General features: G+C 55.4%; 47 protein-coding genes and 1 riboswitch (2 of these 48 cut by a window edge). Of the genes, 26 read left to right on the top strand and 21 right to left on the bottom strand.

Annotated elements, in window-relative coordinates:
* Window positions 1-280: the 5' end (the start) of a carboxypeptidase-like regulatory domain-containing protein gene (locus tag G491_RS0101760; protein WP_028313357.1), read on the bottom strand. It extends 2,183 nt beyond the left edge of the window; only the first 280 of its 2,463 coding nucleotides appear in the window; the start codon lies at window positions 278-280; the stop codon falls past the left edge of the window.
* Between the two features lie 265 nt (window positions 281-545).
* On the opposite strand from G491_RS0101760, the gene G491_RS0101755 reads away from it, so the two are divergent.
* The 5 genes from G491_RS0101755 to G491_RS29050 all read left to right on the top strand — a co-directional run bounded on the left by G491_RS0101755 (window position 546) and on the right by G491_RS29050 (window position 4,561).
* Window positions 546-1,844: a CBS domain-containing protein gene (locus G491_RS0101755; protein ID WP_028313356.1), complete on the top strand. Its 1,299-nt coding sequence runs from the start codon at window positions 546-548 to the stop codon at window positions 1,842-1,844.
* A gap of 24 nt (window positions 1,845-1,868) precedes the next feature.
* Window positions 1,869-2,318 carry a CBS domain-containing protein gene (locus G491_RS0101750; RefSeq protein WP_028313355.1) on the top strand — a complete coding sequence of 150 codons (450 nt, stop codon included), beginning with the start codon at window positions 1,869-1,871 and terminating at the stop codon, window positions 2,316-2,318.
* An 87-nt stretch (window positions 2,319-2,405) separates the two neighbouring features.
* The gene (locus G491_RS0101745) at window positions 2,406-2,882 is read left to right on the top strand and encodes a TspO/MBR family protein (protein WP_012610782.1); all 477 of its coding nucleotides are present in this window, start codon (window positions 2,406-2,408) and stop codon (window positions 2,880-2,882) included.
* Window positions 2,883-2,932: 50 nt separating this feature from the next.
* The gene (locus tag G491_RS0101740) at window positions 2,933-3,307 is read left to right on the top strand and encodes a pyridoxamine 5'-phosphate oxidase family protein (protein ID WP_012610781.1); all 375 of its coding nucleotides are present in this window, start codon (window positions 2,933-2,935) and stop codon (window positions 3,305-3,307) included.
* An 18-nt stretch (window positions 3,308-3,325) separates the two neighbouring features.
* Window positions 3,326-4,561, top strand: a complete 1,236-nt coding sequence (locus G491_RS29050) for an NAD(P)/FAD-dependent oxidoreductase (RefSeq protein ID WP_051326961.1) — start codon at window positions 3,326-3,328, stop codon at window positions 4,559-4,561.
* A 78-nt stretch (window positions 4,562-4,639) separates the two neighbouring features.
* On the opposite strand, the gene G491_RS0101730 is transcribed toward G491_RS29050, so the two are convergent.
* Together G491_RS0101730 and G491_RS0101725 are read right to left on the bottom strand one after the other, a co-directional pair.
* On the bottom strand, window positions 4,640-5,725 hold the full coding sequence (locus G491_RS0101730) for a 4Fe-4S binding protein (protein ID WP_028313354.1): 1,086 nt from the start codon (window positions 5,723-5,725) through the stop codon (window positions 4,640-4,642).
* A gap of 113 nt (window positions 5,726-5,838) precedes the next feature.
* Window positions 5,839-6,249, bottom strand: a complete 411-nt coding sequence (locus G491_RS0101725; RefSeq protein ID WP_012610778.1) for a MarR family winged helix-turn-helix transcriptional regulator — start codon at window positions 6,247-6,249, stop codon at window positions 5,839-5,841.
* Window positions 6,250-6,439: 190 nt separating this feature from the next.
* Here G491_RS0101725 and G491_RS0101720 point away from each other — a divergent pair, with 190 nt between their 5' ends.
* Entirely contained in the window at window positions 6,440-8,863 is a 2,424-nt protein-coding gene (locus tag G491_RS0101720; protein ID WP_028313353.1) for an LVIVD repeat-containing protein, read from the top strand.
* A 49-nt stretch (window positions 8,864-8,912) separates the two neighbouring features.
* On the opposite strand, the gene G491_RS33215 is transcribed toward G491_RS0101720, so the two are convergent.
* Window positions 8,913-12,227 carry a PAS domain S-box protein gene (locus tag G491_RS33215; protein WP_051326960.1) on the bottom strand — a complete coding sequence of 1,105 codons (3,315 nt, stop codon included), beginning with the start codon at window positions 12,225-12,227 and terminating at the stop codon, window positions 8,913-8,915.
* A gap of 614 nt (window positions 12,228-12,841) precedes the next feature.
* Here G491_RS33215 and G491_RS33210 point away from each other — a divergent pair.
* Both G491_RS33210 and G491_RS0101700 read left to right on the top strand, forming a co-directional pair.
* Window positions 12,842-14,026: a pentapeptide repeat-containing protein gene (locus tag G491_RS33210; RefSeq protein WP_051326959.1), complete on the top strand. Its 1,185-nt coding sequence runs from the start codon at window positions 12,842-12,844 to the stop codon at window positions 14,024-14,026.
* A 33-nt stretch (window positions 14,027-14,059) separates the two neighbouring features.
* Window positions 14,060-15,433: a pentapeptide repeat-containing protein gene (locus G491_RS0101700; protein WP_028313351.1), complete on the top strand. Its 1,374-nt coding sequence runs from the start codon at window positions 14,060-14,062 to the stop codon at window positions 15,431-15,433.
* A 313-nt stretch (window positions 15,434-15,746) separates the two neighbouring features.
* Here the strand turns inward: G491_RS0101700 and G491_RS0101695 are convergent, their stop codons facing one another.
* The 8 genes from G491_RS0101695 to G491_RS33205 all read right to left on the bottom strand — a co-directional run bounded on the left by G491_RS0101695 (window position 15,747) and on the right by G491_RS33205 (window position 25,066).
* Window positions 15,747-16,691, bottom strand: coding sequence for a radical SAM protein (locus tag G491_RS0101695; protein WP_028313350.1), 945 nt, complete (start codon window positions 16,689-16,691; stop codon window positions 15,747-15,749).
* A 131-nt stretch (window positions 16,692-16,822) separates the two neighbouring features.
* Window positions 16,823-19,006, bottom strand: coding sequence for a ferrous iron transport protein B (feoB, locus tag G491_RS0101690; protein WP_028313349.1), 2,184 nt, complete (start codon window positions 19,004-19,006; stop codon window positions 16,823-16,825).
* Complete coding sequence (locus tag G491_RS0101685; RefSeq protein ID WP_012610773.1) at window positions 19,006-19,230, bottom strand: FeoA family protein; 225 nt, start codon at window positions 19,228-19,230, stop codon at window positions 19,006-19,008. The genes feoB and G491_RS0101685 overlap by 1 nt, the downstream gene beginning before the upstream one ends.
* Before the next feature lie 3 nt (window positions 19,231-19,233).
* On the bottom strand, window positions 19,234-19,959 hold the full coding sequence (locus tag G491_RS0101680; RefSeq protein WP_012610772.1) for a transcriptional repressor: 726 nt from the start codon (window positions 19,957-19,959) through the stop codon (window positions 19,234-19,236).
* Window positions 19,960-20,014: 55 nt separating this feature from the next.
* The gene (locus G491_RS0101675) at window positions 20,015-20,257 is read right to left on the bottom strand and encodes an FmdB family zinc ribbon protein (RefSeq protein ID WP_012610771.1); all 243 of its coding nucleotides are present in this window, start codon (window positions 20,255-20,257) and stop codon (window positions 20,015-20,017) included.
* A gap of 195 nt (window positions 20,258-20,452) precedes the next feature.
* On the bottom strand, window positions 20,453-21,358 hold the full coding sequence (locus G491_RS0101670) for a class I SAM-dependent methyltransferase (protein WP_028313348.1): 906 nt from the start codon (window positions 21,356-21,358) through the stop codon (window positions 20,453-20,455).
* 108 nt (window positions 21,359-21,466) lie between these two features.
* Window positions 21,467-22,423: an SDR family oxidoreductase gene (locus G491_RS0101665; protein ID WP_028313347.1), complete on the bottom strand. Its 957-nt coding sequence runs from the start codon at window positions 22,421-22,423 to the stop codon at window positions 21,467-21,469.
* Window positions 22,424-22,564: 141 nt separating this feature from the next.
* A complete protein-coding gene (locus G491_RS33205) occupies window positions 22,565-25,066 on the bottom strand; it encodes a 7TM-DISM domain-containing protein (RefSeq protein WP_051326958.1) in 2,502 nt (833 codons plus the stop codon).
* 179 nt (window positions 25,067-25,245) lie between these two features.
* On the opposite strand from G491_RS33205, the gene G491_RS0101655 reads away from it, so the two are divergent.
* Genes G491_RS0101655 through G491_RS0101640 form a run of 4 tightly spaced genes read left to right on the top strand, consistent with a single transcriptional unit; the run spans window position 25,246 to window position 28,790 of the window.
* Window positions 25,246-26,052, top strand: a complete 807-nt coding sequence (locus G491_RS0101655) for a DUF169 domain-containing protein (protein WP_012610767.1) — start codon at window positions 25,246-25,248, stop codon at window positions 26,050-26,052.
* Window positions 26,049-27,458: a tetratricopeptide repeat protein gene (locus tag G491_RS33200; RefSeq protein WP_051326957.1), complete on the top strand. Its 1,410-nt coding sequence runs from the start codon at window positions 26,049-26,051 to the stop codon at window positions 27,456-27,458. Before G491_RS0101655 ends, G491_RS33200 begins: the two co-directional genes overlap by 4 nt.
* A 19-nt stretch (window positions 27,459-27,477) precedes the next feature.
* Window positions 27,478-28,365, top strand: a complete 888-nt coding sequence (locus G491_RS0101645) for a DUF169 domain-containing protein (protein WP_028313346.1) — start codon at window positions 27,478-27,480, stop codon at window positions 28,363-28,365.
* The gene (locus tag G491_RS0101640) at window positions 28,365-28,790 is read left to right on the top strand and encodes an HD domain-containing protein (protein ID WP_028313345.1); all 426 of its coding nucleotides are present in this window, start codon (window positions 28,365-28,367) and stop codon (window positions 28,788-28,790) included. Before G491_RS0101645 ends, G491_RS0101640 begins: the two co-directional genes overlap by 1 nt.
* A 46-nt stretch (window positions 28,791-28,836) precedes the next feature.
* Here G491_RS0101640 and G491_RS0101635 read toward each other — a convergent pair whose 3' ends face one another.
* Entirely contained in the window at window positions 28,837-29,007 is a 171-nt protein-coding gene (locus G491_RS0101635; protein WP_012610763.1) for a hypothetical protein, read from the bottom strand.
* A 579-nt stretch (window positions 29,008-29,586) separates the two neighbouring features.
* Here G491_RS0101635 and G491_RS0101625 point away from each other — a divergent pair.
* From G491_RS0101625 to G491_RS0101585, 8 genes are all read left to right on the top strand, one after another.
* Window positions 29,587-29,862: a 4Fe-4S dicluster domain-containing protein gene (locus tag G491_RS0101625; protein WP_012610762.1), complete on the top strand. Its 276-nt coding sequence runs from the start codon at window positions 29,587-29,589 to the stop codon at window positions 29,860-29,862.
* 13 nt (window positions 29,863-29,875) lie between these two features.
* The gene (locus G491_RS0101620) at window positions 29,876-31,027 is read left to right on the top strand and encodes a 2-oxoacid:acceptor oxidoreductase subunit alpha (RefSeq protein WP_028313342.1); all 1,152 of its coding nucleotides are present in this window, start codon (window positions 29,876-29,878) and stop codon (window positions 31,025-31,027) included.
* Window positions 31,024-31,890, top strand: a complete 867-nt coding sequence (locus G491_RS0101615; RefSeq protein WP_028313341.1) for a 2-oxoacid:ferredoxin oxidoreductase subunit beta — start codon at window positions 31,024-31,026, stop codon at window positions 31,888-31,890. Before G491_RS0101620 ends, G491_RS0101615 begins: the two co-directional genes overlap by 4 nt.
* A gap of 11 nt (window positions 31,891-31,901) precedes the next feature.
* Window positions 31,902-32,483, top strand: a complete 582-nt coding sequence (locus G491_RS0101610) for a 2-oxoacid:acceptor oxidoreductase family protein (protein WP_028313340.1) — start codon at window positions 31,902-31,904, stop codon at window positions 32,481-32,483.
* A complete protein-coding gene (locus G491_RS0101605) occupies window positions 32,480-35,827 on the top strand; it encodes an FAD-dependent oxidoreductase (protein ID WP_028313339.1) in 3,348 nt (1,115 codons plus the stop codon). The genes G491_RS0101610 and G491_RS0101605 overlap by 4 nt, the downstream gene beginning before the upstream one ends.
* A gap of 187 nt (window positions 35,828-36,014) precedes the next feature.
* Window positions 36,015-37,616, top strand: a complete 1,602-nt coding sequence (locus tag G491_RS0101600) for a hydrogenase iron-sulfur subunit (RefSeq protein ID WP_028313338.1) — start codon at window positions 36,015-36,017, stop codon at window positions 37,614-37,616.
* Window positions 37,617-37,629: 13 nt separating this feature from the next.
* Complete coding sequence (gene hdrA2, locus G491_RS29020; protein ID WP_084511224.1) at window positions 37,630-40,074, top strand: CoB-CoM heterodisulfide reductase HdrA2; 2,445 nt, start codon at window positions 37,630-37,632, stop codon at window positions 40,072-40,074.
* 1,885 nt (window positions 40,075-41,959) lie between these two features.
* Window positions 41,960-42,355, top strand: coding sequence for a hypothetical protein (locus tag G491_RS0101585; RefSeq protein WP_157467908.1), 396 nt, complete (start codon window positions 41,960-41,962; stop codon window positions 42,353-42,355).
* A gap of 196 nt (window positions 42,356-42,551) precedes the next feature.
* On the opposite strand, the gene rbsK is transcribed toward G491_RS0101585, so the two are convergent.
* The 4 genes from rbsK to G491_RS0101555 all read right to left on the bottom strand — a co-directional run bounded on the left by rbsK (window position 42,552) and on the right by G491_RS0101555 (window position 47,733).
* Entirely contained in the window at window positions 42,552-44,186 is a 1,635-nt protein-coding gene (rbsK, locus tag G491_RS36065; protein ID WP_211239125.1) for a ribokinase, read from the bottom strand.
* A 364-nt stretch (window positions 44,187-44,550) separates the two neighbouring features.
* Window positions 44,551-45,066 (bottom strand): flavodoxin family protein, encoded by a 516-nt coding sequence (locus G491_RS0101565; RefSeq protein ID WP_028313334.1) that lies wholly within the window; start codon window positions 45,064-45,066, stop codon window positions 44,551-44,553.
* Window positions 45,067-45,226: 160 nt separating this feature from the next.
* Window positions 45,227-45,859: a hypothetical protein gene (locus tag G491_RS29010; RefSeq protein WP_012610747.1), complete on the bottom strand. Its 633-nt coding sequence runs from the start codon at window positions 45,857-45,859 to the stop codon at window positions 45,227-45,229.
* Window positions 45,860-45,903: 44 nt separating this feature from the next.
* Complete coding sequence (locus tag G491_RS0101555; RefSeq protein WP_157467905.1) at window positions 45,904-47,733, bottom strand: glycosyltransferase family 39 protein; 1,830 nt, start codon at window positions 47,731-47,733, stop codon at window positions 45,904-45,906.
* Window positions 47,734-47,861: 128 nt separating this feature from the next.
* Here G491_RS0101555 and G491_RS29005 point away from each other — a divergent pair, with 128 nt between their 5' ends.
* The 6 genes from G491_RS29005 to G491_RS28995 all read left to right on the top strand — a co-directional run bounded on the left by G491_RS29005 (window position 47,862) and on the right by G491_RS28995 (window position 54,140).
* The gene (locus tag G491_RS29005) at window positions 47,862-49,256 is read left to right on the top strand and encodes a leucyl aminopeptidase family protein (RefSeq protein WP_051326955.1); all 1,395 of its coding nucleotides are present in this window, start codon (window positions 47,862-47,864) and stop codon (window positions 49,254-49,256) included.
* Window positions 49,257-49,270: 14 nt separating this feature from the next.
* On the top strand, window positions 49,271-50,128 hold the full coding sequence (locus tag G491_RS0101545) for an alpha/beta fold hydrolase (RefSeq protein WP_028313332.1): 858 nt from the start codon (window positions 49,271-49,273) through the stop codon (window positions 50,126-50,128).
* A 23-nt stretch (window positions 50,129-50,151) separates the two neighbouring features.
* The gene (locus G491_RS29000; RefSeq protein WP_028313331.1) at window positions 50,152-50,991 is read left to right on the top strand and encodes a 4Fe-4S binding protein; all 840 of its coding nucleotides are present in this window, start codon (window positions 50,152-50,154) and stop codon (window positions 50,989-50,991) included.
* Window positions 50,992-51,064: 73 nt separating this feature from the next.
* A complete protein-coding gene (locus G491_RS0101535; protein ID WP_028313330.1) occupies window positions 51,065-52,090 on the top strand; it encodes a PAS domain-containing protein in 1,026 nt (341 codons plus the stop codon).
* Window positions 52,091-52,424: 334 nt separating this feature from the next.
* Window positions 52,425-52,766 (top strand): hypothetical protein, encoded by a 342-nt coding sequence (locus tag G491_RS0101530; protein WP_028313329.1) that lies wholly within the window; start codon window positions 52,425-52,427, stop codon window positions 52,764-52,766.
* 71 nt (window positions 52,767-52,837) lie between these two features.
* Window positions 52,838-53,083, top strand: a riboswitch (cobalamin riboswitch).
* 115 nt (window positions 53,084-53,198) lie between these two features.
* On the top strand, window positions 53,199-54,140 hold the full coding sequence (locus G491_RS28995) for a hypothetical protein (protein ID WP_051326954.1): 942 nt from the start codon (window positions 53,199-53,201) through the stop codon (window positions 54,138-54,140).
* 77 nt (window positions 54,141-54,217) lie between these two features.
* Here G491_RS28995 and G491_RS0101520 read toward each other — a convergent pair whose 3' ends face one another.
* The 4 genes from G491_RS0101520 to G491_RS0101505 form a co-directional block, all read right to left on the bottom strand.
* Window positions 54,218-55,036 carry a response regulator gene (locus G491_RS0101520; RefSeq protein ID WP_012610739.1) on the bottom strand — a complete coding sequence of 273 codons (819 nt, stop codon included), beginning with the start codon at window positions 55,034-55,036 and terminating at the stop codon, window positions 54,218-54,220.
* Window positions 55,037-55,044: 8 nt separating this feature from the next.
* On the bottom strand, window positions 55,045-55,875 hold the full coding sequence (locus G491_RS28990; protein ID WP_169829375.1) for an HDOD domain-containing protein: 831 nt from the start codon (window positions 55,873-55,875) through the stop codon (window positions 55,045-55,047).
* A 79-nt stretch (window positions 55,876-55,954) separates the two neighbouring features.
* Entirely contained in the window at window positions 55,955-57,319 is a 1,365-nt protein-coding gene (gene nosR, locus G491_RS28985) for a response regulator c-di-GMP phosphodiesterase, NosR family (protein WP_084511220.1), read from the bottom strand.
* A 19-nt stretch (window positions 57,320-57,338) separates the two neighbouring features.
* Window positions 57,339-57,671, bottom strand: partial view of a response regulator gene (locus tag G491_RS0101505; RefSeq protein WP_028313326.1) — the final stretch only. 393 nt of this gene lie beyond the right edge of the window; only the last 333 of its 726 coding nucleotides appear in the window; its start codon lies off the right edge, out of view; its stop codon occupies window positions 57,339-57,341.

The following is a 57,671-nucleotide window of genomic DNA, read 5'->3' as shown; positions in this document are numbered from 1 at the left end:
ATTGGGCGGGGTTTGTGGAAATGGACTTGGGCAAGCGCCAGTATACGGTGGCGGCGGTTTCGTCCGCGCCCAGCACGACAGTTCCGTTTTCGTCGGAGTAGATTGTCGTGGTGGCCGGGCCTTCGCTGTACCAAGTTCCCGCTGCGTCCGCGGTCACGGTGATGAGCTGCCCAATACGGGCTTGGTCCGGGTTTTCGATAATGCCCGCCCAGGCTGGGGACGAAAAGAGGATAAGGCAAAGGACAAACAAAACGCCGGTGAGTTTCGCCTTTTTTTTCATGAGCACTCTTCTTTTTTTAACAGGTTGATTTTGGTCCGGAATCGCAGCATCCACCCTGATAGCCGCTATCGCCGCCGCCCAAGGCAAGGCCTATAAAACCAGGGGCGGAGGTTTTTATAATGATTCCAATTTTATATGACAGGCATCCTTGTTTTGCAAGGATTTTTTGTATTTTTCGGCAATAGCCAAAAAGGTTGTGCACCCAACTGGGGGGTGGTATTATTCATCAGTGTAAACAGTTCCCACCCTGCAAAAGGAGAGTTCGTTGGATATCGTCACCACGCACAATTCTTCCGATTTTGACGCATTGGCCTCCCTGGTCGCCGCCGGAATTTTGTATCCGGAGGCCGATCTGGTCCTGCCCACCCGGGTGAATCCGAACATCCAGGCTTTTTTGTCCATCCACAAAGATCTTTTTGCAATCAAAAGTTTTAAGGACGTGGATGTGAACGCCGTCACCCGATTGATCGTGGTGGACGTGAATCAGTGGAAGCGGCTTGAGCGCTTGAGCGCCTTGTCCTCCAAAGAGGATCTGGAAGTGCATATCTGGGACCATCACATGGTTCCTTCGGACATTAAGGCCTCCAAGGTGGTTCAGGAGCCCCTGGGTGCGTGCACCACGCTTTTGATCGAGGAAATCAAAAAGCAGAACCTGGAAATATCCCCCATGCAGGCCACCCTGTTTTTGGCCGGGATTTATGAAGATACCGGCAACCTGGCCTTTCCGTCCACCACGGCGCGGGACGCCATGGCCGTGGCCTACCTGCTCTCCCATCAGGCGGATTTGAACGTGCTGGAGAACTTCCTCAGGCCGGCCTACGGCGTCAAACAAAAGGACGTGCTTTTTGAAATGCTTCAAAAGGCCGAACGCATCAAGGTGGGCGGCCATCGGGTGAGCATTTGCGAAATGGAAATCACCGGCCACACCCACGGCCTGTCCCTGGTGGTCCATATGTATCGGGACATCCTGAACGTGGACGCGGCTTTCGGCATTTTTAACGACGCGGAAAAAGGCCGCTGCATTGTCATCGCCCGAAGCGGCGTGGACAGCATGGACGTGGGCCAGATCATGCGCATCATGGGCGGCGGCGGGCATCCGGCCGCAGCCTCGGCCATGCTCAGGGACGTCAATCCCATCGGCGTGAAGGAATGGATCCTGGAGTTGATCCGCGAGAATCAGCGCTCCACGATTTTAATCGGAGATCTCATGTCCTTTCCCGTGGAAACCATCGACGCCAAAACCAGCATGAAGGATACGGCCGAAATCCTGAAAAAAAAAGCCATCTCCGGCATGCCGGTCACCGAGGAAGGCAAGCTGGTGGGCGTGATTTCCAGGCGGGACGTGAACAAAATCAAAAAACAGTCCCAATGGCGGGCGCCGGTCAAGGCCTTTATGTCCACGGACATGATCACCGCGCCCCCGCATATGAGCGTGCCCAAGGCCGCCAGAATCATGGTCAAGCACGACGTGGGCAGGCTGCCCGTGGTGGACGACGGCGAGTTGATCGGCATATTCACCCGGTCCGACGCCATGCTGTATTATTACGACCTGCTGCCCGAATAAAACAATAATGAAAAGGAGTCCTCTGTGCAAAAAGTCAGCGACATCATGACCACTGAAGTTATTTCCTTTAAGCCGGATACGGACATTTCGGAAGCGGCGAAGCAATTGCTGGAAAACAGGATCAACGGCGCCCCCGTCGTGGACGAGGCCGGCAAAGTAGTGGGCATCCTCTGCCAGAGCGACCTCATCGTCCAGCAAAAGCGTTTTCCCGTGCCTTCCTTTTTCACGCTCCTGGACAGCGTCATCCCCCTGGTTTCCCAAAAGCATTTTGAAAAGGAAATGGAAAAAATGGCCGCCTTCAAGGTCTCCCAGGCCATGACCGAAAAACCGGTGGTTGTCTCGCCGGACACCACCCTGGAAGACGTGGCCGCCCTCATGGTGGACAAAAAGCTCCACACCCTGCCGGTGGTGGATAGCGGCAAGCTGGTCGGCGTCGTGGGCAAGGAAGATATTCTGCGCACCCTCATGCCGTGATAACGCCGCATATTTTAAAACTGTACGGCGCGCGGCTGCAAACGCCCGCGCAGTCAAGGGCAAGCCGGAAATGAGGTTTTATCGGCCATGAAAAAAAGCAATCTAATAGCGCTCCTTGTCGTATCGGCCGCAGTGGGAGCAACAGCCTTGTTCGGAGGGCTTTTCACCGGACCCAATGTGGCGCCCATGTTTCAGGATGTCCGAAAGCCTGCCTGGGCGCCTCCGGGCTGGCTTTTTGGGCCGGTGTGGACCCTGCTATACATTCTGATGATCGTTGCAGGGCGGCAGGTTTGGGTGGCAATGTCCTCCCAAAGCGTCCGGACGCCTTTGACGCTGTTTTTTGTGCAGCTTGTTTTCAATGGGCTTTGGACCCTGATATATTTTGAACTCCGGATGCCCTGGCTGGCCTTTTTAGAAATCATGGTTCTTTTGGGGCTTATTTTGGCCTGTATCAAGACCTTTTGGAGCGTCTCCCGCGCAGCCTCTTTATGCATGGCGCCCTACGCATTGTGGGTGGGCTTCGCTGCAGCGCTAAACTTCAGCATAGCGATAATGAATCCATAGAGCGCCGGCCGCCCCGGATAACATGAACCTCAAAACCTTGGAGTGATACTATGGAAGACATGAAAGCATATTTTACGGAAAACAAAGGGGTTGGCGTTCTATCCACCTCCGGAAAAAGCGGCGAGGTCAACGGCGCCGTCTTTTCCCGGCCCCATTGCATGGAAGACGGGACCATCGCTTTTATTATGCCCGAGAGACTGACCTACGCCAATTTGTCGGAGAACCCGAACGCCCATTATTTGTTTTTGCAGGAAGGCCCGGGCTATAAAGGGAAAAGGCTGGTTCTGACAAAGATCGCCGAGGAGCAGGATACGGAAAGGCTTTATGAACTCAGAAGGCGGGAAGGGAAAAAAGACCCGGAAAATCCACGCCACCTGGTCTTTTTCCGCATCGAAAAGGAATTGCCCCTGGTGGGCCCCAAATAGCGGGACAGGCGGACGGCCATGAAAATATTACGGCGTAAAAAGAGACCCCGCGTCTTGATCGTGGGGGCCAATTTTGGAGGCTTGTCTGCTGCAAAAGCCCTGCCTGGGAGCTTTCGCGCCACGGTTCTGGATCCATGGCCGTACTTTGAGTTTTTGCCCAATATCCATGAACTGGTCAGCAGGATCAAGCCGCCCCGGGACCTCAGGCTTTCCAAGCGGAAAATCGTCGAAGCCGCAGGGCATCGATTTGTGCAGGACAGGGCCGCAACCTGGCGGCCTGAAGAAAAATGCGTCAGGACGGAAAGCGGGTTGGAAATTCCGTACGACTATGCTGTTTGCGCTGTCGGGGGCGTCTCCAATTTTTTTAATACGCCCGGCGCACGGGAAATCGCATTCAACTTCAAAAGCGTGGAAAACTGCCATGCCATCGGGAAAACCCTGGCTGCGCATATGAGGTCCGGAAAACCATGCTCCCTGGTCATTGTGGGAGGCGGCATTGAAGGCGTTGAAGCCCTGGGCGAGGCGCTCCGCCGATACGGCGATAAGCCCGGGATCGCCGTCCATCTGGTGGAAGGGAGAGACAGGGTTCTGGCGTTCGGGCCTCCGGGGCTTCATGACGCAGTGGTTGGCGGATGCCGAACCATGCCGGCGTTCTTTCATATGGGAACATCCGTCAAAAGGGTCGCAAAAAACGCCGTTGAACTTTCCAACGGCGAAACCATTCCGGCTGATATGACCATATGGACCGGCGGGGTCAAGCCCCTTGCGGACCTGGCGTCTTGGGGGCTTGCCAATGAATCCGGCCAATGGGCGCCCGTGAATGAATTCCTTCAAAGCCCGATGCACCCTGATATTTTTGTCGCGGGCGATTCCGCGGGGCTGAAAACGCCTTTGGGCAAGCAGGCCTACCATGCCATGGACATGGGCGTATGCGCCGCGCAAAATATCATCAGGCTTTCAAAGGGCGGAAGTCCAAGAAAATTTAAACCCTCGCCAAAACCGACCCTTGTCGCCTTCGGCGCCCTGGACGCGTTTCTGGTCGCGGATTCCATTACGCTTGCAGGCCCGGCCCTGTCATTCGCCAAAGAGGCCGTGTACCAAAACGCCATGCACCGGTTCGATCCGGGCTGGAAACCGGCCCGGGCATCCCATACGGCGGCGCGTCTGACCAGGGCGGGATTAAACAAAGCCCTGTCCTATGCCTTGTCGCCCAAGGACTTGATTCGTTTGGGAAATTTCCGGGTCATCCGGTAGCTTTCCAAGCAAGGCCCGCGTTGGAAGCCTGAACCGAGTCCCAGGACTCAAACGTCAAACGTAGACCCCAGTGTTGGATCAGGCGCTTCCAAGGCTGGCTTTATAAGCCTCCTTCATGGCTTTGGCGTTTTCAGGCGGGGGCGTAAATCCCGGTTTGCTGACCATGGAGATCGCCTCCACAGGACAACCCGTTGCGCAGGCCGCGCAGCCAAAACAGCGATCCAAATCCACCTCCGGGACGTCCTCATCGCCCATGGAAAGGGCCTGGGGCGGGCACCGGTCAATGCAGGTTTCGCACGCCGTGCACAAATCCGAATCGAATTTTGGCTCAAAGCCTGAATTGAAAAACACGCCCGGCTTGGGCTTGGCCATGGCCGTCTTAACCGCCACGCAATGCCAGCGGTCGCAGTTGCACAAAAAGTCTATCCCGTCCGCCATGTTCTGGCTCATGTGGATGAGCCCGGCTTCCTCGGCGCGTTTCAGCACTTCCATGGCCTCCTCCTTGTTGACCTTGCGGGCGCCCATGCGCTGAATCGCAAACTGGGCGTTCACCCCAAACTGCATGCACACGTCCATGGGCAGGTCATGGGTATCCTCCCCGCGGAGCATGGCGGCATGGCGGCAATAGCACGTGCTGACTGCGATGTCCTCATTCTGCTCAATGACGGTCTTTATCTGGTCATAGGTGTGAACCGTGTTTCCCCCCTCAATGGCCTGATCCACGGTGATGACCCGAAACACGGGGAATTCGTTCTCGGGCGCCTTAACCCTGGCGTCGCAAGCTGTTTCATAATCATGGATGAGCCTGGCGATGCGTCTGTCCCGGTCCGACACCCGGCCGGTCATGAACTGGAACTCCAGGATGCCGGGCATGAACCGGGCGCTCTGATAAAACTGGACGCCTCCCATCTCGACGGCCACGCAGGTTCCCTTGTCCGCCATGGACTCCAAAAGGGCCTCCACCTCGGAGGCCTCCCTTCCCATGGATTCGGCCAGGCCGGCGGCCTGGAAGGGGCCGCGGGGCATTGCGTTGTTCACGGCCGCCTCTTCCGGGGTGAAAAGCTCCTCCACCAGGGCGAAGAACTCCGGGGTGTCCATCCCCGCGTATTTGCCGCCGCGCTTCTTCATCACTTCCAATAGCTCATGATAAACAGGATCGCTCATTGTCTTGGCTCCTTTTTTGATTTGGAACGGTTTGAGTGGGAAATCCCTTTACACCGCCAGAGGCGATTTTTCCGACATGATGATTTGTATACAAGGTAATTATGCAGGAAAGATCACCGCGCAAGATCCTCCAGCATCCTTCTAAGCAGCATTTTCTCCTCCACCCGGAATGAAGCAAGCACTTTTTCGTTAAGGCTTTCCACCATGCCGTCCAGGGCCGTCTTTTGCTCCAGGGCTTGCTCCGTGGGGTGGATCTCCAGGACGCGCCGGTCCTTGGCGGAGGTGTTCTTGATGATCCAGCCCCGCTCGATGAGGCGGTCAAGAATCCCGGACAAGGTGGCGCTGTCAATATGCAGGCGCTGCCCGATTTCGCCTGACGAAAGCCCCGGCTCTTCGAACACGGCCTGCAGGACAAGGCACTGTATGGGCGTAAGGCCCAATTCCGCGGCGCCGCTCTTGAACTCCGCATGGACCCGCTGGTAGGCCTTGGCCATTTGAAACATGATGCAATCTTTATAATGCATGGGCTCCTCGGCTCCCCCTTACATCAGGGTCGTAATATTTTGTATACAAGATAATATGTCCGTCCTGTCAAGTTTTTTCGCCCGTTCACCGCATTTTTACCAAGCGTAGGTTTACAAACAGGCGTCCGTGCCATAGGATTCAGGCCTCAAATGTCAAACCGCTGGCCTTGACCCTCAACTGGAGAAAACTATGCGCTGCAAGCTCTACTGGAAATCTCTCGCCCTGTCCGTCCTCTTGCTCTCTTTTTTCATAGCCTTTACCGGATGCAGCGATGATGACGACGTCTTGTACTCCGGCGCCACGTCCACGGGAAAGGCGGTCCTGGGGCCGTTGTGCGGAGCGGATTATAAAGTTTTCGCCTATCCTGACATGAAAAATCCCATCATCACAGGCAAGACGAGCGTCAGCGACGACCTTTCCCAGGCGGGCCTGTTCTCCCTGCCCGACGACCGCCTTGCCGACGGCTGGCTTTATATTATGGAAGTCACGGGCGGAACGGATATCGACGCGGATGACGACGGCGTTATTGACGCGGCGGCCACCCCCAATTTGGGGACCATCCATCTTGCGCTTCAGGGCGAAACCATCAAGAAAGAGGGCTTTCGCGTCAACATCCTGTCTGAACTGGCTTACCAGACCGTGAGCTTCATGCTCATGGCCGGATATCCTCAAAGCGACGTGATCGCCCGCATGAACGCAGCGGCCTCCCGGCTGATCAATCAGGACCTGGATGGAAACGGTCAAATTGATCACAAGGATCTGGCGTATTGGGAGCCGGTCAACAACCGGGGCGCCCTGGTCCGGGGCTGGGCCTCCATCACGCCCTGCATAGACGCGGTGCACAATAACGACGATCTTTTCTCCCTGGCCGTGGACAGGACGTCGCCTCAATCCGCCTTGGCCAACACTCCGGGAACCGCCCTGAATGTTGCTGTGGACGGAGGCTTTGCCTATGTGGCCGACGCTGACGGCGGCCTTCATGTGTTTGATACAACGGATCCTTTCGACCCCGTTCTCCTGGGAACGGCGGCCATGGACCGCGCCCGGGACGTGGTAATATCAGGAACTTATGCCTTTGTGGCGGACGATGCTGAAGGCCTTAAGATCGTGGATGCGGCTGATCCGTCCGATCCTCAGGTCGTCGGGGTTGTGGACACGGAAAAAGCCCGCGCCGTCGTGGTAAGAGGCAATTACGCCTATGTGGCCGACGACGCGAACGGCCTCCGCGTAATAGACGTCGCCGACCCAGCGAACCCCCAAATTGTTGGGACCGCTCCCACTGTAAAGGCGAATGATGTGGCCCTGTTCGGCGATTACGCCTGCGTGGCTGATGACGTCGGAGGGTTGAAAGTCGTTGATATTACAGACCCGGCCAATCCCCAGGTCGTGGGAACGGCCGCAACGGAGGATGCAAGCAGCGCGGCGATCGCCGATGGCTACGCCTACGTGGCGGACAGCGCCTTTGGCATAAAGGTGGTGGACCTTTCCGATCCCACCGCCCCTGTGGTTGTGGGCGCCGCATCCACGGGCTTCTCGCGGAGCATGGAGGTTTTCAACCGCGTCGCCTATGTGACCGGCGACAGCGATGGCTTCAAAATGGTGGACGTCTCGGATCCTGCAAATCCAAAAATTATTGGAACCCGGGACGAAGGCGATACCAGGGGACTTTGGATTGGAGATAATATCGCCTACCTGGCGAACGGCTATCAGGGCCTGAAAGTCACGGACATAACTTATGAACCCAATCCCCAGGTTATCGGGTGCGTGAACACCGCCGACGCCCAGGACGCGGCTTTCCAGGACGATTACGCTTATGTGGCCGACGGGGCGGGAGGCTTGGCCGTAGTGGATATTTCCGATCCCGCCAATCCGGTTCTTATAGGTTCGGCGCCCTCCACTTTCGCCCAGGGCGCGGCTGTTCAGGGCGATTACGCCTATGTGGCTGACGGCGGCGACGGCCTACGCATTTTTGACGTCTCCGACCCCGCCAATCCTTTTGAGACGAGCGTTCTGGACACGGATGACGCCAATATTGTCGCGGTTTCCGGCGATTACGCCTATGTGGCGGACGGTTCGGCGGGCCTGCGCGTGATTGACGTGTCCAATCCCTACAGCCCTCAGTTGAAGGGAACCCTGGACACCCGTTCCGCCTATGACGTGACTGTGTCCGGCGATCTCGCCTACGTGGGGGACGGCATGGACGGCCTGATTATCGTGGATGTTTCCGACCCGGAAAACCCGGATGACATCGGCGTTCTCGACACCTTTTTTGCAGACGATATCGTCCTGGATGGAAATTACGCCTATATAGCGGACGGCCCCCAGGGCCTTAAGGTCGCGGACATCTCCGACCCAACCGCCCCGGAGCAAAAGGCGTATTTGGACACTCCCAACTCCTGCCGGGCCTTGGCGCTTTCTGGAAACTACCTGTATGCGGCGGACAACGGGCCTGACTTGATCATCGTGGATGTCAGCGACCCTTTAAATCCCGTTGAGATTGCGTGGGTGGAAACCCTGAACGTCTTTTACAGGCTGGAAGTCCACGAGGGATACCTCTACCTGGCCAGCTCGGAGCTGGGCCTTCAGGTTTTGAAGGCCGTCCCCGCTCCTTAAAAAAGGGCGGACGCATCCACCCCCTATCTTATTCCGCCGCTTTGCGAGATCAGTCCAGCATGGTGCGGATTTTTTGGGCCAGGCTTTGCAATGAAAAGGGCTTTTGGATGAAATTGACGCCCTTTTCCATGACCCCCTGGTGGACTATGGCGTTGGTCGTATACCCGGACATGTACAGTATTTTAATTCCCGGGCGGATTTTGTCAACGGCGTCGGCCAGCGACCGTCCGCCCATATCGGGCATGATGACGTCGGTGAGAAACAGGTGGATTTCCTCTTCACTAATTTCGGCCAGACGCAGAGCCTCGGACGGGGAGCCCGTTGCAATGACCTTATAGCCCAGATGAAGGAGCATGTTAGTGGTCATTTTTAACAAAATGGCGTCGTCTTCCACCAGCAGGATGGTTTCTCCCCGGCTTTGGGATATTGCCTTCTCTTCCTTTTTGACTTGATTTTCCTCTCTGGTATAGCGCGGAAAGTAGACCTTGAATGTCGCGCCTTTTCCAGGTTCGCTGTATACCTTGACAAACCCGCTGTTCTGCCTGGCGATGCCGTAAACCGTGGCCAGGCCCAGCCCCGTCCCCCGTCCCTGGGGTTTTGTGGTGAAGAAAGGCTCAAAAATATGGGCGAGGGTCTTTTCCTCAATGCCGCATCCGGTGTCGCTTACGGCTATCATCACATATTCCCCGGGCAGGCAATCAGGATGAATAAGGCTGGTTTGCTCGTCGAAGACCTGCAATTGCGTTTTTATGGTAATATCGCCGATGTCTGCGATTGCGTCCCTGGCGTTGACGCAGAGATTGGCGAGAACCTGGTCTAGCTGAGAGGGGTCGAGTTTGACTATCAGCGGGCCGGGGCCCGGCGTCCAATGCAGTTTGATGTTTTCGCTGATCAGCCTTTGCAGCATTTTGAGGAGCTCCTCGACGGCCGTGTTGATATCCAGAATCATCGGCTCCACGATTTCCTTCCTGGCGAAGGCCAAAAGCTGCCGGGTCAGGCTGGCGGAGCGAAAGGAGCAATCAAGAATCTGGCTGAAGGTTTCGTGCAAAGGGTGGCTTTGATCCATTTTGTTCATGGCAAGCTGGGCAAACCCAATGATGGCGCCGATCATGTTGTTAAAGTCGTGAGCCACGCCGCCGGCCAGGGTGCCCACCGCCTCCATTTTCTGGGCCTGCAATAGTTGACTTTGAAGCCGTTGCTGCTCCTTCTCCAGTTTCTTATGCTCCGTGATGTCCTGCATGACAAACAAAAAGGCCCATCCCTCCGAAAGCTGGATGGCCCGCGCTGAGTACAGCCCGGAACGGATTTCCCCGTTCCTGCAGCAAAAATCCATTTCCCGGTTCAGAACATCCCGGCCTTGCATTATTTCGTGAATCATTTCCTCGCGGGTTGCAGGGTCGGCCCAGAAGTTTATGTCAGAGGCGTTTTGCCCGACGATTTCCCGCCGTTTCCAACCGGTGACTTCCGCAAAGCTGTTATTGACATCCAGGATCGTTTCATCATCCAGCCGGCTTATGGCGATAAGAAAGGGCGCCATGGAAAAGATTTTTGAAAACTTCTCTTCGGATTGGCGCAGCTGCATTTCGGCTTGTTTTCGATCGGTTATGTCAACCACCATGGAAAGGACCTGCTTTCGGCCGGCGACCTCCATGACTACCGAGGAGAAGACAATGTGCCCGCGGGAGCCGTCAACGTTAACTAATTCCGTTTCGTAACCGTCAAGTTTTCCGGTCTTCGCCAATTGGTTTATGATAGCCTGGACTTCCTCCCGGCTCATGGTGGAAAAGCCGTTTGGGGGAATATTGGCGAAGTCCTCCGGACCGCTCAGTCCCCGGTTGACAAAAAAGGCTTTGTTGGCGTCAACCAGTTTGCCGTCCTCAAGATTGTTGATGACAATGGCGTAGGGTGCGTTGTCGAAAATCGCCCGGAATTTCGCCTCGCTTTGCTTTACTTTCTCCTGGGCGTCCTTGACTGTCTGAATATTGACGTTTAGTCCAATAATGCGAGTGGGGCGCCCGCGCTCGTCCCGCTCCACGGCTCTTCCCTTGGACAACACCCATCGCCAACTTCCGTCGGCTTGTTTAAACCTCGCTTCATACTCCAACAAGGAGCGGCCGCCGCCGTCTATGTAGTCACGGAAATGGTTTGTAAATCCAGGCAGGTCTTCGGGATGGATAAAGTCCTGAAAATCCTCGAAAGAGAGTTCTTCCGCGTTGCGAGAGTAACCCAGCATGCTGAACCATTGCGTGCTGAGGAAACTCAGCCTTTCCTGAACGTGGAAGTCCCACATGCCCGCCTGCGCCGCTTCCGCCGCAATTCGTAGCATTTTCGCCTGCTCGGAAATTTTTTTGTGGGCTTCATCCAGGCTGGTTATTTTTTCTTGAAGACGCATTTTAAGAACATACGCAATGACAAACAAACCGGCGGCCAGCAACACGGCGAATCCTGAGAGTATGGCGAATAGGCGCAGGGTTTCGCCCGACCACTTTGGATCAATGTCCAGGAAAATCCATCTTCTGCGCACGGATTCCAAATCCTTGGAGGGGATGGACGCCATCGCCTTTTTCACAGCGCTTGCCAGCAACGGGTACTTGCCGCTTATTCCAATGCTCCAGGCGAAACTGTAGTCCGTGGCGCCGGCGACATGCAGGTTGGCTATGCCTTCTTTTTCTATATAGTATCCCGCTACGGCGATGTTTTCCAGGTAGGCGTCCACCTGTCCGAAAGAGGTTGCACGCAGGGCGTGGACAACATCGGGCATGGGGATCATCTTTATATCCAAATTCGGCTGCTTGCGCAAATACTCCTCGGAAGCGTATCCCGAAACCACGGCCACGCGCATGCCCTCCAGGTTCGACAACTCCAAGGATTCCTGTATCTGATTGCCGGTTATGATGACCACCGGCGCCGATTCATAGGGCGTTGTGAACTCGGCGTATCGCTTCCTCTCCTCGGTAGCCACAATAGTCGGCGCCACGGCGCAGGCCCCGCTTTTCAAGGCGGCCAGATGTTCGTTCCAGTCCTCGGAAGGCTGTTTGATGAATTCAACTCCAAGCTCTTGCTCAACCAGGGCGATGACGTCCGCGCCCATGCCGGTGAACTCGCCGTTTTCAGAAATGAACTCAATGGGAGGAAATTCGGTATTGAACCACAAGACCAGCTTGTCGGGATTGCTGTTCAGCCAGGATCGCTCCTCCGCCGTCAAATTCAGGGCGGCGCTCGCCCCGGCGGGAAGATGAAGACAGACCGCCGCAGTCAGAATCAGGCAGAGCCAAAAGCCTTTTCCGAATAAGCGAAAATTGAATGTATTTGGACAGTTGCTTGAAACTGCATCGCCTATGGCTGATAGGCTGACATATCGCATTCTCCGCCGTCTCCTCTTTCCGACTTGCCCGATGGGAAGAACCCATTCCAATCTCAAAGAGGGATATGCAAGTTTCATCCCAACAGCGCATATAAAACCAAAACCTCATTTAAAAATAGTTCCCGAGTACTTTTTGCACGCAAAGCAAGGGAACGTGCAATGTCGCTAAGGGGGCGATCGCAGATTTTTTTTGAATGGCATGGGCCGTTTGACGACGGCGCGGCATGAAGCGCCCCTATCGAAGAAATCCCGCGGCAAGCAGCGCCCCTATCGAAGAAATCCCGCGGCAAGCATCGGCTCTACGGGAGAAAGCAGCGAGTTACAACCCCTTTTGCGCGCAGCGCATTTGAAAAGTTTTTGATCAAACTTTTTTGCCGCTTTGCGGCGTATGGAAAAATGTTTGCCGCCGGAAGCGCAGTTTCGCAGTTTGCCGTTTTCTATTGGACCTTCCGTAGGCAGGCCGCCTTTATTCAAGCCCGACCTGCCCATGATCAGCCCCAGCCGAGAGAACTTCGCTATCGCATTGAATTCTCAAGCCTTGACCGGAAACTCTTGATTTTTCCCGCAAGGTCCGTGGTATACTCCACCCCACACATAATACAAACGGGGGGACTATGCACTGGGACGATATTAAGGAAAGCGACGGAAGGAAAATCCGCACCATCAGATATGAAGACGGCACAACAGAGACCTATGAACTCCGCCAAATCTCCGACGAAGAATTGCAGCAGGTTCTAGCAGAACATAAAAAATGGGTGGATTCTAAACACAAGGAAGGAAAACGGGCCGACCTCAGAAAAACCGACCTGACAGGCCGGGATCTTTCACATGTCAATTTGGAATGGGCCTATTTACAAAAGGCTTTGTTAGAAAATTCTAATCTATCCAAAGCCGTTTTGGGGTATGCCAACCTTCGAAAAACTGTTTTGTCAAAAGTCAATTTTACAGAGGCCGATCTGTCAAGTGTCGATATAGAAAAGGCTATTCTTCCAAAGGCTATCATGCATAGGAGTTCTTTACGATTATCTAATTTTCACAAATCTAATTTGAGGCAAGTTAACCTATGTGGAGCTTCTATATGGGGTGCTGATTTACAAAAGGCGTTTCTTTGGAAAGCCAACCTTCAAAAAGCAAACTTAAGGGGGGCCAACCTTCGGAGTGCCGACTTGAGGAATGCCAATCTTCAAAAGACAAACCTAAAAGATGCCAATCTGGAGGAAGCAAACGTTACCGATGTCAAGTACGACAGAAACACCCCATGCAAGGGCATCCGAGTGACCTCTTGTTATGGCAGCGCTATGTTCAAAGCCTTCGCCCAGCATCAAGATTTTCTGGAAGAGTTGCAGGAAAGGCGATGGAATAGGAAATGGTTAAAATTCAAGATAGGAAAAAAGAAACATGACCCAATTAGGGGGGATTATCGGGAAACGGATCTAAACCAATGGGGCAAAGCTCTGTATTACATCTGGAGCATCTTCGCCGATTGCGGCCGCACCCCTTGGGCGTGGCTGGCTTGGTCCCTGCTCCTTGCCGTGTATTTCGGTCTCAATTTTTTCATGATGGGGCCGGAAGCCTTGCACATATCCGCCCATGGAGACCACAACGAGATTGGCCTGCCTTTTTCCCCGGCGACCATGATCTATTACAGCGTGGTGACCTTCACTACCCTGGGGTTCGGGGACGTGACGCCGGTCACGCCCTGGGCGTCCTGGTGGGTCATGGCCGAGGTGATCCTGGGCTACATCATGCTCGGCGGGTTGATTTCCATTTTCGCCACCCTAATCACCCGCCGAAGTTAAGTTAAGGTTTTATCCATGGAGGGAAATAACCTAATGCAAGACACTGATAAATCGGGATCAACTATCGAAAGAGTACGAGGCATTATAAACGCCCATACAGACTGGCTCATGCCTGTTTTGTCTTTAACGGCCGCAATGGCTTTTATTGTGGCCATTGCTCGCTTTTTTGGCCATCCCGGCCCACCGCCACCACCACCCGGCATAGATAGCGTTTTGCTCAAATGGCTATTTGGCTTCTTTTGGGTGGTTTTTATTGTGGGAATCGGCTTCTGGGTGTTCTACGCCACAAAGCTAAAAGAGGTTTTGCGAAGGGATATTGTCAAGAAATCCCTGACAACCTTGGCGGTTCTTTTTATCGCCTGGCTGGTGCTCTTTCTCGTGATCGAATTGCCGCAAATCCAGACTAAAGACTACCCATCCACCACTAGCAAGGAACGCACAGACAAACATTCTGCGACCGACTCCCACAGAATCACCATCATCCATGGACTTGGAGGCCTCGCAGCCTTAGTTGCAGCTATATTGGCTTTTAGGCGCATGAGAGCCACGGAAAGGCAATTGGAAGCCACAGAAGATGGCCAGGTCACCGAACGCTACACCAAAGCTATTGAGCAATTGGGCAGCGAGAATATGGCTGTCCGTTTAGGCGGGATTTACGCCTTAGAACGCATCGCGAACGAGTGTGATATAGAAAAGAAAAACGACTACTGGACGGTCATGGAGGTTCTCACCGCCTTTCTGAGAATGAATTCTCAAGCCAATATTGTAAAAAGTGAAACTTCCTCAAAAGTCCCTATTAAACCAGCAGAATCACAAGACCAGGAGAATGATCTGGGTTCTCCCTGCGCCCCTTTAGCTGCAGACTTGTTGGCAATTGTTGAGGTAATCCGTCGTCGAAAGTATTCATATAACAATGGAGAATCCTTCCCCTTGGATTTATCCAAAACTAATCTCCACGCGGCGAATTTTACAGAGGCAAATCTGCACATGGCAAAATTCATCATGTCAGACTTAACCGGGGCTGATTTCACAAATGGAAACCTCTCCGGGGCCAAGTTCTCCGGGGGGAGATTCACAGGGGCGGACTTTTTGTACGCTGACCTTACCAATGCGAGGTTTTTTGACGTTGACCTTACCAGAGCTTTTTTCTTGGATGCTAACCTTACCGGAGCGGTATTTTCCAGAGTGGACTTAAAAAATGCTGAGCTTATAGGGGGTGATTTCAGTATGGCGAGATTCAATGCGGCTGATCTCTCTGGGGCGACCCTTTTTGATGCCGATCTTACTAAGACGAATCTCAACAAGACTAAACTCATCGGAACAAAATATGATAAAACCACAAAGTTTCCAGATGGTTTCAAGCCGGAAGAACATGGTATGGTGTTTGTTGAAGAAGACCAAGGATAATAAGGGCCTTTAAAGCGACTTAAAACCATCTTTAAAGGCCCTCAGGGCATTTTTTAAAATAGATTCAACTCAGCCGTCCACGTGTTCCAAGTCAAGCGGCGAATTACAACGGTTGTGGGATTTTGGATTCTTGATTTGATAGCCGCACCGATAAGGATATATACCTCCTCCTACTTTTGCGCGAAGCGCCATTGAAAAGTTTTTGATCAAACTTTTTACAAAAAGTTTGCCGCCGGAGGCAGGCTGTTAATCAGTTTTTAGTTCGCCGGAGGCGCGCAATTCCCTATTTTTTTCCGTTTTTTAAATCAGTTAATCAGTGTGTATACTCCACGCGGAAGATGCGGCGGCGTTCGTCCAGGCGGGATATGCCGGCTTTGAGGGCTTCGGCCACGGCTTGTTCGTATTCCCGGTAGGGGAGGGCGCTTTCCAGGCCGGGAATCTCGTTAGCCCGGCCCACGGGGCGGTACTGGGGCATGATGTTCACGTAGGTGTTGGGGGAGATGTGCTGGGCGATGAACTCCATAATCTGCTTGGTTCCGGCGCTTTTGCCTGGGAGCACCAGGTGCCTCACCAGCAATCCCCGTTCGGCCAGTCCTTGCTCGTTGATTTGCAAATCCCCGACCTGGCGGTGCATTTCCCTTAAGGCTGCGCAGGCGATTTGCCGGTAGTCCCGGGCCTTGCATGTATTTTCCGCGATTTCCGGATGCCAGAACTTGAAGTCCGGCATGTAGATGTCCACCACGCCGTCCAGCAGCTTAAGGCTTTCCACGGAATCGTACCCGCCGGAGTTATAGACCAGGGGGATGTGCAACCCTTTGTCCGCGGCGATATCCACGGCCTGGAGGATTTGGGGGATGACATGGGACGGGGTGACGAAATTGATGTTGGGGCATCCTGCGTCCTGAAGCTGGATCATAACCTGGGCGATGGAATCGGGGGCTACTTCCTCGCCTTCGCCCATATGGCTGATGCCGTAATTCTGACAAAACAGGCAAAGCAGGTTGCAGTTGGCGAAAAAGATGGTTCCGGACCCGCCTTTGCCCACCAGGGGTTTTTCCTCGCCGAAATGGGGGCCGAAGCTGGAGACCACGGCGTTGGGGCCGGTTTTGCACACGCCGGTTTGATGGTTCAGGCGGTTGACCTTGCATTCCCGGGGGCAGAGCGTGCATTCCTTCATGGCCTCTTGGGCCAGGGCGATTTTTTGCTCCAGGAGCCCGCCAGCCTTGGTTTTTATATATGCGGGTTCAAATGCGCTCATATTCCGCCTTTGTGTTTGGGTTCTGACTTCGGGGGAAGGGGATTACGGCGGGAAAAGCCGTCGCCCAAAGCCCCGTTCTGCTTCTGCATAATGGTAAGCCCAATGCGGCGGCCTGTCAAAAAATTAGACGATCACCCCAGGCCCAGCAATTGCCCGCCCTGGTAGATGATGAAGGCGACCACCCAGGCCAGGGTCGTGCTGTACCCTATGGAAAAGGCGGTCCATTTCCACGAATTGGTTTCCTGCTTGATGGCCGAAACCGTGGCGATGCACGGCACGTAAAGGAGGATGAACGCCATCATGGAAAATGCGGACAGGGGCGTCATGCCGGATTTTTTCATGGCCTCGGCCAGACCTTTATCCGTATCGTCCTTGGTGGCATGCAGCACGCCCAGGGTGGAAATGACGATTTCCTTGGCCACAAAGCCCGTAAACAGGGCCACCCCGCCTTTCCAGTCAATGCCGACAGGCGCAAACACAGGCCCGAAGAACTTGCCGATCCGGCCCAGGTAGGAGTTTTCCTTGGCGGCGGCCGTGTACTCGATTTCCAGGGCGGCCAGGGCTTTTTCCTTTTCCATTTCTCGAACCTTGACGGCCATCTTGGAGGCGTCCGGCTTGCGTACGGCGAAGGTTTTTTCCACCTGCTGCTTTTTGATTTCGTATTGCCTGGCAAGTTGGGGATCGTTGGGGAAGGAGGACAGGGCCCACACGATGATGGAGCCCACCAGAATCACCCCGCCCATTTTTTTCAAAAACATCTTGCTCCGGTCCCACATGTGAATCATGAGGCTTTTGGCCCTGGGCGCGCGATAGGGCGGAAGCTCCATGACAAAGGGCGCCACGCTGCCTTTCAGCAAGGTGTTGCGGAAAATCCTGCCCATGACGATGGCCAGCACAATGCCCAGCAGATAAATGCTGAAAATCACGGTGCCGGCTTTTTCGGCGAAAAAAGCGCCTGCCAGCAGCACGTACACGGGCAATCGAGCCGAACACGACATGAACGGGTTGATTAAAATGGTCAGAATCCGGTCTTTTTCGTTTTCCAGGGTGCGGGCCGCCATAATGGCGGGCACGTTGCAGCCAAAGCCCATGAGCATGGGGATGAACGACTTGCCGTGGAGCCCCACCAGGTGCATGACCTTGTCCATCAAAAAAGCGGCCCGGGCCATGTAGCCCGTGTCCTCGAACAAGGCGATGCAGAAAAACAGAATCAGGATGTTGGGCAGAAACACCAGCACGGAGCCCACCCCGGCTATGATGCCGTTGACCACCAGGTCCTGGATCATGCCGGAGGGCAAAATGTTTGTCATGCCCAGGGAAAGCAATTCCACGCCGTGCTCGATCCACGCCTGGGGATAAGCGCCCAGGGTGAAGGTCAGCTGGAACATGGCCCAGATAAAAAAGAAAAAGATGGGAAAGCCCAAAACCCGGTTGGTGAGAAGCAGGTCGATGTTCCGGGACACGTCCACCCGTTTGATGGACGACCTCTTGACCACCTCCCGCACGATGCCGGCGATAAACCCGTACCGCTGCTCGGTCATGAGAATTTCCGGCTCGTCGTCGAACAGGTTGGAAATCCGTTCCCGCTGACGGGCGGTTTCCTCCAGGATCGGGCCCGCCTGATCGCCCAGCGCCTTGACCGCCATGTCCCTCACCACTTCGTCGGCTTCAATGAGCTTGATGGCGGTCCACCTGGGGTTGTACGGAAAATCCTTGTCCTCCACGGCCTGGAGCAGGTCGCGCACCACGGCCACGCCGTCCTCGATGTCCCGGCTGTAACGGACCCGGCGCTCCGCACGGGGGCTCTGGCCGCTTTCCGCCGCCTCGATGATATTTTTCAGCAGCTCGGCCGTTCCCTCGTTCCGGTTGCCCACCGTGGAGATGACCGGCACTTCCAGCAGGGAGGAGAGCTTTTCCTCATCGATGACAATGCCCTTGTCCTTGGCCAGATCCGCCATGTTCAGGACAAACAGGACCTTGGCGTCCAACTCGCGCAATTGGGTGGCCAGATACAGGCTGCGCTCCAGGTTGGAGGAGTCGATGATGTCCACCACCACGTCCGGGCTGTTTTCCAGGATGTAGCTGCGGGCCACGATTTCCTCGATGGAAAAGGTGGTCAGGCTGTATGTTCCGGGCAGGTCCACCACGGTCAGGTCGTAATCGCCGAAGCGCACATGGCCTTCTTTTTTCTCCACGGTCACGCCCGGCCAGTTGCCTACTTTCTGGCGCGTGCCCGTAATATTGTTGAAGGTGGTGGTCTTGCCCGAATTAGGGTTGCCCGCCAGGGCTATGGTCAGTTTTTTTCGCGCGGCCATTATGCGTCTTCCATGACGATATGGGCCGCTTCCTCTACCCGCAGGGAGACGTGGCACCCGTTTAAGGTGACTTCCAGGGGATCTTTCAAGGGGGCGTATTTTTCTACAAACAGGGTGGCGCCTTTTAAAAAACCCATTTCAAGAAGACGCCTGCGAAAGGCGCCCGCGCCGCCAACCTTGGCGATGACGCCTTCTTGGCCTTCTTTCATTTCACTCAATAACATGGTTCACCTATTGCCGTTTACGGGTTCCACTAAAATCTTCTGGGCGAGCCCCCTGCCCAGGGCCATGCGCCGTCCTTCCACGGAGACAACCACCTGGCCGCGGCCGTCGGAGGTGATCACCTCCAAAGCGTCTCCGGTGCGCAATCCCATGGTCAACAGGCGATGCCGGAACTTGGCGCAGCCGGTCGTGTCCTTGATGACGGCCTTTTCCCCCACCTTGGCCATGGCCAGGGGAAGGAGCGTGACCCTCTCCGTATAGCATTTGGAGCACAACCCGTAGATTTCCAGCCTGTGCTGGAGCATATGAAACCCGTAAGAAGCGGCCGCCTGTTTCTGGACCGCTTCCAACTGGTCGTGTACGAATTCGGTAATGGATCCGCACTTGGTGCAGATCATGTGGTCGTGATGCTGGCCCAGATGCAGATGCTCGTAGGTGCTGTTCCGGCCCTCGAAATCATGCTTGCAGGCGAAGCCGTACCGGCACATGAGCCGAAGCGTTTCCCGCACAAAGTCGGGGTCGAAGTTATATCCCGCCTTTTCCAGCAGGTCCATCAACTGGACCGATGTGATGTGGTCTTCTGTTTCCAGGAAAACCCGCAAAATGGCCAGACGGTCTTCCACGTCCTCAATGCCTTCGTCGGAGAACAGCCTTGCAAACTGCTTCTCCTCCAGGCTGTGGACGCTCTGGCAATTGTCAGGCATGGCCGTAGGAGCGAATCTAAATTTCATCAGGCGCCTTATGTCAATCGGCAGCCGGCGCGCAGAGGCGCCGTGCCAAAAAGTATTATTCCACCCCGGGAACGTTATAGGTGGTGCAGGAACCCGTTGAGCAATTGCGCGTTTCCGAGCTCATGCCGCTTTTTGCGCCGCCGCCGCTTCCCATGGCGAAATTGGTGGATGACAAGATTCGTTCAATATTGGGGGACTGGCACTTTTTGCATTCCATGGCTACGGTGTCGTCGGAATTGACGCAAAGAACCTCAAAAACTTCGTTGCACTCCATGCACTTGAACTCGTAAATCGGCATGACAAATCTCCGAATCAGGCCCGAATCCCCTTCCCAAAGAAGCCGGAGGGGCGGCCTATGTTATATACTTTTCTCGAAAAACGGCCTAAGACCCTATAAAAAGGGCGAATATTCTCCCAATGTTTGGCGAGCCTAGCACAGCCCGCCAAAACAAGCTAACAGTATATAATCATTTCACGTGATTTGTCAAAATCTTCAAGTTTTTGGAGAGGTGACCGCTTTGAGCAGATTCAGGTAGGCGTGCTGCCTGCCCAACAGACGGCCATTTTCGTCGCAAAGGTAGGCGCGGGCCGCGTCTTTCGGCGCCATATGGCGGATTAACTTAAGGCCCCGTTTCTTTAAAAATCGCTCTATTTCGTCTTCTTCAATCCCATAAATAAAGGGTTCGCCCCGTTCCGGACCCCGTTTTAATACCTTTTGGGCGCCGTAGGGCTTGGTGCGGCCTTCCAAAGCCGCTTTCTGAAAATAATCGAAAACCAAAGAACTGCCTGCGGGAGAGGCCTCACGGACAAAAGCCAGCACCTTGTCCACGGAGTCGGCGTCCAGATAATAGCAGACTCCTTCCCAGAAAAATAACGTCTTTGCTTCGGGATCATAGGACGCGCCGTTTTGCAGCAGGGCTTCTTCCAGGGTGGTTTTGTTGAAGTCAATGGGGACGTAGCTTACGTGTCCGGGCAGTCCGCCCCAGTGCTCCTCCACCTTGGCGGTCTTCCACGCCTGGCTGTCCGGCGTGTCCAGTTCGATGATCCGGGCGCCGGCCTTTAGAATTTCACGCTCAAAACGGAACGCCCGGGTGTCGTTGCCCGCGCCCATGATCAGCACCTGCTTGACGCCGTCCTCCAGGGCTTGAAGCAGGGCTTCGTCCCCAAAGCGAATCCGGGAAATCTGATAAAAATAAGCCCCGGGGCTGACCTTTCTCAGGACCGCCTTGGCCCACCACGGCCGGGCCGCCAGCATCAGTTTTTGATGCCCTGGGCTGAGGAACTTGGGCGCCAGATAGTCCGGGTTGCGAAGCTGGGGATGGCGTTCATATTGGGACAAAGCCCGCAAAAAGGTGCACCCCTGGGAACTGGAACTGGGACGTAAATCGCTGCTTGCCATTTCTTCCTTCCACAAAAAAAAGCTATAACTACCAACCAAAAAAGAACATTGCTATAGTGGTAATCATGACATAAGTGGAAGAAAATGTAAAGCTGCTACCGGCGCCATCTAAGGAATAATCCCTTTCGCCCTCAGCATAATTTCGATGGTCTCCCGGGTGGAGTAGGTGTACTTGAATCCCAGGTCCATGAGCTTGCTCGTGTCCAGCACCCATGGGTATTGGACGAAATCCAGAAAAGACTCCGGCACTTTTAAAATGGGCAGGCCCAAAGCCCAGGTAGTCCTGAAAATCGCTCCCATCAAGGACGGCGTCAAGGGCGCGGCCGGCTTCCCGGACAAGGCGTTGACCTCGGACAACGTCATGGTGTCCGGCGGCGCCAGGTTGTACGGCCCCCGGGCTTCCTTTTTCAACAGAAACATGAGTGCGGCGACCACGTCGTCCTCGTGCACGAACTGAAGCTGCGGGGAAGGGCAGCCCTTCAGGTCCATGGCGATGGGCAGGGTGAAAAGCTGGCTGATGTAGTTGTCCACGTTGGGTCCGTATATGATGCAGGGCCGCACCCAGGACGTGATGATATCCGGGTTCTCCTCCACGAATTCGGCCAGGATGGCCTCCATGTCCGCTTTGTCCCGGGCGTATTGGAAGCCGGGATGGCGCCGGATGGGATCTTCCTCCGTAATGGGAACCGGGTTGTCCGGCCACGCGCCGTAGGCCGTGCCGCTGCTGGTGACCAAAATCTGCTTGACGCCCGCTTTTTTTGCGGCGTCCAGCACGTTTTTCGTGCCGTCCACATTGATTTTGCGCATGCCCGCGCTGTCGTGGGAGGGCTGCAGCACATAGGCCAGATGCACGATCACATCCGGCTGGATTTCCTTAATCCACTCGGCAAGGGCCGGATCGTTCACGTCCATCTTGCGGAATTCGCCCTTGGTGAACTTGTATAAAGGCTCTTTCACGTCCATGCCGTAAAATTTGCCGCAATAAGTCCCCCGGTCCAATTCCCTGCACAGACACTGGCCCACGTATCCGCTCATGCCGGTCACAAAAACCTTTTTTCGTTTCATGGCTTCCCCCCTTGTTTGCAGAATTGTATGGGTGATTTTTCAACAGACGGAGCATTATAATAACAGCTTTCAATCAGATCGTCCACAAGCATGTGGAGGTTGTTGCGGAGTGCAAAGCAAAAAGGAGAATGCGTCGGCGGTTTATATGGGAACCGCGGGCGGGCCTTCCACGGGCAGGGAAATATGGAACAAGGCGCCCTGGCCGGGTTCGGATTCCACCCAAATGCTACCGTTGTGCAACTCCCTAATGATGTGGGTGCATAAATACAGGCCCAGACCGGTGCCTTCCCCTTTTCCCTTGGTGGTGTAAAAAGGGTCGAAAATATGCTCCAGGACATGGGAGGGGATGCCCGGGCCGTTGTCCTGGATTTCCACCACAACCCGGTCGCCTTTGGGAAAAATCCGGATGTCAAAGCGCGGTTTTTGCGCCGGATCCGTGTTTGCGCCGGCCATGGCCTGGGCGCCGTTTTTCAGGATATTCAGGAAAACCTGCTGGATTTGACCCGGCTCGCAATATACCTCCGCAGCCTCGGGCGAGAAATGCTCCCGCACTTCCATATTGCGGAAGTTAAAACGCTTTTTCAGGTCGTAATCGCTTCTCGCCATGTCCACGGTCTCACGCATGAGAGCCCGCAGGTCGTACACGTCGGCCTCGCTTCCGCTTTGCCGGGAGAAGGACAGCATGTTGCGCACGGTCTTGGCCACCCGCATGCCTTCCTCTCTTATGGAATCCAGGATGCGGGGAATCTCCCTGGCCTCCATGTAGGCGAACAGGATGTCCAGGTTAAAGCCAATTTTTTTGGCGGCCTTTTCATTGGCGGCCATGGGTTTGGTCAGACGCTGAATCAAAACCTGGGCGTTTTGAACCACGCCCGCCAGGGGGCTGTTGATCTCGTGGGCCATGCCCGCCGCCAGGGCGCCCAGGCTGACCATTTTTTCCGACTGGATCAGGATTTCTTCCGATCGCCTGTCTTTGGTGACGTCTTCATGCATGATCACCACGTTGCTTAACTTGCCCGTAGCCGTGCAAATGGGGTAAATCCGTGACCGGTAGTATCTTTCCCCCTCCTCCGGTCCATCCTCGCCGCCGCGCAGGGACCATTCCTCCAGAAATCCGCCTTCGCCCTTAAAGACTTTTTGGATGGAGGGAAAAATGGGCAGTTTTCGCATGGCCGGAGAGGCGAGGATGTTAAATTCGGCGCCCGCCACCGGGCCGTAGGCGCCCCAGGTGTCTTTCTGCACTTTATTCGTTTGCAGAAGATTGCCTTTGGGATCATATAATTCAATCACCATGGGCGACTGTTCGATCATGCTTCTGAAACGGTGCTCGCTGACTTCCAACTCCTCGTGCAGGACCGTCAACTCCGTGTTTCTATCTTGGATGGTTTTGTTGAAAGTATGCAAGGCGTCATTGGCTTCAACCAATTCCACATTTTTATGCCGGATTTTGGTTTCCGACAATTCCAAGCGCTGTTTCATGACATTGACTTTGTCCGCCAGACCGATGGAAAAGGTCAGCATAAGCCAGGCCGCGCTTACCGGCAAAATCCACTTGGATACGACACCGGGAGGCAGAATTCCCATAAAAGTCAGCACGGATAGAACTCCCGAAACCAGGATAAAACAATATCCGGCGGTCAGGAACACAGCCTCTCTGTTCCTTTTAAAGCTCAGATAAATCAGGAAGACAAAAATCAGCACGCACGCCGCCATACCGTGAAGGATCAATAGCTGGATGATGTTTGCAAAGCCCGCCCACGGTCCGGCGACGATATATACGAGGCCGGGAACCATCATCGTCCAGAAGATTATCCGATGGATCACCGGATGCTTCTTTTGGGTTCCAAGAAAGGACGTGGTGAACAGAGCCGATAAAGAGAGGTTTAGCGCCAAAGCTATAATTATTACTAGATCCCCTATGCGCCCCGTCTCACTGCAAAAAAAATGGGATATAAAGCCTTTGTGCGCCAACTCGACTAAAAGGAATGTCAACCCGTAAAACACGAGAAAAAGAAAATTTTTATCCCGGGTGATTGAAAACACGCTCAGGTTATAAAGCCCGGCCATTATGATGCATCCGTAAATAAGCCAGATAAGGGAGTTCTCTCTGACGGAGGCGGAGACCAAACCCGGGCCGCTCAAAAGATTGACGTGGAACTCAATGGCGCCCTCTGATTGAATTCTCAAATAACAAGTGTGGCTTCCCTGTTGGAGGTCCATGGAAAACACATGATTTCTGTGCTTGACGTTTCGCTGGCTGAAAGGAACGCTGTCTCCGCCTTTCAAAAAATGGAATCCTCCTTCTTCGTCCGGGACGTACAAGTCCACATGGTCCAAAGTGGGAAAGTCTATTTCCAAAAACATCCTGGCGCTCTTGGGGCCGGGGTTTTCGAAAACCATACGGAACCAGTAAGCCGATTTTGAATAGCCGACATTGAAGTACGTACCCTTGTTTTTCTTCCAAGCCAGCCCGCTTTTGGACGCTTGGTCGATCGTCATGGCGCCGCTTGGATCTTCCAGCATGTCAAGTATGGACGTGAGGGGCTTTTGCCGGACGCCGTCGCCGACGCGCACGGGCGCCGCGCTCCAGCCAAGGCTGGACAAAATGGGAAAAAACAGAATTATTAATATGATACGTCTCATGGCGGAAAATCCCGGTAAAACCTAATGCCAGTATAAGGCTGCAAAGGAGATGAAAGCAAGTTTTAAGCCAGGGATTGAAAAATCTTGAAAAAGGAACCAAGCCTTTTCAAGCAGTGATCCCAATGATACAATGAACATAGAAACTATTCAATACTATTAAGGAATGGGAGGGGGAGGTCATGAAGGATCTAAGCGGGTTTCACGAGGCGGGGCGGAAGTTTGAACAATATCTCCGCGTTTCCACCTTCCCCTTGGCGGTGCGCCTTATGCGCTCCGAAGAGGAAATCCAACCCGGCTTTAAAAGGCCTTCCAAGGACCTGGGCCTGCAAAATTTTGTCTGCCAGAACTTCAAGATGGTCCGCACCTACGGATGGACCATGGCGGTCACGCCGGAGGATACAAACTGCCATCTGGCCAGGCTGGTTTACGGCTGGGACGAGCAGGACAAGGATTACATGGAAACCGGCCATAAGTTCAACATCGGCCTTTACGCCAAGGACATGGAAACCTCTCTCAAGCTGGAGGAAAACATCTTTCGGCTGGAAGGAAAATACCCCGGCCTGATAATCTCCCCCCTGGCGCGGACCAAGGTGGCTCCGGACGTGGTGCTCATCTATTGCCTGCCGGCCCAGGCCGCTCGTTTGATTCAAAGCTATTTATATATGAAAGGCGGCGCCCTGGAGTTTTCGTCCACCGGCCGCATCGGCTCCTGTCACGAGGGCGTGGCCAAAACCATGCTGACCCAAAAGCCTCAGTTTGTGGTCCTTGGCAACGGAGACCGGGTTTGGGGCGGCGCCCAGGACTCGGAAGTCATGTTTACCTGTCCGGCGGATCAGCTGGACATTATGCTGGAAGGCCTGGAAGCCACCCACGCCGCGGGCTTGCGCTACCCCATCCCGTCTTACATGAATTACGCCCCGGGTTTTCAGGCGGATTTCAAAGAAAAGGCCCTGGAACGGGCCGGAGGAACCATCATCAAGGAATGAATAAAAACCGGCTGACATTAATCGTAATCATCGTGCTGACGGCCTTGGCCGGCTTGGCCATATGGAGCGGATTGTCCACTCAAAAAGCATCCATCCGGGAGTCTGGGAAGGGTGCTGAAACAGCGGCTCAGCGTGAGAAAGAGGCCGCTGACGGCAGCCTGGAGGCCCTGGCCGGGCGCCTGGAGCTTTCTCCCGCAGTTTTGGACGTTATCATCCGTTCGATTCGGGATCACGGGATTCCCCCCCTGCGCGTTCACCAGTTGCTGTTGCAGAAAAAAACGGAATTCAACGATTTGCTAAGCCAGTTGCAGCCTTCCAAAGAAGGCGGGGAATCATTCACGCCTCACGCCCGGGAAGTTGCCGCCGCCCTTAAAGCCGGAGATTTTGACAACGCCCGGAGCCTGCTCCAAAACGCTCTTTCCGAACTGGAAGCCGGAACAATTTCCTCGGACAAGGATCCGGACCTGAAAGCCCTCACCCTGGCCCGCCTGGGCAGGCTGGAAAACCTGCAACTGGAATATGAAAAAGCCGCCGGTTATTTCGGTCAAGCCGCCCAAGCCGCCCAGAAAGACTCTCTGGCTCTCAAATCCGACTTGTACGGCTGGCAGGGGACGGTCCTTTTTTTGGCCGAGGACTTCGAACAGGCTGAAAAGGCGTACAAAGATTCTTTGAACCTGGCTGAAAAGGCCTTCTCGCCGGTTCATCCCGCGAAGGTAAACGCTTTGAACAACCTGGCCGGGCTGTACCGCTCAACCGGCAGGCCCAAATTGGCCGAACCCCTGTACCTCAAGGCCATAGACATCCGTAAAAAAGCCCTGGGCGCCCGCCATCCCTCCCTGGCAGCCCCCTTAAGCAATCTGGCCTCCCTCTATCTTGAGATGGGGGACTTCAAGGAAGCCGTCCTCTTGCTGGAAAACGCCCTGTCCATCCGGGAGGAGGCTCTGGGGCCGGACGATCCTTCCGTGGCCGCCTCCCTGAATAACCTGGCCAATGTATACCAGGTCATCGGCGAGACGGATAAAGCCAAGGAACTGCTGCTGCGGTCTCTGGACATCACGCGAAAAGCGCTGGGGCCGGATCACCTGCGGGTCGCCATGACCCTGAACAACCTGGCCAAGTTGAGCCAGCGCCAGGGGGATGACGAACTCGCGCGCGCACGCTATCTGGAAGCCCTCGCCATCAGCGAAAAGGTCCTGGGGCCGGTCCATCCGGACGTGGCGGCCATCCTCATCAATCTGGCGGAGCTGGATATGAAGGCCGATCAATTGGACAAGGCGGAAATTCTGTGGCGAAAGGCTTTGAACATCCTGGAGGCCACGGTGGGCCCCGCGCATCCGGACGTGCAAAAGATCAAGGAGCAGCTTGCCCAAATCCGCATCGCCAATGCGAAAGAGTCCATTCAATAAATGACTTGGAAAGAACGACATGCAGTATAAAGAATTGTACGACCGCCTGGTGCGGAGTCTGGAAATCCCGGGGATGAACATTCCAACCGCCTTTGTCAGGCTGTATAAGCATGCGGATAGCGTTCCCGGCCAGGTGCTGGAATATAACGTGGAGGAGGAAACCGTCACAAGCTGCCAGGCCATCCGCCACGCGACCCACGGCCACCCCGTGTATCTGACCCAGGAAAATTCGGGCTGCATTGCCGCGGCCATCAGTCTTGGCCTGGTGGACAAAAACCAGACCGAGCCTCTTCCCCGCCCCCGGTTGTACACCGAGCTCATGAAAACGCAAAGCAACCTGGGCAATGGGTTTAAACCGCCGTCCCCGGCCCAGTTTTCCTCCGGCGAGGTTTATGCATGCAAAGAACAGGGCAAGCCCTCTTTTTGCCTTTTCGGCGCCGAAGATTCAGGCCGGTTCAAAAACATAGAAACCGCCCGCAAGGCCATCAACTCCATGGCCGCCATTCAGCCGCCGGAAATGCAGGGCGTGTTTTTCTTCGGGCCGGATTATTCCAGGGAGCCTGTCGTCCCTCATGTGGTGGTCATGGCGGTCCGGCCCGTGGAGCTGACCCGGATTATCCAAGGCTACCAGTTTTTAACCGGGGATCCCATCAACGCCGTCCTAAGCCCCCTGCGGGCCATGGATTCCGATCTCATCGCCAGGCCTTACCTCACCGGGAAAATCAACGTGTCCTCCCTGTGCCTGGGCGCGCGCCTTGTGGCCGGCTTTGAAGGAGACCGCATGGGCCTGGGCGTTCCGTGGAAAAGTTTCGAAAAGCTGGTCAAAGGCATGGAAGCATCGCGCACCGGGTTTCCCTTTTCCCGCTATCCCGGCGCCAAACCTTTCCATGATGCGCCCAAAAAATAATGAGCGACCTGGATAGAGCACTGGAAATCGCCGTGCAGGCCCACAAAGGCCAAAAGGATAAAGCCGGGGCGCCGTACGTCCTCCATCCCCTGCGCCTCATGATGCGCATGCAATCCCCGGAAGCGCGCATGGCCGCCGTGCTCCACGACGTGGTGGAGGATACGGACTGGACTCTGGACGATTTAAAAAGGGAAGGGTTTTCCGAAGACGTTTTGGAAGCCCTTGATCATCTCACCTGGAGACAGGATGAAAAATATTGGGAATACATCGAACGATTGAAAAGCAACCCCCTGGCGAGGGTCATAAAGCTGGCGGATTTGGAGGATAACATGGACCTGACCCGCATCGCCCGGCCTTCGGCCAAGGATTTTGAAAGGGTCCGCAAATATCACAAAGCCTGGGCAAGGCTATCCTCCCAGGCTTGACGGCCATCCATGCATCCTGAGCGAGCGCCGTTGCATAGCTCGCCGCTTATTTCGGAAAGGGGGCGTCCCTAAAGACTTCAACCTTTCCCTCTCCGTAAATCTGATTCAACACGTCGTCGTCCCAGGCGCGTTTTGTCGGCCTGTTGATATACAACCCAATCAAGCCCGCCACGATGCACAGAATAAAGACTATGTCGGCCGCTCCAACTGTTTGCATGGTTTCCTCCCCGGTTGGTTTATTCAGATTTATAAACTTGGATGGTCTATCGGCGTTTTGGCCCGATTTCTTGAGCTCCAAATGCGTCATAGAGGAAATTTGCACGGCTCATCCAGGCGGCAGGGAAGGCGGTTTTTGCACGCCGATTGTGCGCCCACGCCTTCGCCGATGTAGATCGGACATCATCGCCTCAGGAATACTCTCGTTCTCATGCTTCGCGTGGGAATGCATATATAACTATATGAAATCAATTGTAATAATTGCACGAACGAAAGGATTTGAAACCCAAAAAAATCACCGCAAAAAAAGGCGCCGGATCGCCCTCCCTCACCCCGTCGCCGCATGCCGGGGCTGTCCTGAAAATGAAGGGCTTGCTCCGTTCCTCTTGCCCGTCGTTCCGCCCAAGGTCCTTTTGATTCCATTTTTTAGTTGGATGTTTTTTTGACACCCCCTTAAAAATCCCGTAGGAGTCCTCAAATTGAACCCCGGGTCATTGAAGAACTTGACTTTTTTGCTTTTACGTTATAGATAATTTCGTTCGTATCTGTCACCCGGACCATTAATCAAGGACAAAGTACAATGGCTTTATGGCGAGTCCCTTTAGACGCAGACCAGATAGAAGTGCCTCTTGGCATCGTGCATATCATCAAGGAACGCTGCAAAGGCTGCGGCTACTGCATCGAGTTCTGTCCCAAGGAAGTCCTGGAGTTCTCCAAGGAGTTCAACCAAAAGGGGTATCATCCCCCCAGGGTGAAAAAACCGGACGACTGCGTGAACTGCCACTACTGCGAAATCATCTGTCCTGAATTTGCCATCTATTCATTGGAAGCGGACAAGGAACAGGCTAACCAATAAAGGATAAACACCCATGAGACCCGCAGTTCTAACAGGGGAGCATTATATGACGGGCGACGTGGCTTGCGCCGAAGGCGCTTTGGCCGCGGGCTGCCTGTTTTTCGGGGGATACCCCATCACACCGGCGACGGAAGTGGCCGAACGCATGTCCCATCGCCTGCCCGAAATCGGGGGCACCTACATTCAGATGGAAGACGAAATCGCCGCCATGGCGTCCATCGTAGGGGCGTCCTGCGCCGGGGCAAAGAGCATGACTTCCACGTCGGGCCCTGGATTCTCCCTGATGATGGAAAACCTGGGCCTGGCCGTGATCACCGAAACGCCCTGCGTGGTGGTGAACGTGCAGCGGGCCGGTCCGTCCACGGGGCTGCCGACCCAAGGCGCCCAGGGAGACATGATGCAGGCCCGTTGGGGCTCCCACGGAGATTACGAGATCATCGCCATGGCGCCGGCCTCGGCCCAGGAGATTTTCTACCAGACCATCGACGCCTTTAACCTGGCGGAAAAATACCGGACCCCGGTCCTCATCATGACCGACGAAGTCATCGGCCACATGAGCGAGCGCGTGGTCATACCCGACGCCAGGGAAATCAAGACCATCGAGCGGGTCAAGGCCAAGGGCCGCAAGGACAGGTATCGGCCATACGCCGCCGGCGATCTGGGCGTGCCTCCCATGGCCAACGCGGGCGACGGCTACAAGGTGCATGTCACCGGCCTGACCCACGACGAAATGGGATACCCGGCCATGACCGTGGAAGCCCAGGCCGCCATGATGGAACGGCTCATGGGCAAGATTCAGAATAACCGGGACGACATCATCCGCTACGAAGAGTTTATGATCGAGGACGCGGATTATATAATAGTCACCTACGGAGTATCCGCCCGCACCGGCAGGGCCGCCGTGGAAGAAGCCCGGGCCCAGGGAATCAAGGTCGGAATGCTCAGGCTTATTACGGTCTGGCCTTTCGCCGAGGAAAAAATCCGGGACCTGGCCTCCAAGGCCAAAGGCATGGTCACGGTGGAAATCAACCTGGGGCAGGTGCATCTGGAAGTGGAGCGCTGCGTGGCAGGCCGCGTTCCCGTCAAACTGGTGGGCCACCCCGGCGGCACGCTGATCTCGCCCGATACGGTAATCCACACAATCAAGCAGGAGTTTGGGGTATGACAACAGCCCAGGAAGCACAAAGGGAGGCCTCCCGCCATCCCTTGGACGATCTTTTGCGCACCGAGCGCATTCCGCACATCTGGTGCCCGGGATGCGGCATAGGCACGGCCTTTTCCTCCTGCCTCATGGGCATGAAGGAAAGCGGAATCGACCTGGATAACACGGTCATGGTGTCGGGCATAGGCTGCTCGGGCCGCGGCGCCGGGTACGTCAAGCTGGATTCGTACCACACCACCCACGGCCGGGCCATCCCCTTCGCCACCGGCATGAAACTGGCCAACACCGACTTGAACGTGGTGGTTTTTTCCGGCGACGGAGACCTCTTCGCCATCGGCGGCAACCATTTTATACACGCCGCCCGCCGCAACGTGGACCTGACCGTGGTGTGCGTCAACAATTTCAATTACGGCATGACAGGCGGACAGGTGGCCGCAACCACGCCCCATTTGGCCAAGACCACCACGACTCCGCTGGGCAACCCCGATTCGCCCTTTAACCTGCCCCTGCTGGCATACGCCTGCGGAGCAAGCTATGTGGCCAGATGGACCACCCTCCACGCCCGGGATCTGACCAGCGCCATCATCGAAGCCCTGGCCAATCCGGGCTTCTCCTTCGTGGAAGTCCTGGCGCCATGCCCCATTAACTACGGCAGGCGGAACAAGGAAAAACCCTTGGACACCCTGCGTCTGTTCCAGGAAAAGAGCATCATTAAAAACGACGCCCATCCCACCGAACTGGATGTGGACTGGGAGCGCGGCGTGGTTCTGGGAACCTTTGTGAACAACCCCAGGCCCTGCTCTACGGACATGTACGACAAAGTTTGCAGGCTTGAAGAGAAGCCCGCTAAGAAATCAGCTGCCTGATAGGATATAACATGCAGAAATTAGAAGTGATAATCACGGGTTTCGGAGGCCAGGGAATCGTCCTTGCAGGCAGGATTCTCGGCCAGGCCGCGTCCCTGGGGGATCACAAGGAAAGCACCCTGATCCAGTCGTACGGCCCGGAATCCCGGGGCGGCGCCTGCAGCGCTCAGGTGATCATTTCCGATGGGACCATCAATTATCCCTACGTGCGTCAGCCGGACATTTTGGCCGCCATGTCCCAGGCGGGCTTTGACAAGTTTGTGGATCAGGTCAGGCCCGAAGGGTTCATTCTCATTGACCAGGATCTGGTCAAGCCCAAGGGCCTGGACAGGGACTATTTCGCGGTGCCTTCCACCCGCATGGCCGAGGAGCTGGGGCGCAAGATGATGGCCAACATCATCATGATCGGCTTTATCACCGCCGTCACCCAGGCCTCCACCCTGGAGGCCACCCGCGAAACCGTGACCAAATCCGTCCCCAAAGGCACGGAGGAAATGAACATAAAAGCCTTCAGCAAGGGCTATGATTATGGCCTGTCCCTGCTTAAAGCCCGGGATAAGAAGGCTTCCGGACAATCAGGAGCCCTCGCATGAAAAGAGCCAAAGACAGGCTTCACCGGGTCGTGGTCCTGGGAGCCACCCCTTCGGGGATTGCAGCCGCAAACAAATTGGGAGAACTGGGCGTGCCCGTCACTTTAGTGGATTCGGAGCCCGATCTTCACGAGAAGCTTTCCCAGGATAAATGGCGCCTGGATTCGGGCATGGCTTTTTCCTACGCCCACCGTTCCGGGTTGATGCGCATCATGCGCAACCAGTCCATTAAATGCATATTGCCCGGCGAGGTGACCGGCATCAAACACACCGCCCAGGGATTCGCCGTCAAAATAAACACCCTGCCGCAATACGTGGACCCGGAGCGCTGCACCCTGTGCGGAAAATGCGTGGAAGCATGCCCCGTAACCTCCGCCGACGGCTGCAGGCCCATTGTTTTTTCAGGCAATCGCAACCTGCCCGGGCGGCCTATTATCGACAAGCGCCAGCGCCCCTTGTGCCAGGATTCCTGCCCTCTGGGCGTAAACGCCCAAGGCTACGTGGCCCTGGCCGGCGCCGGAAGGTTCTCCAAAGCCCTGGACCTGATTCGCAGGGACAACGTCCTCCCCGGCATCTGCGGCAGAGTCTGCACTCATCCCTGCGAGGACGCCTGCAGACGGGGCGATGTGGACGGCGCCGTGGCCATTCGCGATATCAAGCGTTTTGTGGCGGATAAAGGCAGCGACGCAGCTCCTCAGGTCGCCGGGAAAAAAGACAAGAAAATCGCCGTCATCGGCTCCGGTCCTGCGGGCATAGCCGCCGCGGCCGATTTCGCCCGTCAGGGCGTGGCCGTTACGGTCTTTGAGAAGGAAAAAGAAGTGGGCGGCCTGCTGCGCTACGGCATCGGCCCCCATCGCCTGCCCAGGAGCATCCTGGATAAGGACCTGGAATACGTCAAAGCCCTTGGCGTGGAATTCGTTACGGGCAAGGAAATCGATTTTTCCAAGGACCTGGAAGACCTGACGCACCAATACGACGCCGTGCTTATCACAACCGGCTCCTGGAAAGACCGGAAGCTGGGCGCCAAAGGCGAAGACTGCCAGGGCGTGACCGGTTGCCTGGATTTCCTGAACAACCTGTACCGCAACGATGCGCCTGCAATTAAAAAGGGCGAAAAGCTGGCCGTGATCGGCGACGGAAACTCCGCATTTGACGCCGCCAGGGCCGCCCGCCGCCTTGGCGCGGACGTGACCATTGTGTCCTGGTTCGCCAAGGACGCCATTCCCGCGGACGCCGAGGAAGTGCACGGCGCTTTGGCCGAAGGCATCGACATTGTGGACGAAGTGAGGGTGGTGGAATTCGTGCAGGATAAGGGCAAAATCAAAAGCCTGCTGTGCAAGCCCACCGAGCCCGGCCCGGCGGACGCCAACGGAATTTGCTGGCCGGTTGTGAAAAAGGACGGCGACGCAAGGGAACTGGCATTTGACAAGGTGATCGTGGCCATCGGCCAGGTGGGCCCCTTTTTGGAAGGCGCCAAGATCGCCCTGGAAACCACGGATTACGGATTCATCAAAATCTACGATGAGAGCCAGACCAGCATGCCCGGAGTTTACGCGGCGGGCGATGCCGTCAACGGACCCACCACCGTGGTCAGATCCATGGCTTCCGGCCGTTCCACCGCCGACGCCATTTGCGAAAACCTGCTTGGCTACTCCTTTATCGCCAAATCAGGCCGTCCCGTGGACAAGGATTTTTGCGCCATCCCGGCCAACATGGCCCATGTAAAACGTTGCGTCATGCCCGAAGCGGACGCCAAGGACCGCATCGGCTCCTTTGTGGAAGTAGCCCAGGGCCTGACCGAAACCCAGGTCTTGAACGAAGCAGGGCGCTGCCTCCAGTGCGGCGTTTGCTCCGAATGCCTGGAGTGCATGGACGCTTGCGGCCCGGTGATTCACGCTATTCGCCACGACGCCGTGGCCAAAGAGGACGCCGAACACGCGGGCGTGCTGATTATCGCCGATCCCGACATGGCGCCGGGCGTCAGGGGCGAGGACGTCATCCGCGCTTACGGGCCTCCCACGGCCAAGACCAACGTTTATAACATGATCACCCGCGGCTTTGCCGCCGCAGGCAAGGCCATGGCTTTTCTGGCCCGCACATCCCAGCGCCCCAAAGGCTACGGCGTGCCGTTCGCCGCGCCCGACCCGGGCCTGTCCCCGTCCGTAAGGACCGGGGTTTTCGTCTGCCGTTGCAACGGGTCCATGGGCTGGGACGAACAAATGGACGCCTACGTGGAGAGCCTCACCCAAAGGCCCGACGTGGTATACGCAGAAATCCTGGAATCCGCCTGCATCCCCGAAGGAAGCGAGCACATTGTGCGCACGGTCCGGGAAAAAGGCATATCCCGCGTGGTCCTGGCCTCCTGCGTCTGCTGCCCCCTGGACTTTGTGTGCACGGCCTGCACCGATCAACGCAGCCGGTTGAAAGACGCCCTGTTCAAAGGCACGGGGATCAGCCGCTCCATGGTGGAAACCTGCAACCTGCGCGGTGAGGTTTTGCCCCTGCTTGCAAGGGGCGGGGACATCGCCGTGGACGCTTTCAAGGGCCTTTTGGAACGCTCCCTCAAACGGGCGGCCAAGCTCAAGCCCTTGCCCACGCCTTTGCGCAATTACAACTTCACCACTGCCGTGGTTGGGCAGTCGGAGTCCGCCATCAACTCCGCGCTTACCCTGGCCGAAGCCGGGCTGGAAGTGCTCTTGATGGGCGGGCCGTCCAAACCTCTGGAAAAAATTCAGGACCATCCCAACATTCACAGTTTTGCGGGATCTTCGGTCAAGGCCATCTCCGGCAACCTGGGCAACTTCCGGGTGCTGGTGCAAACCGGGGACGGCGGAACCCAGGCCCTGAACGTGGGCTCGGTCATTCTCGGCCAGCAGGCCTTGCGGCAAACGCCGTACCTGGCCCAGGAAGGCATGCAGGGAAGGCCGGCCGTTGCAACCATGCAGAAAAAAGGCGAGTCCGGCGTGCCCTTTCTCTTTCCGGGCGCCACTTCCATTGCTGGCCTGTTTACGTCCAGTCCTCCGGGCATTCACGTGTCCGACAGGAAAAAAGGCGCGGCCACGGCCGTCCTGGCTGCTTCGGTCATGCCGAGAGGTCCCAGGCAGAACAAGGGGTACACCTCCTGCGTGGATGCAGACCGCTGCCGGGGCTGCGGAAGCTGCGTGGCCGTCTGTCCGTACCAGGCCATCGGCCTTAAGCAGAACACGGTGGGCGGTTGGTACGCCTTTGTGGATGAGGCCCTGTGCAAGGGCTGCGGAAACTGCATCAGCGTATGCCCGAACAATGCGGCGGACTCCCCGTATCGCAACCAGAAATACCTGGAGCAAATGCTGGAGGAGGTCCTGTAGCCCCCTTGCTGAAAGGGCAGGGCAGGGCGGGGTAGGGCGAAAATAATGACGCTCATAACGTCAAGCTAGGGAGCGCTCACAAATAAAGTGCAGCAGGCTGCCGGGCATCCACCCACTCTATTATAAAAAATGCAGACGGCGGGAGTCGAACCCGCGTCCGGAATATCAATCAACTAAGGTATGGCAAATGGGAAACGATCAGGCGAAAAAGGATCTTAAAATTATACTGTTCCTCTGCAGTTGGGGGCCTCATGCGGCGTTCCAGCAGCTTCAGGACAAGGACTGCCGGATTCCGGCCCAGGTCAAAATGGTGCGCATCCCATGTTCCGGCAGGGTGAGCAAAGCCCTTTTGTTCAAGCCCTTTGAAATGGGCGCGGACGGCGTGGCTTTGATTGGCTGCGGCTCCGGCGCCTGCCGCTACGGCGTGGGCTCCATTACTGCGGAAAGAAACACGGCCGACACCCGGCGGATTCTGGATTTGTTGGGGCTCAGCAGAAAACGGCTGCGTCTGGCCGCCTTTTCCCCGGAAGATCCCCAGGGCCTGTTGGATTTTCTCAACGATTTCGTCGAGGAAGTGGCTGCCATCGGCAAAAGCCCGGTGCAAAGGCCTTCCAAACCGGAACAGCCGGCGGACTCCAAAGCCGTCATCAAGGAGATCATCCAGAAGCACGACGTGTATGCGTGCCAGGATTGCGGCAAGTGCTCCTCGGCATGCTCCCTGACCCTGGCGGGCAAGCAGTATTCGCCCCGGGCCATGGCTAACGCCATCATCGGCGGCAAGCTGGACGATCCCCAGGTGCAAAAGGACGTGTGGGCCTGCCTGACTTGCGGCATTTGCTACGACAGATGCCCCTCGGCGGTCAACTTTCCGGAATTCATCCGGGACGTGCGCGCCGTGCTAAAGAGCTCCAATGGAAACGGCAATGAAGCCCACGGCGGCTTCTTCGGCTCCCTGGCCCGCACCATGACCTCTCCGGAGCTCAAAGGGCGTCACTGGCACTGGTTGCCCGAGGACATCAAGACCGATGCCCAGAGCAAGGTGCTTTTTTTCGGCGGATGCGCTCCCTATTTTGACGTGTTCTTCAAAAATCACCTGGCGCCTGCGACGCTCGACAGCCTCAAGGACAGCCTGCGGCTTCTGAACTTTTTCGACGTTCACCCCATTTTGCTGGACGACGAACGCTGCTGCGGGCACGATCTTCTGTGGACCGGGGACCGGGAGAACTTCCTCAAGCTGGCCAAACTCAATATCGAGGCCATTGCAGAGTCCGGCGCGGAGGAAGTGATCGTTTCCTGCCCTGAGGGATACCGCACATTCGTTAAAGACTACCCCGAAGCGGGCCTGGAAATGCCTTTTAAAGTGACCCACATCCACGAATTTTTGGAGCGGGAAATCTCCAAGGGCTCCGTGGGCTTCAAACCCCTGGATAAAAAGATCACCTTCCAGGATTCCTGCCGCCTGAGCCGTCACATGGAAATGACGGACTCGGCCAGAAAGCTCATAAACCGCCTGGCGCCCGAATCGTTTACGGAAATGCAGGACTCCGGCGCCGGCGCCATCTGCTGCGGCAATTGCGGCTGGAGCGGATGCGACTCATTCTCCAAGGCCTTGCAGGTGAAAAGACTCAGGCAGGCCAAGGAAACCCAGGGCGACCTGCTGGTGACCTCGTGTCCCAAATGCCAGGTGCACTTGCGTTGCGCCATGCAGGACCCCTTCTTTGGGAAAGATCTGGAAATAGAAATGATGGATTTGACCAGCGTTATGGCGAAAACCATTTGTTGGGAATAAGGACCGAATTATTATGGAAGCACACAGGTTTGTAGCGCCAGCCCAGCCCGGCCAGGAAGTCCGCATAGGCGTTTACGTCTGCAAATGCGGCGCGAACATCGGCAAGGTGGTGGACTGCAGGAAAGTGGCTGACAGCGTCGCGAACATGGACGGCGTGGTCGTGGCCAAGGATGTGGGGTACGCCTGCTCCGAGCCCGGCCAGCAGCAGATCAAGGACGATATCAAGGATTTGAACCTGGACCGCATCGTGGTGGCTTCATGCTCTCCCAGGCTTCACGAGCCCACCTTCCGGCAAATGCTGGTGTCCGCGGGCTTGAACCCTTATCTGCTGGAAATGGCCAACCTCAGGGAGCAATGCTCCTGGGTGCATATGCACGAACCCGAGGCGGCCACGGACAAGGCCATCGACCTTGTTAAAATGTCCATTTCCCGCGTGAGCCTGCTGGCCCCCTTGCAGGAGGAGACCATCCCCCTGACCAAAAAGACCTTGGTCCTGGGCGGCGGCGTGGCCGGCATTCAGGCGGCCCTGGATCTGGCGGACAACGGATTTGACGTAGTGCTTGTGGAAAAACAGCCTTCCATTGGAGGGGTCATGGCCCAGTTGGACAAGACCTTTCCAACCATGGACTGCTCCATCTGAATTTTGGGGCCTAAAATGACGGATGCCGGTCGGCATCCCCGAATCACGCTGTATACCATGAGTGAAGTTACCGACGTAAAAGGTTACGTTGGCAACTTTGAAGTCAATATCCTTAAAAAAGCCCGTTACGTTGTGGAAGGCGAATGCACGGCGTGCGGAGAATGCGCCAAGGTGTGCCCTGTGGTCCGGCCCGATGAGTTCAATCTGGGCCTGTCCTCCCGCAAAGCCATATACTCGCCCTTCCCGCAGGCGGTGCCGTCCTCGTATGTGATCAACATCAACGAGTGCCTGGGGGACAACCCCTCGGTGTGCGCCAAGTGCGTCCAGGCATGCGAGAAGAACTGCATCAACTTCCACATGTCGGACGAGCAGATCATGGAGAAAGTCGGCTCCATTGTGGTGGCCACGGGCCTTTCGCCCTACGATCCCACGGAGCACGACGAGTACGGATACACCCGGTTCCAGAACGTTTTGACCAGCCTGGAATTCGAACGCCTGATCAACGCTGGCGGCCCGTCCCAGGGCGAGGTGGTCCGGCCCACGGACCGGAAAATACCCAAGTCGGTCGGGTTTATCCAGTGCGTAGGCTCCCGGAGCGCACGCAAAGGCGCGGCGTATTGCTCCAATATCTGCTGCATGAACACTGTCAAGTCCACTCTCATGCTCAAGGAGCATTACCCGGACATCGACGTAAAGGTGTTTTACATTGACATCCGCGCTTTTGGCAAAGGCTTCGAGGACCTGTATCTGCGGTCCCGCAGGCTGGGAACCAATTATGTGCGCGGCCTCCCCGGAAGCGTGGAGGAAAACCCCGACGGCGGGCTGTCCGTAGCCGTGGAAAACACCGTCACCGGCAAGCTGGAAATCCACGACCTGGACATGCTGGTTCTGGCCGTGGGCCTGGAGCCCGCTCCCAGCACCCAGCGTTTGCAGGAAATGCTCGGCCTTCAGCTTACCCCGGACGGATTCTTCCTGGAAGCCCATCCCAAACTCCAGCCCGTGGACGCAGCCACTCGCGGCGTGTTCTACGCCGGATGCGCGGAAGGCCCCAAGGATATCAAGGAATCCGTAACCCAGGCCAGCGCAGCCGCGGCCCGCGCTATTCGGATCATGCACAAAGGCGAAATCACCACCGAACCCATTACCTCGGAAGTGATCACCGAGCACTGCAAGGCTTGCGGCAAGTGCGCCGAGGTCTGCCCGTACAACGCCATTTCCGTGGATCCAAAAAAGAAGATCCCGGCCGTGGTCAATACGGCGGCCTGCGCAGGCTGCGGAACCTGCGGCGCCGAATGCCCCTTTGGCGCCATCACCATGAATCACTACACGGACGCCCAGATCACCAATCAGGTGGACACAATGCTGTCGGAGGATCCCAAGTCCAAGATTCTGGTTTTCGCCTGCAACTGGTGCTCCTACGCGGGCGCGGACTACGCCGGCGTATCCCGCTTGCAGTATCCCGCCAACGTGCGCCTGATACGCACCATGTGCTCAGGCCGCGTAGACGAGGAATTCGTGTGGAGAGGCTTTGAACTGGGCGCCCCCGCCGTTTTGGTTTCCGGCTGCCATATCGGCGACTGTCATTACATAGACGCCAACCATTGGACGGAAAAACGCATCAACAAGATGTGGAAAAAAATGGAAAAAATGGGCATCCGCAAGGAGCGCCTCCAACTGGAATGGATCAGCGCAGCCGAAGGCATCCGGTTCGCCCAGGTCATGCAGCGTATGGAGGATCTGCGCAACAGCGTCACCCAGGAGGAAATCTACGAGACCGTGGAAGCCCTGAAAAAGCGCAAGAAAAAGGCGAGCCATTAAGAATAAATAAGTCGGGGGACTGTTTTTTCAATAGGTTCCGCGCCTGACACAATTTATTGCACCATCCCAAAGGCCCTGGCGACCCCAGGGCCTTTGTTGTTTGCGTGAGCCGAATAAGAAACCTGGAAAAATAGCAGGCAGCCTGGAATGGCATTTTTTGATTTTACTGCACAAGCTGTCTTTGATTTGTAGCGGCAGGCCCCGCGCCTGCCATAGACCGCCCATTGCGCGTCCCAAAGGCGCCCACAGGGGGGCGCGTCTACACTGACTTACAACCACTATCCTTCCAACTTCTCGTTCCCATGCTTCGCGTGGGAATTTATATATAACCATTTGAAATTATATTAATTTTTTGAATTAAGCCGGTTGTTGATGCCGTGGGCGGCCCAGGCAAAGCAGTATCTTGCCTGGGCGCGTGAGCGCAAAAGGTGCGACCCGTTTGGTGATAGAAACCATGAGATTCCTGCGGACGAAGGCCCAATCTAAAACCAATCAAAATCACGAATTCAACCCAGTCCCTCAGCCGCCGCTCTTTCCTGATTCCTACAATCTTTCCTGGCCGCACCTATTGTTGCTTCGCAACTCGGCAGCAAACTACGCTGCCAGCGCCGCCCGAAAAAAGGAGGGCCGGGAATCTTCACTGTTTCTTGCCACCTGGTAACGTGAATCCGCAGTGTAGGAACAGGGCTTGCCCTGCCCGAAAACGAGCTTTGCTCGTTTTTTAAGCACAGCAAGCTGTGCGCCTACACTGTTTCATGAATCCAAATAGGTTGAATTTTGCAGGGTGTCCGTGGGCGCGTAAGCGCAAAAGGTGCGGCTCCTTGGGTTGATGGAAGTTGTGAAATTTTGGCGGGCGAAGTAACTATCCGAAGCCTGATCAAGGCAGGGATTCAATCTATTCTGTACGCCCGCTAAATATTCCCAATTTTTAATAACTTTCCCGGTCGCGCCTTGTGTTTCTTCGAAACCCAGGCATCAAACTGCGATGCCTGGGCCACCCTAAAAGCAAAAAGACTGGGACTCTAAACAAGGCATTTGATCAGCCGGACATACATAATTTCCACCCTCTTTCCCGGTCGCCTTATTGACCGTTCGGCCCCCGGCATTACATGCCGCGGCTGGCCGCCATACTAAATCGCGGGGGTTGGATTTGACTTGCATAGGCGAGTTTTTGTGCATTTCTATAAATGATACTGGAAATGGCAGTAATAACCTGTTATATTAACGCCCGTCAGCGATGCCAGCCATGTATTGATTTGATCAAAGCAAAGCTGGATTATATTCATAACACCAAGAAAAGGGGTGGTGATTTAAATGCTTGATTTTATTATTAGTATTCTGCCTTCAATCCCTTTGCTCCTCATAGGCATTTTTTTATTGCTTAAACCCCTCGCCGTTGCAGGGTTCATGGGAAAGCTCTATTGGAGCCTCAGTCAATTTACTATGAAGAACAAGACCGAAGAGACCCGCAAGTTATTCTTTGGGGAAAGAACCCTGTTGTTCCGGCTATTGGGAGGAATAATTGTAGGTTTTTGGATTGCATCGATCGCAGCAAGATATCGTGCTATATAGCTAATTTTTTTATGAAAATATTATATAGAGATTAAGATGCTCCAAATACAATGGTCGTATGATTTCCCAGTATGTTCATTGTGAAAGTTGGGGATATCGCCTTATGTACTCGCCCACGCGACGCAGCAAAAAAATTGGATTGACCCAAGGGGGGAGGGTAAAAAACGGCAAGCCATTAGAAAAATGGTCCCGGTTTTTACTTGCCTCAACGTGGAGAAAACTTTCGGAAGAAGGCGGCGAACTGAAAATAATCCGGGAAAATCCGTCCAGGGATTATTTTCATCCATGCACGCATGACGAGGTCCAAGCGGTCATGGACCAATTGCCAAGCGACGTGACAGCCGATGTTCGCGCAATCATCCTGCGGCGCATTCCCAAGATGGATGAAAAACGCTTTGTCGACGCCCGAAAAATTTATCGCTGCATTATCCTGAACGCCTTCCCTCGCGATTTAAAAATGCCTTGGCCGTATAAGCCGGACCAGGCGACCTTCAAACACATGAACAGGTGGTGCGACGACTGGATTGAAGAGAACGGCGCCTGGTTTCTTCAATGGAACCGTTCGGCCGCACGGGATTATTACCTCTATCATGTTTTGTTGCACGAGATCGGGCACATCAATGATTGGTTTCATTCCAGGCCGAGCAAGCGGGAGGACTTTGCGGAAAACTTCGCCCTGGAATGGGCCGCAAAACTTGGAAAATTGTGATTCGCTATAGCATCCTGCGGCTGGCCTGAAATTGGCTCGCCGTAGATAAAATTCAGCCGTCGCTGATGATGGGCGGCCGCAGCAGGGCAGTATCCTGCCGGGGCGCGCCAGCGCAGAAGGTGCGACATTGTGCATTCGGGTAACGCCTTGAAACTCCGCCGGATGAACCCCCTATCCAAAACAGTATTCAATACTTTTAATAGTCCCCGGACGCTTTCCCTTTCAGGCCGCTGACGATTTCCACGCCCGCGCCTGCGCCAATGCGGGTTGCGCCAGCCTCAATCATGGCTATGGCCGTCTTGGCGTCCTTGATGCCGCCGCTGGCTTTCACGCCCATATACGGCCCAACGGTATCCCGCATGAGGGCGATGTCCTCCAGGGTCGCGCCGCCCGTGGAAAAGCCCGTGCTGGTTTTGACGAAATCCGCGTCAGCAGCTTTGGCGATCCGGCAAGCCCGGGCTTTTTCCTCGTCCGACAGGAGGCAGGTTTCGATGATCACTTTCAGGATGATCGGCAAGGGCGCGGCGTCCCGCACCGCTTTTATGTCGTTGAATACAGCGTCAAAATCTCCGGACTTCAAGGCCCCCACGTTGATAACCATGTCCAGTTCGGCCGCGCCGTCCCTGACCGCCTGTTTGGCCTCAAAGGCCTTGGCCGCCGTGCTCATGGCGCCCAGGGGGAAGCCCACCACCGCGCAGGCCTCCACGCTGGTTCCCTTCAGTTTTTCCGCAACATAGGAAACCTTGCACGAGTTCACGCACACGGAGCGGAATTGATGCAGGATCGCCTCCTCGCAAATTTTATCGAAAGCCGAAAGCGGCGCTTCGGGCTTCAACAAAGTGTGGTCGATGTATTGGGCCAGGTCCCTGGGGCTCATGGCCGGCGCCTGGGATTCAGCCGTTTGAATGTCAGACAAAATTTTCGGGTCAAGCCCGCTTGCGTCGGGAAAGCTGGACTGGGTGCCCTGGCCGCACACGCTGACAGCCGCGATTTTATTGGCCCGGTTGATGGCGACCTCCAGGGATTTTCCCGCAGCCAGGAAAAAAGCCAGACTGCCCACAAAACAGTCTCCGGCGCCGGTGGTGTCGATGGCCTCGACCTTTTGGGTGGGAATATGCTTGGCGCCGTTTTCGTCAACCAGCAGGCATCCCCGTTCCCCCAGGGTGAGGATCACCGTCTTGGGGCCGCGATCCAGCAAGGCCCTGGCCGCCGCTTCTGCCTGCTCCATGGTTTCCACGGGCATGCCGGTGAGGATTTCCGTCTCGCTTTCATTGGGGCAGAAGATGTCGCTGAGTTGATACAGTTCATCCGGCAGGCCGGGCCTGGCCGGGGCCGGATTGAATATGGTCGGCACGTTGTTTTTTCGGGCGATGCGGAGGGCTTCCAGGTTCAGGTCCATGGGGATTTCCAACTGGCAAACGAGCACGCTGGATTCGGCAATGACTTTTTCGGCGGCCCGGATTTCCTCCAGGGAAAGCAGGTCGTTGGCGCCCGTGACGATGATGATGGAATTGGCGCCGTTATCGTCTACGGCAATGGGCGCCACTCCGGAAAAAGCCTCTTCCGTAAAATGGACGTGACTCACGTTGACTCCCAGCTTCTTGAAGTTGGCCAGGGTGTTCTCGCCGAAAACGTCCCGGCCCAGCTTGCCCACCATGGCGACCTCGCCGCCCAGCTTTGCGGCCATGACAGCCTGATTGGCGCCTTTGCCCCCAAAGCCCATGGAGAACTTCTTGCCGTGCAGGGTCTGCCCCAGGACGGGAAGCCTTTCCACGTAGCTGATCAGGTCAATATTGCATGCTCCCACAACGCATATTTTTGGTCCGGTCATCAAATCCCCCTCTGTTTTGGATAAAGGCACACTAATTCTACTTATGGTAAAATTTATCACAGGCACAAAAAAATATCACCCAAAAACATTCGTCTCCCTGATTTTGTTTTTTACAGGGCTCTGTTTGTTCCGTATCAAAGGAGAGATTATTCTGCAAAAAACGAAATACATGCGCTCCGCGCTCGGCGGGATATTGCTCCGCCAGGGTTGCCCAATAAAAAACGCGTCCCTTTCGCCAAGGGGCGCCTAACGAAGGCCTCTCCTCTTTCATGGGCGGCCCAGGCAGCAAAGGACGCTGCCTGGGCTACTCCAAAAGGCTGGATCAACTCTGGTTTTCAATAGGCTTCTATGGCGGACGGCGATATCAGTCCAGAACTTTTTTAGCGAACGCCTGGGCGTTGGCTTCGTCTTCCCCATTGGGGCGCCCGGTCATTTGTTCGACCATTCCGGCCCATGCGTCGTCGTCCAGGCCTAATTTGTTCTTGACCGGCTCGTGCAAGGCGTCCGCCAGGTATCCCTGGCAGTCAAAGCATCCTTTGTATTCCATGCCGTTTTTCTCGCAGGCCGCTTTGGCGGGTTCGGCGAATTCGTCCATCTCCTGGTCGGGGTAGGCCGGGGCGAAATGGGTGATGAAGAGCGCCATTTTCCGGCCTGCAGCCGGCTTGAGCGCGCCCAGGCATTCCTTGACCGGGGCCGCCAGATTGGCTGAATGCAAAGGCGAGCCGATGAAAAGAACGTCGTATCCGGCTGCCTCGTCCGGGCTGACGTCCTCCAGTTTTTTCAATTCAGCCGTGTGGGCTTTGGCCGCTTCTTCATAAATGGCCTTGGCGATTTTTTCCGTGTTCCCGCTCTGGCTGAAATAAGTCACTAATACCTTCATGAGTGTACCTCCTGATTTATAGGTGATGTTGGAGAACCAACCTGCCTGCACCATAGGAGGCGTCCCTAAAAAGGTCTGTAGCGTCTGCTACACAAAAGAAAAAAATATGGTTGTTTCCGGAAAATCTTTGTTAGGCCTTTTGCAAGCCCCGTCGGCCGCCCTAAACCCAACCCAAGGTTGTTGCAAAAATTGCATGGCAGACGACAGCCAGGCAGACGGTCACGGCCAGGCCGATTTTTTTCGTACGCAGACTCCAAGCATCGTGAAGCCTTGCGATCAGGTAAAAGGGCGTGCAATACACCACGATGATCAGCCAGATATTGGGCCAGCGCCACCACCAGTAATCCCAGACAAGCAGGCCGCACTGATTCAGGCAGACCTCCACGAACACGGCCAGCAGCCCGAACCCGACCGGAATGACAAACCGATTGGACAAGCCGAAAATTTTCAAATTTTTGTCTTCAGGAAGGGCCTTGACGATCATAAGCCCCACCACGGAGAAGAAAAATGCGATTTCGATGTTCAGGCCCGCGTAAATCACATAGGCTGAATCCCCTCCCGGCGTGGACCACATGGCTGCAAAGCCGGAAAAATGCAGGACCAGGGCGTTAAACATCTCCCAGATGAACTCCCCGGCCCAAAAGCCCAGGCCCAGCAAAATCGCGCTCCAGTTTTTGTTCTCCGCCTCCACGATGTACATGTAGATCGCGATGACGATCAAAGGCACAACGTACCACTTCATGTTTTCAGGATTGCGTACAAGGCTTAAAGCCTGAATGCTTGCTTCCGTCATGTTCTCCCCCTCCTTTAAACTTGAGTGTCCTATCCCCCCATGTGCTAACGGCGGCTCGGCGCCAGTTCCGCCTCCGCCCTGGCCTTATTCATATACTCCCCGGCCAGCTCATGCTTCCCCTCCTGTTCGAGCAGCCGGGCTGCTTCCATGTATCCTTTCCATTTTTCGTCAAAGGACGAGGCAATATAGGCCTCCAGATAACTGTCCGCCTTTTCATCCCGGCCCAAATCCCAGGCAATGAGGAACATGAGGGCGAGAATATCCCGGGCGTCGGCCTTGACGCCCATGGCGGCCAAGGCATGGGACTCCGCCTCCTCCGAACGCCCCAACCGATAGGCGCACAGGGCCGCCTTTTTGCGAAACACGTAGCACTCGTATCCCGCCTGGATAGCTCGCTCTATGGCCGCGAGCGCTGTCTCCCAGTCTTTCCGGGCCATGGCCTGATCCGCTATGGAATTCAAGACCAACGGATTATGGGGATCAAGCCTTTGGGCTTGGTCAAGGGCTTGTTTCACCTTGTCCGGCCGGCCTGCCAGGGATTCAGCCAGGAAGTACATACCCATGGAATTTTCAGGATGGGCCTGGACGAACGCCCCGGCTTCGGCGTGCATTTGCTCTAAAGAACTCCTGGATATTTCCTTCAAAGCAGGCATTTGCATTCTCAGCGCCGACATTCGCCCAACAAACCGGATTTCCTCGCTAAAACAATGATATCCTTGCTTTTCTCCGCCCAGGAATATGAGCGTGGGAATTAAGGCGACAATCACGACGGCCGCCGCCGGGCCTCTTACGCTTAAGCTAAGGGCCAATTTGTCCGAAAGCGAACCAGAGAGGACTATGGAAACAATCAGGCATGGGGCCGCCCACCAGAAATTGTTCCATGGCTCCCGGGCGTTTATGATCGTCGTAATAAGCGCTGTCGTGAAAAAGATGATGAGCAGCAGCGCAAAGCGCCGGTCCTTAACGAATTTTACGGAAAATAGCACAGCCGCCAGATATAGGACCCCGGGCGCAAGCGCACAGGTTGTGCGGAAAGGAAAAAAATACACATTGCCGCCTTCCAAAGCGACTCGATAGGGATCGGGAAAGGTCATGAGCAAATCGCCCAGATACAACAAAAGCAGCCTGGGAGAGAGCCCAATGCCTGACGCCAGGGTTTCGTGCCGTTTGAAGTTAACCCAACCCTGGGACCCGTTGTAATATAGGTGAGGCGATATAATTATCAGGAAGACGGCGAGCCCGGTCCAGGCCAGGGGGCTTTTGAGGATTTTCCGCCCATGGCCGAAAATCAGAGCGTAAAGCGCCATGGGGAACAAAACTATAACCGCGGGCTCGTAGAACATATAGCCGATTCCACCGGCCCCCCCCAAAAAGAGAAAGTCTTTCGGGCTTTCCTTTTCCACGGCGCGGTAAAAGAAAAGCAGCATCCATGGAACGGCGGCGTACCCGGCCTGCTCCACGGTCAAGGGCGCCCAGGCGACCATAAAACGGTCCACCGAGGCCAGGGCCAAAGCGAAAACGCCGGCCCGGGTTCCGAACAACTCCCTGGCAAGGGCGAATATCCCGGCCAGGCCCAGCAGGGAGACGGCAATGAAAAACAACCGGGCGACAAAAAAACGGCCCATGCCCAGGGTGAGGCCCAGGCTCAGGAGGTAATCGGCGAACAAGGGATGGGAGGTGAGGCGGCTGCCCAATGGAATGCTCGCGAAGCCTGGCTGCTGGGTGAAAAATCCGCTGACCACGCGAATATGGCCCATTTCATCAAAGTTCAGCGGCAGGCCCCAGGCGTAGAACGCCCGTAAACATAGGGCTGCAGCCGCAAGGGCCGCCGGGATCAGGATTTGCTTGTGAGGAAGGGACCAAGGCCGAGTCATGCCTTTTGTATATATTACGTGCACTTAAAAGACAAGATATGGTATGATTCCCTATGCATAATTTTCAGACTCCATAAACCGCAATGATTAGGCGCCGGAAGGCAAGCGTGCATCGAAAGGCTTTTAATATGAAGATTATTCGCTCAAAACAGCCCAAATACCCTACATTATTAAAATTTGCGTTTAGCGGGGAAAACGGGGAGATTCCCGATTTCAAGGGCAAGGAAGGCGAGGTCGCCGTTCGCTATGAGCAAGGCTACACAAGCGTCTATTGCGGGCTGGGCGAAAGAAAGGACATGGCGCCGTACAAGGCCCGGTCCGCCGCCGCCGACGGCGTGCGCCAGGTGCGCAAGCTGGAGCGCATTGGGCTGTCGGTCATCCTGCCCCAGGAGACGCCTGATAAATCCGCCGTGGACGTGGCCTGCGTGGAAGGGCTTTTTTTAGGCGCCTATGAGTACACGGAATATAAAAGCGAAAAGCCCAAGGAATTGCGCACCTGCCAGCTTGTGGGAGTCAAGGCGCCCAACAAGAAGATCAACGACGCAATCGCCGCATGCCAGGCCGCCTGCTACTCCCGGGATCTCATCAACGACAACGCGGACAATATCTTTCCGGAAAGGCTGGCGGACGAAGCCAGACAAATTTGCCGCCAGGACGGCTTTTCCCTGACCGTGCTTACGGAACAAATGATGGAGAAAAAAGGCCTGGGCCTTATTCACGCCGTGGGCAGGGCCTCCAACCGGCCTCCCCGTTTGGTGGTCATGCAGTATAAAGGGGCGCCGGACAATCAGGAGAAAATCGCCATTGTAGGCAAGGGAATCACCTTTGACAGCGGCGGGCAGAACCTCAAACCCACGGGCTCCATCGAAACCATGCGGGACGACATGTCCGGGGCCGCAGCCGTATTGGGCGTTATGAAAGCCCTGGCCGAAATCAAGCCCGCCGTCAACGTGATCGGCGTGCTGGCGGCGGCCCACAACGCCATTGGCGGCGCCGCGTTTTTTCCCGGCGACGTGTACACGTCCTATTTGGGCAAGACCGTGGAAATCGGCAACACCGACGCTGAAGGGCGGCTGGTCCTGGCCGATGCCATAGCCTATTGCGAGAAAAACTATCGTCCCACGGAAATCATCGACATCGCCACGCTCACGGGCGGCGTGATCATCGCCCTGGGAACCACGGTCGCCGGCCTCTTCTCCAATGACGACGCCATGGCCGAGCGCCTGTTCCAGGCCGGAGAGGACACCCGCGAACGCCTGTGGCGCTTTCCTTTGTACAAAGAGTTCTACAAAGCCATGAAAAGCGACCGGGCCGACCTGTGCAACACGGCCAAGCACAAAAAAGGCTGGGCCAGCTCCCCCACGGGCGCGGCTTTCATAGGAGAATTCGTCTCCGAGGCAAAGTGGGCCCACCTGGACATTGCCGGGACCGCCTATAACGAGGGCGGGGCAACGGGCGAAGTTCCCAAATTCGGCACAGGATTCGGCGTCAGGCTGCTGCTCAATTATCTGGGTGTGATATAGAAAGAAGGAGAAACGTGTCCTGCGATTATAAAGAATACAAACAAGCCGACATCGGCGGCGCAAAGGTGAACTATCTGGAATACCCCGGAAACGGCCCCAGCCTGATTATGCTCCATGCCACGGGCTTTTTACCCTGGGTATGGCATCCGGTCGCCCGGGGCCTTTCCTGCGATTACGACGTGACCGCCCCGTTTTTTTGCAAGCATCGCGAGCCCAATATGGAAAACGGAGGCATTGGATGGAAGGACCTGGCCCGGGATCTGGTCAAGCTGATGGAAGTTTTGGAGGTCAAGCGCCCCTATTATATGGTGGGCCATTCCATGGGCGGCGCCGTGGCGACCCTGGCGACCGCTTTGTTCGGTTTGCAGCCCGAAGCCATGGTGCTCATTGAGCCCATCATCCTGCCGGAACAGTTTTACGGGTTCAACCCCACCGTGGAGCAGCATCCCCTGGCCTCCAAGTCCATCAAAAGGCGAAACCATTGGGAGGACCGTCAAGAAGCAAGGGAATACCTGCTTTCCAAAAAGTTTTTTGCAAGCTGGGATCCCGAGGTGCTTGAGATCTATCTTCAATACGGCATTGTGGAAAACTCGGGCGGCCTGACCCTGGCCTGCCAGCCGGACAAGGAGGCGGCCCTTTTTCTGGGCAGTTCCCAGGAAAACCCCTGGCCGGTTCTTGCCAAACTGCATTGCCCGGTTTTGGTGTTGGAAGGAGAAACCACCGAAAACAAGGGGATTATTCCCTTTGAGAAGGCGGCTGCGGCCATGCCCAATGGCGAATTTCAAATCGTGAAAGGCGCCGGCCACCTGATTCCCATGGAAAGGCCGCGCAAGACCCAAGCATTGATAAAGGAGTTTTTTGAGTCATTGTAACCCCCCGGGAAAAAGGAGGTTGGATGAACAGGAAATGGATACCCGGCTTACTGGATGCGGGCCGGCTTTATCAGAAGCCCAAACCCTGGATGATGCGCATGGGCCTGGACGGACTTAAGGGCCTGTTCCATGTCTTTAACCTGCCCCTGATACGGCGGTTTCATCCCTGGATGCAGGAATCCAAGACCAATATGTATTGGATACCCGTAAACCAGGAATTGGAGCGGGAGCCGGACGTGCCTTTGCCTTACGAGGTAGTGGAGCACTTCATTGAAAAGTCATCCACACGGGTTGTCATGGATTTCTGCGGCTGCAGAGCGGCCCATAAGTGTGAGCGGTTTCCCACGGATATAGGCTGTCTGATGATGGGGGATGACGCCGTAAAGATTCCGCCGGAGTTCTCCCGCATGGTGGATAAGGACGAGGCCCGGGCTCATTTGCAAAAGGCCGTGGACGCCGGCCTTCCGCCCTTTATCGGCAAAGCGCGCATCGATAATTTCATTTTCGGCGTGCCGGACAACAGCCGGCTGTTGACGGTCTGTTTTTGCTGCGACTGCTGCTGCGTCACGGATCTTTTGAAGCATATTCCGCACGAGGAGCGGCAAGCCATCGTGCATCCTTTGGAAGGCCTTGAAATTCATGTGGATCAGGAGGCCTGCATCGGATGCGGCAAGTGCGCGGAGCATTGCTTTATTGAGGCTGTATCTCTGGACTCCGGCAAGGCGTTCATTTCAGAGGAATGCCGGGGATGCTGCCGGTGCGTTTCCGTGTGCCCGGCCAACGCCATAAAAATCCGTTTGAATAACCCGGATTTTGTCCGGCAGGCGGTTAAAAGCATTGAGTCAAGCGTTCGAATGGATTAATGCTTTCTATAGGATCAGGAAATTTTGGGGAGGGGAAAGGTCTGGAACACACTTTGGTGAAAGGACGCCCTGATTGAAACTTGAAGACACACACGCCCGCGTGGCTGAGTTGGAGCATCAGTTGGACCTCAGCCTTACGCAGTGGCAGACCACCTTTGACGCCATTACGGATTGGGTTTGCATCATCGACCTGAATTTCCGGATTTTGAGATCCAACCGCTCATGTGCGGATATTCTGGGCCTGGATCCAAGAAACGTCGTGGGGAGGACCTGCTACGAAATGGTTCATGGCACCATGGCGCATATCGCAGGCTGCCCCATCCCTAAGATGATAGAAACCGGAAAGCGCGGAGAATCCGAGCTGCATTTGCCTGACGGACGCTGGATTATGGTCACCGCCGACCCGTTATTCGATGATCGGGGGTTTATCACCGGCGCAGTGCACATGGTTCGGGACATCACCAAACGGAAGCTTATAGAAACAGCGCTCCAGGAAAACCAGGAGCGTCTCAGGCTGGCCGCCGAAGCAGCAAGCCTTGGGCTGTGGGACTGGAGGCTGGATCTGAACCGCCTTTTTCCCAACGAGATATTCATGGAAATTTCCGGCTTGTCCCTGGATGACGCCAATTTTTTCACAGCCGAGAAGTGGCTGAGCAGAGTCCATCCCGAAGAAAGAGGCGCCGTAAAAAGAGCCCTTGAAGAGCATTTGAACGGAACGTCTCCCAAAGCCTTCATTGAATGCCGAATCAAGCACCCGGAAAAGGGCTGGATCTGGGTGTCCGGCCTGGGACAGGTGATAGAACGGAACCGCAGGGGAGAAGCCATTCGCATGGTGGGCGTGCACCGGGACGTCACCGAGCAGGTTTTGGCCAGCAGGGAAAAGGAAAACCTGATCAACAAGCTGGAAAGGGCTCTGGCTGACGTCAAAACCCTCAGCGGCATGCTGCCCATATGCTCCCAATGCAAAAAAATTCGGGACGACCAAGGCTATTGGAGCAACATAGAAAGCTATATTCAACAGCACTCCCTGGCCCAGTTCAGCCATAGCATTTGCCCGGATTGCGCAAAAAAATATTACCCGGACCTTAAAATTTATTAATTCAACTTTCGGGATTGGAAGTAGTGCTTTGAAATCAAATATTTATGTATGCGGCTCAGATCAATCTATATACCAGAGCCCGAGAGTCATGGTCCCTTCCCCCCCTGGCGGGGGAAGGACAGGATGGGGGGGAAACTATCCGGGATAACATACAATATCACCCCCACCCCAACCCTCCCCCGTCAAGGGGGAGGGAGTTTTTGGGACGCCGGCTTTGATGTTTAATACCTCATAGCCTGCTGCAATTTCTTAAATATGTGAAGAAAACTTGATTCCCGAAAGTTGAGTTATTAATTTGAGCTCCAAAAACGCTGCATTAACCATGGAGGGCGCATTGGGACAGGAAAATACGGAAAGTACGGAGAATATTTCCGTCCTCATTGGGGAGGCGCAACTCATCCTGGCCGAAAAACGCACTTCCCTGGCGGTGCTGAGATCCGGCGTGGCGGTCCTGGCCCTTCCCATCACGGTCCTCAGTTTTTTAATCGCCACGTCAAAATATTACGATTTTTTTAATGTTCTGCACTTTGTCATTCCTTTGTTTTGCATCCTTGGAGCGCTCACCGTGATTGGAGTCTACCTCATCGCCCGGTCCGTCATCCGCATGCAGCATTATGACAAACTCCTGAAAAACATTAAGAGGAAAAACCACACCATTTCCGAGTTGATCGATTAGCCGGAGCGGCGCCGCCTTTCGCCGCAGCGGAGAATCACCTTGACAAAAAAACTCTCAGGGCTTTAAATATCCGTGAAAATTGGCGTTACGGTTCCAGGGAAAGCGGTGCAAATCCGCTGCGGACCCGCCACTGTGAGAGAGGACGAAAGCCGCACAAGCCACTGTTTTTGAAGCGCTCCCCGCCAAGCCGGGGGGCGTTCCTTGAGCAAAGCGCAGCAATGCGCCGGGTATTTACCCGCTCATGGAAAAAGAATGGGAAGGCGCGGCCGGTAGAATGATTCTCAAGCCAGGAGACCTGCCGTAACTTTTTCCGGATTCCGGATAGCCTTCGGGTATAAGGCAGGCTGCACTTGCTTGCAGCCTTCATGTTCAGGGACTTTATCGGCCCCGCCTGTTTCCCGACAGGCGGGGCTCTTTATTTTGGGACGCATTATGAAACGCATATTCGCTGTCTTACTCATCGCCGCAACCTCTATAATCCTTGCTTCGGCGGCCCAGGCCGGCCCTTACGCGCCGGCGGCCGGGGAGGTAGGATCCACAGCCGTATCCATGGACGACGCCTCCATCAAAGGGTGGGCCACGGGCTATAACGGTCTTGTCTATGGAGATGACGTCATTGATACCTGGAAGACCCCGGAAAAGGCTCTGGGGCCGGCGTTAGGAACCGTGATGGATATTGTTTCCTTGGGGAATGGAGGGCAAATAACCATTTCATTTTTTCCAGCCGTTATAACAAATGGAGAAGGGGCCGATTTCGTGATTTTTGAGAATGCACTGAATGACACCTTTTTGGAGTTGGCCTATTTAGAAGTATCCTCTGATGGAGTTCACTTTTTCCGTTTTCCTAATGACTCCCTTACGCCGCATCCGTTCACCCTTGATGAAGATGACAATGAGATCCCCTTGGCTGCATGGGAAATCCTAACGGTTGATCCTGAGAATATTAGCGGTTTTGCAAGTAAATACCGTGTGGGGTACGGTACGCCTTTCGATCTGGACGATTTGGATACTCCTGAGGCCCAGCAAGGCATTTTGTCCGGGACTCTGAATTTGGACTATATCGCTTATGTGCGTATCATTGACATTATTGGAGACGGTTCCAGCCCCGACTCCTCGGGAGATCCGGTCTACGATCCATGGCATCCCACCAATCCCCAAACCAGCGCCGGGTTCGACCTGGAAGCGGCGGGCTATATGAATTACTTTGTTGGAGGCGACCTGAACCTGGACGACAAGCTGGATATGACCGACGCCGTTCTGGCCCTCCAAATCCTGGCCGGGGCCCCGGCCTCCGTATCCCTCACCCGCGACGCCGACGGCAAAATAACCCTGGCTGATGTGTTATTCGCCCTCTCTTACCTTGCCGAACAATAGGAACCGCCGTAGGGCGTAGGATTTCCCCGCCCAAGTGGATAGAGGCGTATACCGCTTGATCCCGTTGGGGAGCGCTCTTAGTCCAAGAGAGTGATGATGAATCCGCGGTTGGAAAACTGGCCGGACAGGGGCACGATTTTCATGTCGTAGGTTTTGGCGCCGATTTTCACGCCTTGCATGGATTGGGCGCTGTTCTCCAAAATGGCTTGATTCAGAAGCATGGCGGCCTGGGAGGGCAGGACGCCGCGCATGGGGTTGTCCACATGCAGTTCGATGCCGTCTTCCCTCAGATCCTCGGCTTTGCGGTTGATAAGCACCACGCAGCCGTCCGGGTCCATGCCGATGATAGGCAGGGGGATGTCCGCCAGGATGGCGTGGGAGACTTCCAGGGCCTGGTTTCGGAACTCCAGTTCCTGGGTTCTTTCCCAGACCAGTTGCTCCAGCCTTTCATTGATTTGGGAAAGCTCCTGATTATGCCCGATAACCTGCTCGTGCAGCACCTTGTTGGCCCGGATAAGCTCCCAATGCTGCAGGGCGGCGCGGATTTCCAGCTTGAGGTTTTCATCGTCCCAGGGCTTGAAGAAAAATTTGTAGATGTGGCCCTTGTTGATGGCTTCCGTAATGGTCTTTATTTCCGAATAGCCCGAGAGAACGATGCGGATGGTTTCGGGATACAGGTCTCTGACCCGGGACATAAGCTCGGTCCCGCTCATGCCCGGCATTCTTTGATCGCAGACAATGAGCTGGACCTCATTCTTTTCCAGGATGTTAAGAGCTTCGTCCCCGCTTGTCGCAGTCAACACATTGTACGGCTCCCTGCGCAAAAGCCTTTTTAAGGAATGGAGGATGTTGACTTCGTCATCCACGCAAAGAACGGTATGTTGAATTTCTTCCATGATAGCCGCTATTCCTCCATGAAAAAAGAGTAGGCTTCCTGAATTTGAGGCTCCACCTCGGAAAACCAGACGTCAACCGTATTGAGATGTTTCGCAACCAAGGGCTCCACCGAGGGATGCACTTTCAGGGGCCATTTATGCCCCATAAAGTCGCCCAGGTACCCGTTGACAATGATATCGGCCGCATGAACCATCTTCAGCCTGTCCATGTCCGGGGCGCTGCTGGACATGGTATGGTGGCTTTTTATAACCCCGACCAGGCCTTCGGGAAGCCGCCATTTTTTGGCAAGGGCGCCGCCCACCATTGCATGGCTTGCACTGACGAATTCCCTCTCCGCCACGGAGAAGGACCTCTGGTTCGCGTCCATGGACTCCACGATCTTCTCCATGGTTCCATAAAAGTACTGGAGCAGGACCAGCTTGCCCACGTCATGAAGCAGCCCTCCCACAAAGCAGTCGTCCGGGGCGGCGATTTTTGTTTGTTTGGATAGGTGTTGGCTAAGCACGGCCACGGCCAGGGAGTGTTTCCAAAGAAGCCATGCGTTAATGCCGCTTTCATTGCTTTTGCCCGGTTTGAAGCATTCCACGACGGACAGGGACAGCACCGCGTTGCGCACCGTGTTTATTCCCAAAATAACGACCGCGTGTTGCAGGGTTTCCACCTTTTTCCGCAGGCCGAAAAAGGCGGAGTTCGCCATTTTCAGGATTTTAAGGACAATAGCCTGATCCTTCCCCAAGGCATCGCTGATGTCCTTCATGGATGCCTTGCCATCGGCGACCATCTGATTGAATTTGATGGCCGCCACCGGCAGGGTGGGAAGATCAAGAATCTTGTCCAAATCTTTCAGTATATCCTGTTTCGGCAATTGCTAGTTCCTTTCATCAACCGTCTGTAAATCCCGATTACGGGTGATTTTTTTAATTAAGCAGAACATGGATCGGTCCCAAGCCCGCTCCTTCCGCGATTTTTCTCAGCCGTACGATATACCCTTCGGAAAGCTCCGTGTCGTAGGGCAGCAAATACTGCCCCTTGGCCGAATAAATGGCCCGCGACAAGACCATGCCCGGCTTTAACTGTTTGATGCCTACTTCCTTTTCCCTGGCGCCGGCGGTCCCCTTTTGGGACAGGCAGGCCAGAAAGGCCTCCACGGCCAGGGCGTCGAAGATGACGCCGGAGTTTTCCTTAATAAATTGAATCGCCGCTTTTTTCAGCAGGATTTGCTTATTCATGGACCCGGCGCCCGGTTTTTTTTTCATGTAGGCTATTACCGCTTCGTTCTTGTCCTTTTCCAGGTGAATAACCATATCGTAATAGTCGGCTACGGCGATAATTTTGGCGCCCAGCGGGATGGAGAACCTGTCCAGGCCGTCGGGAAATCCTTTTCCGTCGCATCGCTCATGATGCGACCGGATGAGCAGCCCCACGTGGTCCAATTTGCCTATAAGGCGGACCATGGCCTGCCCTTCGGCCGGGTGCTGGCGGTATTTCTCCTGGTCCTCATGGGACCACTGGGAGACCGGAACAAGGTGTTTGTCCCTGGCGATTTCCAGTCGGGCCATGTCATGAAGCAGGGCGGCGATTTCAATATTTGTGGTCTCATTTTGCTCCAGGCCCATTTCCATGGCCATATCCCGGGCCATGGCGCTTACCCGTCTGCCATGCCCTGCAAGGATGGGCGTTTGCATTTGAAGCAGGGAGGCGAAAGAGCGCACCGTATTGTGAAAGGAGGACTCCAGTTCCTTGTTCAGTGCGGAAAGCTGGAGGTTCTTTTGCTCAATCTCTTTGGTGCGCTCCGCAACCTTTGCCTCCAGACCATGGTTCAATTCCTTCAACTTGGCGTTTTGCCTGGCGGTCAGAGCAAGCAGCCTTTTGTTCTCCATGGTCAGTTCGAACTGCTCCAAAGCCTGGCGGACCTGAAGCAACAGGTCGTCGTCCTGCCAGGGCTTGGTGAGATACCGGTGGATGCGCCCCTGGTTTACGGCTTGAATAATGGCGTCCATTTCCGAGTATCCGGTCAAAAGAAACCGAATGGCGTCCGGGACGATTTTCCGGGCTTGGGAAAGAAACTGCGCTCCCGTCATTTCCGGCATTCTATGATCCGAGATAATCAGGGAAATCATGGTCTCCCGGTTTTTCAACATGTCCAAAGCCTGGGGCCCGCTTTGGGCCGTAAGAATGTTCAAACCCTCCCTGCGCAGAATGCGCTGGATGGCCTTGGATATTCCAGGCTCGTCGTCCACCAGCATCACGGTGTGCCTATATTTGGGTTTAGGGGCGTTCATGCGCTTTTCCGAAAAAAGGTTATTCTCCCAGGGCGGCCGCGATTTGCTTTTCAAATTCCTCCGGGTTCACAGGCTTTTCAATGAATCCGGCTATGTTATAGAATTTCAGTTCCATGTCGTCTTTCATGCCCGGATAACCTGAGCAGACCACTATAGGCAATTCCTTGTAATTCTTGCGTATCCTGGATATTAGCTCAAGCCCGTGTATCCCGGGCATTTTGATGTCCGTCACCACCAGATCCACTTTCTCCACGTTCAGAAGATTCATGGCGCGCTCTCCGTGGGAGACCGCGTATACGTTCCAGGGCGAGTGGCGCAGCAGGCGCGAAAAGGACTTGAGAACCTGATTGTC

The organism is Desulfatibacillum aliphaticivorans DSM 15576 (genome assembly GCF_000429905.1).
GTDB lineage: Bacteria > Desulfobacterota > Desulfobacteria > Desulfobacterales > Desulfatibacillaceae > Desulfatibacillum > Desulfatibacillum aliphaticivorans.
The sequence above is the reverse complement of the archived record's forward strand: the minus strand, read 5'-3'. Positions and strand labels throughout refer to the sequence as shown.

Excerpts from the sequence above, each read along its gene's own strand:
- G491_RS0101745 (WP_012610782.1), top strand. The coding sequence starts at position 2,406 with ATGAAAAAAAGCAATCTAATAGCGCTCCTTGTCGTATCGGCCGCAGTG.
- G491_RS0101740 (WP_012610781.1), top strand. The coding sequence starts at position 2,933 with ATGGAAGACATGAAAGCATATTTTACGGAAAACAAAGGGGTTGGCGTT.
- G491_RS29050 (WP_051326961.1), top strand. The coding sequence starts at position 3,326 with ATGAAAATATTACGGCGTAAAAAGAGACCCCGCGTCTTGATCGTGGGG.
- G491_RS0101730 (WP_028313354.1), bottom strand. The coding sequence starts at position 5,725 with ATGAGCGATCCTGTTTATCATGAGCTATTGGAAGTGATGAAGAAGCGC.
- G491_RS0101725 (WP_012610778.1), bottom strand. The coding sequence starts at position 6,249 with ATGCATTATAAAGATTGCATCATGTTTCAAATGGCCAAGGCCTACCAG.
- G491_RS0101720 (WP_028313353.1), top strand. The coding sequence starts at position 6,440 with ATGCGCTGCAAGCTCTACTGGAAATCTCTCGCCCTGTCCGTCCTCTTG.
- G491_RS33215 (WP_051326960.1), bottom strand. The coding sequence starts at position 12,227 with ATGCGATATGTCAGCCTATCAGCCATAGGCGATGCAGTTTCAAGCAAC.
- G491_RS33210 (WP_051326959.1), top strand. The coding sequence starts at position 12,842 with ATGCACTGGGACGATATTAAGGAAAGCGACGGAAGGAAAATCCGCACC.
- G491_RS0101700 (WP_028313351.1), top strand. The coding sequence starts at position 14,060 with ATGCAAGACACTGATAAATCGGGATCAACTATCGAAAGAGTACGAGGC.
- G491_RS0101695 (WP_028313350.1), bottom strand. The coding sequence starts at position 16,691 with ATGAGCGCATTTGAACCCGCATATATAAAAACCAAGGCTGGCGGGCTC.
- feoB (WP_028313349.1), bottom strand. The coding sequence starts at position 19,006 with ATGGCCGCGCGAAAAAAACTGACCATAGCCCTGGCGGGCAACCCTAAT.
- G491_RS0101685 (WP_012610773.1), bottom strand. The coding sequence starts at position 19,230 with ATGTTATTGAGTGAAATGAAAGAAGGCCAAGAAGGCGTCATCGCCAAG.
- G491_RS0101680 (WP_012610772.1), bottom strand. The coding sequence starts at position 19,959 with ATGAAATTTAGATTCGCTCCTACGGCCATGCCTGACAATTGCCAGAGC.
- G491_RS0101675 (WP_012610771.1), bottom strand. The coding sequence starts at position 20,257 with ATGCCGATTTACGAGTTCAAGTGCATGGAGTGCAACGAAGTTTTTGAG.
- G491_RS0101670 (WP_028313348.1), bottom strand. The coding sequence starts at position 21,358 with ATGGCAAGCAGCGATTTACGTCCCAGTTCCAGTTCCCAGGGGTGCACC.
- G491_RS0101665 (WP_028313347.1), bottom strand. The coding sequence starts at position 22,423 with ATGAAACGAAAAAAGGTTTTTGTGACCGGCATGAGCGGATACGTGGGC.
- G491_RS33205 (WP_051326958.1), bottom strand. The coding sequence starts at position 25,066 with ATGAGACGTATCATATTAATAATTCTGTTTTTTCCCATTTTGTCCAGC.
- G491_RS0101655 (WP_012610767.1), top strand. The coding sequence starts at position 25,246 with ATGAAGGATCTAAGCGGGTTTCACGAGGCGGGGCGGAAGTTTGAACAA.
- G491_RS33200 (WP_051326957.1), top strand. The coding sequence starts at position 26,049 with ATGAATAAAAACCGGCTGACATTAATCGTAATCATCGTGCTGACGGCC.
- G491_RS0101645 (WP_028313346.1), top strand. The coding sequence starts at position 27,478 with ATGCAGTATAAAGAATTGTACGACCGCCTGGTGCGGAGTCTGGAAATC.
- G491_RS0101640 (WP_028313345.1), top strand. The coding sequence starts at position 28,365 with ATGAGCGACCTGGATAGAGCACTGGAAATCGCCGTGCAGGCCCACAAA.
- G491_RS0101635 (WP_012610763.1), bottom strand. The coding sequence starts at position 29,007 with ATGCAAACAGTTGGAGCGGCCGACATAGTCTTTATTCTGTGCATCGTG.
- G491_RS0101625 (WP_012610762.1), top strand. The coding sequence starts at position 29,587 with ATGGCTTTATGGCGAGTCCCTTTAGACGCAGACCAGATAGAAGTGCCT.
- G491_RS0101620 (WP_028313342.1), top strand. The coding sequence starts at position 29,876 with ATGAGACCCGCAGTTCTAACAGGGGAGCATTATATGACGGGCGACGTG.
- G491_RS0101615 (WP_028313341.1), top strand. The coding sequence starts at position 31,024 with ATGACAACAGCCCAGGAAGCACAAAGGGAGGCCTCCCGCCATCCCTTG.
- G491_RS0101610 (WP_028313340.1), top strand. The coding sequence starts at position 31,902 with ATGCAGAAATTAGAAGTGATAATCACGGGTTTCGGAGGCCAGGGAATC.
- G491_RS0101605 (WP_028313339.1), top strand. The coding sequence starts at position 32,480 with ATGAAAAGAGCCAAAGACAGGCTTCACCGGGTCGTGGTCCTGGGAGCC.
- G491_RS0101600 (WP_028313338.1), top strand. The coding sequence starts at position 36,015 with ATGGGAAACGATCAGGCGAAAAAGGATCTTAAAATTATACTGTTCCTC.
- G491_RS0101585 (WP_157467908.1), top strand. The coding sequence starts at position 41,960 with ATGGACCAATTGCCAAGCGACGTGACAGCCGATGTTCGCGCAATCATC.
- rbsK (WP_211239125.1), bottom strand. The coding sequence starts at position 44,186 with ATGACCGGACCAAAAATATGCGTTGTGGGAGCATGCAATATTGACCTG.
- G491_RS0101565 (WP_028313334.1), bottom strand. The coding sequence starts at position 45,066 with ATGAAGGTATTAGTGACTTATTTCAGCCAGAGCGGGAACACGGAAAAA.
- G491_RS29010 (WP_012610747.1), bottom strand. The coding sequence starts at position 45,859 with ATGACGGAAGCAAGCATTCAGGCTTTAAGCCTTGTACGCAATCCTGAA.
- G491_RS0101555 (WP_157467905.1), bottom strand. The coding sequence starts at position 47,733 with ATGACTCGGCCTTGGTCCCTTCCTCACAAGCAAATCCTGATCCCGGCG.
- G491_RS29005 (WP_051326955.1), top strand. The coding sequence starts at position 47,862 with ATGAAGATTATTCGCTCAAAACAGCCCAAATACCCTACATTATTAAAA.
- G491_RS29000 (WP_028313331.1), top strand. The coding sequence starts at position 50,152 with ATGAACAGGAAATGGATACCCGGCTTACTGGATGCGGGCCGGCTTTAT.
- G491_RS28995 (WP_051326954.1), top strand. The coding sequence starts at position 53,199 with ATGAAACGCATATTCGCTGTCTTACTCATCGCCGCAACCTCTATAATC.
- G491_RS0101520 (WP_012610739.1), bottom strand. The coding sequence starts at position 55,036 with ATGGAAGAAATTCAACATACCGTTCTTTGCGTGGATGACGAAGTCAAC.
- nosR (WP_084511220.1), bottom strand. The coding sequence starts at position 57,319 with ATGAACGCCCCTAAACCCAAATATAGGCACACCGTGATGCTGGTGGAC.